At 38.4% G+C, this 57,671-nt stretch carries 52 protein-coding genes and 1 other RNA gene (1 of these 53 running past the window's edge); 26 read left to right on the top strand and 27 right to left on the bottom strand.

The window, feature by feature from the left end; genetic code table 11:
- On the top strand, positions 1–3,110 hold the 3' portion of the coding sequence (locus tag K6D58_RS11050) for a phage tail protein (protein ID WP_296830640.1). 1,231 nt of this gene lie to the left of the window's left edge; only the last 3,110 of its 4,341 coding nucleotides appear in the window; the start codon falls outside the window, past its left edge; its stop codon occupies positions 3,108–3,110.
- On the opposite strand, the gene K6D58_RS11045 is transcribed toward K6D58_RS11050, so the two are convergent.
- Positions 3,099–3,602: a hypothetical protein gene (locus K6D58_RS11045; RefSeq protein ID WP_296830639.1), complete on the bottom strand. Its 504-nt coding sequence runs from the start codon at positions 3,600–3,602 to the stop codon at positions 3,099–3,101. The two genes, K6D58_RS11050 and K6D58_RS11045, sit on opposite strands and share 12 nt — an antisense overlap.
- A gap of 399 nt (positions 3,603–4,001) precedes the next feature.
- Between K6D58_RS11045 and K6D58_RS11040 the strand changes: the two genes are divergently transcribed.
- Positions 4,002–4,205, top strand: a complete 204-nt coding sequence (locus tag K6D58_RS11040; protein ID WP_296830637.1) for a plasmid mobilization protein — start codon at positions 4,002–4,004, stop codon at positions 4,203–4,205.
- Positions 4,206–4,237: 32 nt separating this feature from the next.
- Here K6D58_RS11040 and K6D58_RS11035 read toward each other — a convergent pair whose 3' ends face one another.
- Positions 4,238–4,585: a YjcQ family protein gene (locus K6D58_RS11035; protein ID WP_296830635.1), complete on the bottom strand. Its 348-nt coding sequence runs from the start codon at positions 4,583–4,585 to the stop codon at positions 4,238–4,240.
- Between the two features lie 54 nt (positions 4,586–4,639).
- On the opposite strand from K6D58_RS11035, the gene K6D58_RS11030 reads away from it, so the two are divergent.
- Both K6D58_RS11030 and K6D58_RS11025 read left to right on the top strand, forming a co-directional pair.
- Positions 4,640–4,990, top strand: coding sequence for a hypothetical protein (locus K6D58_RS11030; RefSeq protein WP_296830633.1), 351 nt, complete (start codon positions 4,640–4,642; stop codon positions 4,988–4,990).
- A gap of 9 nt (positions 4,991–4,999) precedes the next feature.
- Positions 5,000–6,313 (top strand): hypothetical protein, encoded by a 1,314-nt coding sequence (locus tag K6D58_RS11025; protein WP_296830631.1) that lies wholly within the window; start codon positions 5,000–5,002, stop codon positions 6,311–6,313.
- Here the strand turns inward: K6D58_RS11025 and K6D58_RS11995 are convergent.
- The 4 genes from K6D58_RS11995 to K6D58_RS11020 form a co-directional block, all read right to left on the bottom strand.
- Entirely contained in the window at positions 6,310–6,525 is a 216-nt protein-coding gene (locus K6D58_RS11995) for a hypothetical protein (protein ID WP_486389765.1), read from the bottom strand. The genes K6D58_RS11025 and K6D58_RS11995 overlap by 4 nt on opposite strands.
- Before the next feature lie 244 nt (positions 6,526–6,769).
- A complete protein-coding gene (locus K6D58_RS11990; protein WP_486389766.1) occupies positions 6,770–7,003 on the bottom strand; it encodes a gp53-like domain-containing protein in 234 nt (77 codons plus the stop codon).
- Positions 7,004–7,021: 18 nt separating this feature from the next.
- Positions 7,022–7,336 (bottom strand): gp53-like domain-containing protein, encoded by a 315-nt coding sequence (locus tag K6D58_RS11985; protein WP_486389764.1) that lies wholly within the window; start codon positions 7,334–7,336, stop codon positions 7,022–7,024.
- On the bottom strand, positions 7,284–7,883 hold the full coding sequence (locus K6D58_RS11020) for a recombinase family protein (protein ID WP_296830629.1): 600 nt from the start codon (positions 7,881–7,883) through the stop codon (positions 7,284–7,286). The genes K6D58_RS11985 and K6D58_RS11020 overlap by 53 nt, the downstream gene beginning before the upstream one ends.
- An 83-nt stretch (positions 7,884–7,966) precedes the next feature.
- On the opposite strand from K6D58_RS11020, the gene K6D58_RS11015 reads away from it, so the two are divergent.
- The 6 genes from K6D58_RS11015 (at position 7,967) to miaA (ending at position 11,713) form a co-directional block, all read left to right on the top strand.
- Complete coding sequence (locus K6D58_RS11015) at positions 7,967–8,257, top strand: SH3 domain-containing protein (RefSeq protein ID WP_296830627.1); 291 nt, start codon at positions 7,967–7,969, stop codon at positions 8,255–8,257.
- Positions 8,254–8,679 carry a hypothetical protein gene (locus K6D58_RS11010; RefSeq protein WP_296830625.1) on the top strand — a complete coding sequence of 142 codons (426 nt, stop codon included), beginning with the start codon at positions 8,254–8,256 and terminating at the stop codon, positions 8,677–8,679. Before K6D58_RS11015 ends, K6D58_RS11010 begins: the two co-directional genes overlap by 4 nt.
- A gap of 1 nt (position 8,680) precedes the next feature.
- Positions 8,681–8,905, top strand: coding sequence for a hypothetical protein (locus K6D58_RS11005; protein WP_296830624.1), 225 nt, complete (start codon positions 8,681–8,683; stop codon positions 8,903–8,905).
- Positions 8,889–9,152, top strand: a complete 264-nt coding sequence (locus tag K6D58_RS11000; RefSeq protein WP_296830622.1) for a hypothetical protein — start codon at positions 8,889–8,891, stop codon at positions 9,150–9,152. Before K6D58_RS11005 ends, K6D58_RS11000 begins: the two co-directional genes overlap by 17 nt.
- Positions 9,153–9,494: 342 nt before the next feature.
- Positions 9,495–10,748, top strand: a complete 1,254-nt coding sequence (locus tag K6D58_RS10995; protein ID WP_296830621.1) for a class I SAM-dependent rRNA methyltransferase — start codon at positions 9,495–9,497, stop codon at positions 10,746–10,748.
- Complete coding sequence (gene miaA / locus K6D58_RS10990) at positions 10,733–11,713, top strand: tRNA (adenosine(37)-N6)-dimethylallyltransferase MiaA (protein WP_296830619.1); 981 nt, start codon at positions 10,733–10,735, stop codon at positions 11,711–11,713. The genes K6D58_RS10995 and miaA overlap by 16 nt, the downstream gene beginning before the upstream one ends.
- 7 nt (positions 11,714–11,720) lie before the next feature.
- Here the strand turns inward: miaA and K6D58_RS10985 are convergent, their stop codons facing one another.
- Positions 11,721–11,939 (bottom strand): hypothetical protein, encoded by a 219-nt coding sequence (locus K6D58_RS10985; protein WP_296830617.1) that lies wholly within the window; start codon positions 11,937–11,939, stop codon positions 11,721–11,723.
- A 50-nt stretch (positions 11,940–11,989) separates the two neighbouring features.
- Here K6D58_RS10985 and K6D58_RS10980 point away from each other — a divergent pair, with 50 nt between their 5' ends.
- Positions 11,990–12,769: a TatD family hydrolase gene (locus K6D58_RS10980; protein ID WP_296830615.1), complete on the top strand. Its 780-nt coding sequence runs from the start codon at positions 11,990–11,992 to the stop codon at positions 12,767–12,769.
- Here the strand turns inward: K6D58_RS10980 and K6D58_RS10975 are convergent.
- Complete coding sequence (locus tag K6D58_RS10975; protein WP_296830613.1) at positions 12,742–13,521, bottom strand: class I SAM-dependent methyltransferase; 780 nt, start codon at positions 13,519–13,521, stop codon at positions 12,742–12,744. The two genes, K6D58_RS10980 and K6D58_RS10975, sit on opposite strands and share 28 nt — an antisense overlap.
- Before the next feature lie 13 nt (positions 13,522–13,534).
- A complete protein-coding gene (locus K6D58_RS10970; protein WP_296830611.1) occupies positions 13,535–13,879 on the bottom strand; it encodes an Hpt domain-containing protein in 345 nt (114 codons plus the stop codon).
- A gap of 46 nt (positions 13,880–13,925) precedes the next feature.
- On the opposite strand from K6D58_RS10970, the gene lepB reads away from it, so the two are divergent.
- Positions 13,926–15,776 carry a signal peptidase I gene (gene lepB, locus K6D58_RS10965; RefSeq protein WP_296830609.1) on the top strand — a complete coding sequence of 617 codons (1,851 nt, stop codon included), beginning with the start codon at positions 13,926–13,928 and terminating at the stop codon, positions 15,774–15,776.
- Positions 15,777–15,886: 110 nt separating this feature from the next.
- Here lepB and secA read toward each other — a convergent pair whose 3' ends face one another.
- Positions 15,887–18,676 (bottom strand): preprotein translocase subunit SecA, encoded by a 2,790-nt coding sequence (gene secA / locus K6D58_RS10960; protein ID WP_296830607.1) that lies wholly within the window; start codon positions 18,674–18,676, stop codon positions 15,887–15,889.
- Positions 18,677–18,742: 66 nt separating this feature from the next.
- Between secA and K6D58_RS10955 the strand changes: the two genes are divergently transcribed.
- From K6D58_RS10955 to mtaB, 6 genes are all read left to right on the top strand, one after another.
- Entirely contained in the window at positions 18,743–19,969 is a 1,227-nt protein-coding gene (locus tag K6D58_RS10955) for an LIC_12708 family protein (protein ID WP_296830605.1), read from the top strand.
- A gap of 14 nt (positions 19,970–19,983) precedes the next feature.
- The gene (locus K6D58_RS10950) at positions 19,984–20,544 is read left to right on the top strand and encodes a hypothetical protein (protein ID WP_296830603.1); all 561 of its coding nucleotides are present in this window, start codon (positions 19,984–19,986) and stop codon (positions 20,542–20,544) included.
- 127 nt (positions 20,545–20,671) lie between these two features.
- Positions 20,672–21,475, top strand: coding sequence for a helix-turn-helix domain-containing protein (locus K6D58_RS10945; RefSeq protein ID WP_296830601.1), 804 nt, complete (start codon positions 20,672–20,674; stop codon positions 21,473–21,475).
- A gap of 42 nt (positions 21,476–21,517) precedes the next feature.
- Positions 21,518–21,889 (top strand): bactofilin family protein, encoded by a 372-nt coding sequence (locus tag K6D58_RS10940; protein WP_296830599.1) that lies wholly within the window; start codon positions 21,518–21,520, stop codon positions 21,887–21,889.
- A 1-nt stretch (position 21,890) separates the two neighbouring features.
- The gene (locus K6D58_RS10935; protein ID WP_296830598.1) at positions 21,891–22,523 is read left to right on the top strand and encodes a tetratricopeptide repeat protein; all 633 of its coding nucleotides are present in this window, start codon (positions 21,891–21,893) and stop codon (positions 22,521–22,523) included.
- Positions 22,513–24,024, top strand: a complete 1,512-nt coding sequence (gene mtaB / locus K6D58_RS10930; protein ID WP_296830596.1) for a tRNA (N(6)-L-threonylcarbamoyladenosine(37)-C(2))-methylthiotransferase MtaB — start codon at positions 22,513–22,515, stop codon at positions 24,022–24,024. Before K6D58_RS10935 ends, mtaB begins: the two co-directional genes overlap by 11 nt.
- A 75-nt stretch (positions 24,025–24,099) precedes the next feature.
- Here mtaB and K6D58_RS10925 read toward each other — a convergent pair whose 3' ends face one another.
- From K6D58_RS10925 to K6D58_RS10860, 14 genes are all read right to left on the bottom strand, one after another.
- A complete protein-coding gene (locus tag K6D58_RS10925; RefSeq protein WP_296830594.1) occupies positions 24,100–25,074 on the bottom strand; it encodes an aldolase catalytic domain-containing protein in 975 nt (324 codons plus the stop codon).
- Between the two features lie 376 nt (positions 25,075–25,450).
- Complete coding sequence (locus K6D58_RS10920; RefSeq protein ID WP_296830593.1) at positions 25,451–26,491, bottom strand: GGGtGRT protein; 1,041 nt, start codon at positions 26,489–26,491, stop codon at positions 25,451–25,453.
- Positions 26,492–26,510: 19 nt separating this feature from the next.
- Positions 26,511–27,212, bottom strand: a complete 702-nt coding sequence (locus tag K6D58_RS10915) for an iron-sulfur cluster assembly scaffold protein (RefSeq protein ID WP_184651543.1) — start codon at positions 27,210–27,212, stop codon at positions 26,511–26,513.
- A gap of 162 nt (positions 27,213–27,374) precedes the next feature.
- Entirely contained in the window at positions 27,375–32,024 is a 4,650-nt protein-coding gene (locus tag K6D58_RS10910; protein WP_296830590.1) for a SpoIIE family protein phosphatase, read from the bottom strand.
- Positions 32,017–34,662 (bottom strand): hypothetical protein, encoded by a 2,646-nt coding sequence (locus K6D58_RS10905; RefSeq protein WP_296830589.1) that lies wholly within the window; start codon positions 34,660–34,662, stop codon positions 32,017–32,019. The genes K6D58_RS10910 and K6D58_RS10905 overlap by 8 nt, the downstream gene beginning before the upstream one ends.
- A gap of 68 nt (positions 34,663–34,730) precedes the next feature.
- Positions 34,731–36,329, bottom strand: coding sequence for a 1,4-alpha-glucan branching protein domain-containing protein (locus K6D58_RS10900; protein ID WP_296830587.1), 1,599 nt, complete (start codon positions 36,327–36,329; stop codon positions 34,731–34,733).
- A 31-nt stretch (positions 36,330–36,360) separates the two neighbouring features.
- On the bottom strand, positions 36,361–37,029 hold the full coding sequence (locus tag K6D58_RS10895; RefSeq protein ID WP_296830585.1) for a DUF4912 domain-containing protein: 669 nt from the start codon (positions 37,027–37,029) through the stop codon (positions 36,361–36,363).
- Positions 37,030–37,068: 39 nt separating this feature from the next.
- Positions 37,069–37,441: a transfer-messenger RNA gene (gene ssrA / locus K6D58_RS10890) on the bottom strand.
- A gap of 433 nt (positions 37,442–37,874) precedes the next feature.
- Positions 37,875–38,423, bottom strand: a complete 549-nt coding sequence (locus K6D58_RS10885; RefSeq protein ID WP_296830583.1) for an ATP-binding protein — start codon at positions 38,421–38,423, stop codon at positions 37,875–37,877.
- 17 nt (positions 38,424–38,440) lie between these two features.
- Entirely contained in the window at positions 38,441–38,779 is a 339-nt protein-coding gene (locus K6D58_RS10880; RefSeq protein ID WP_184651549.1) for an anti-sigma factor antagonist, read from the bottom strand.
- Between the two features lie 42 nt (positions 38,780–38,821).
- Positions 38,822–40,522: a GAF domain-containing SpoIIE family protein phosphatase gene (locus K6D58_RS10875; protein WP_296830582.1), complete on the bottom strand. Its 1,701-nt coding sequence runs from the start codon at positions 40,520–40,522 to the stop codon at positions 38,822–38,824.
- A gap of 85 nt (positions 40,523–40,607) precedes the next feature.
- Positions 40,608–41,540 (bottom strand): transcriptional regulator, encoded by a 933-nt coding sequence (locus K6D58_RS10870; protein WP_296830580.1) that lies wholly within the window; start codon positions 41,538–41,540, stop codon positions 40,608–40,610.
- Positions 41,506–42,255, bottom strand: a complete 750-nt coding sequence (locus tag K6D58_RS10865; RefSeq protein WP_296830578.1) for a metallophosphoesterase — start codon at positions 42,253–42,255, stop codon at positions 41,506–41,508. Before K6D58_RS10865 ends, K6D58_RS10870 begins: the two co-directional genes overlap by 35 nt.
- Positions 42,256–43,617, bottom strand: a complete 1,362-nt coding sequence (locus tag K6D58_RS10860; RefSeq protein ID WP_296830576.1) for a tetratricopeptide repeat protein — start codon at positions 43,615–43,617, stop codon at positions 42,256–42,258. It lies immediately after the preceding gene.
- Between the two features lie 92 nt (positions 43,618–43,709).
- Here K6D58_RS10860 and K6D58_RS10855 point away from each other — a divergent pair, with 92 nt between their 5' ends.
- Positions 43,710–44,429 (top strand): tetratricopeptide repeat protein, encoded by a 720-nt coding sequence (locus tag K6D58_RS10855; RefSeq protein WP_296830574.1) that lies wholly within the window; start codon positions 43,710–43,712, stop codon positions 44,427–44,429.
- 20 nt (positions 44,430–44,449) lie between these two features.
- Here K6D58_RS10855 and mutL read toward each other — a convergent pair whose 3' ends face one another.
- From mutL to xseA, 3 genes are read right to left on the bottom strand one after another with little or no spacing between them, the layout of a single operon-like run.
- Complete coding sequence (gene mutL, locus K6D58_RS10850) at positions 44,450–46,420, bottom strand: DNA mismatch repair endonuclease MutL (RefSeq protein WP_296830572.1); 1,971 nt, start codon at positions 46,418–46,420, stop codon at positions 44,450–44,452.
- Entirely contained in the window at positions 46,421–46,729 is a 309-nt protein-coding gene (xseB, locus tag K6D58_RS10845) for an exodeoxyribonuclease VII small subunit (protein WP_296830570.1), read from the bottom strand. It abuts the gene before it with no gap.
- Positions 46,730–46,787: 58 nt separating this feature from the next.
- Positions 46,788–47,978: an exodeoxyribonuclease VII large subunit gene (xseA, locus tag K6D58_RS10840; RefSeq protein WP_296830568.1), complete on the bottom strand. Its 1,191-nt coding sequence runs from the start codon at positions 47,976–47,978 to the stop codon at positions 46,788–46,790.
- Between the two features lie 54 nt (positions 47,979–48,032).
- On the opposite strand from xseA, the gene K6D58_RS10835 reads away from it, so the two are divergent.
- From K6D58_RS10835 to K6D58_RS10805, 7 genes are all read left to right on the top strand, one after another.
- A complete protein-coding gene (locus K6D58_RS10835) occupies positions 48,033–49,688 on the top strand; it encodes a spiro-SPASM protein (RefSeq protein WP_296830566.1) in 1,656 nt (551 codons plus the stop codon).
- On the top strand, positions 49,663–50,625 hold the full coding sequence (locus K6D58_RS10830; protein WP_296830564.1) for a hypothetical protein: 963 nt from the start codon (positions 49,663–49,665) through the stop codon (positions 50,623–50,625). Before K6D58_RS10835 ends, K6D58_RS10830 begins: the two co-directional genes overlap by 26 nt.
- 4 nt (positions 50,626–50,629) lie before the next feature.
- Complete coding sequence (locus K6D58_RS10825) at positions 50,630–53,077, top strand: cytidylyltransferase domain-containing protein (RefSeq protein WP_296830562.1); 2,448 nt, start codon at positions 50,630–50,632, stop codon at positions 53,075–53,077.
- A gap of 13 nt (positions 53,078–53,090) precedes the next feature.
- Entirely contained in the window at positions 53,091–54,719 is a 1,629-nt protein-coding gene (locus tag K6D58_RS10820) for an ATP-grasp domain-containing protein (protein WP_296830560.1), read from the top strand.
- A gap of 12 nt (positions 54,720–54,731) precedes the next feature.
- Positions 54,732–55,775 carry an N-acetylmuramoyl-L-alanine amidase family protein gene (locus K6D58_RS10815; protein WP_296830558.1) on the top strand — a complete coding sequence of 348 codons (1,044 nt, stop codon included), beginning with the start codon at positions 54,732–54,734 and terminating at the stop codon, positions 55,773–55,775.
- On the top strand, positions 55,772–56,227 hold the full coding sequence (locus tag K6D58_RS10810; protein WP_296830556.1) for a hypothetical protein: 456 nt from the start codon (positions 55,772–55,774) through the stop codon (positions 56,225–56,227). The genes K6D58_RS10815 and K6D58_RS10810 overlap by 4 nt, the downstream gene beginning before the upstream one ends.
- 127 nt (positions 56,228–56,354) lie before the next feature.
- Entirely contained in the window at positions 56,355–57,422 is a 1,068-nt protein-coding gene (locus K6D58_RS10805) for a flagellar filament outer layer protein FlaA (RefSeq protein WP_296830554.1), read from the top strand.
- The last annotated feature ends 249 nt before the right edge of the window (positions 57,423–57,671 follow it).

Below are 57,671 nucleotides of genomic sequence, written 5' to 3'. Positions count from 1 at the left end.
AAGGCACAGGGGTATATGCTGTTGTGATAACTCATACTGTAACGGTTTTGAAAACTCCTGCAACAGAAGACGTTACGGCGTCAAATACCTTTACATTCAAACTTTCACGTCAGCTCCGCTTTAATGCTCATGCAGACATTCCTTTCAGTTCTATCTATGAACAGGCTGAAGATGATGACGGCTCTGTGATATGGCAGAAAAAGTATGCCTGTCCTGTAACCATTAAACTCTCTTCTTCTACAAGAAAGCTTGCATCCGGAAGCGATGTATCAGACTGTTACGTCCAGTGGATTCAGTCAACTGTTGCGGATGAAAACAGAAGCCTTGAATCAGGTTCATGGGTAGCAGAAAAAATCATCGGATCAAGAGAAGCAGCCCTTTCTACGATTATCGGTTTAAGAATTGAAAGCACAACTTCAAATGAAGATAAACTCGGTAAGATCAGCATTGAAACAAGCGGTATTGCGCCGGTGTATGACTCTGAGAATGAAGAATGGAAAATGAATGAAGCTGAAACGGATTTTGAAAGGGAGTCAACTGCAAATCCTGCTTCCTGGCTTCTTGAAATTCTCACTTCTTCAAAACATACACCTTCACAGATTGACGTATCAGAAATTGACCTGGACAGTTTTGCAGATCTGTATAAATACTGTGAAGAAAATGCCCTGGAATATAACCGCGTCATTACAGACGGTATTGCTAAAAGTGATTTATTTGAAAATATTCTTTCTGCATGCAATGCCGTAATGTACCAGAACATCTACGGAAAAATTGCCGTTGCAATTGATTCTGTACGAGAAAACGCTTCGTTTATTCTTAATGAACAGAACTTAATAAGCTTTAAGTATGAAAAGACTCTTGCCAGAAAAACCGACGGGCTTAAAGTCAAGTATGTTGATGCAGCAGCCGGTTATGTCGAGAATTCATTCATCCAGCTTTATGACACTTCAATTGATCCGGATAACAGACCGCTTAACTCTGTTCTCCGTGACCTTCCCCTTACAGGAATAACGGATATTAAGCAGGCAAGACGTGCAGCTGTGCGCATGATGAGAAGCGAACGTCTCAGACCTAAGACTGCAAAGGCTGTAATCGGTGCTGAAGGGGTTTATTTTGTTCCTCTTGATAAAGTTTTAGTGCAGCATCCTTCACTTAAAAACGGACTTGGAAACAGTGAAGTCCGTTCGCTTATTACTGAAACTGACGAACACGGAATTACATGGATTACGGGGCTTAAGCTGTGTGATAAAATCTCTCTTGAATCAGACCGTACATACTTCATGATAGTTCAGTGCGTATCAGCTTCTTACTGTACCCAGCGTTCTTTTGAGATTGAAGGAGCTGACGGGCTGACTGATATGGTCTACTTTACATCAGCGTCAAAAATAAATGCTTCTGTAGAGACTGTCTTTCCACATGCCGGAGACATCTTAAGCTATGGAACAGACCTGCAGACCCTTACTTCTGCAATGACGGTAACGGCAATAGAACCGGCTGACAACAGAGGGTATACTCTGACTCTTGTTGATTACAATGAAAGTATTTTTGCAGAACCTGATCTTCCGGATTTTCCAGAATATGAGGGACACTTTACTACGGCCGTCAAGGTTCCTTCGTCAGTTCCTTCTGAGGTTCCGGATGATACTGTTACATATGACGTTCTTGCAAATGCAGTCAGTGAAGCCACTGCAGATGTAAAGGATGAAATTGTAGAAGAAATAGAGACGGATTCTTTTACGGCGTATGTGTATTCTGATGTTACAAGTGCAGGTTTTGCCGTAAACGATTCAAACAAAACTACTCAGGCTCAGACTGTTGAAATTCTGTGCCATGTGATTATTGCAGATGAAGAGCAGGAGTTTAATTTTGGAACTCCATCGCTTCCTGCAGGCTGGTCTTATACGACTGACTATCACACCATAAAGATAACGGTCCCGGCAGGAAGAGAAATCACTTCCGGACAGATTCAGATTCCCCTGCAGTACCGTGAAGTTATTTCCGTGGGGGAACTGGTTGATGAAAATGGTGTGGCATATACAGACGGAAACGGAAAGGGTTACAAGACTTACGAACTGGGAACTACGCTCTTAACTTATAACATGCCGTTCGGGTATACGGGAGTGAAGGGGGGACGATACCGCGGTGCGTTTAATGAATGGGACGGAAACAGAGACGGGGATGATGTAGTCAGAATTGTATTTAAAGCTGAAGATTCTGAAGCATGGTTATATTCAAATAATTTTATTCCTGGTGATTATTTTACATGGACCGGAGAAACTACTGACTTTACAGTTGATGGTTCAACACCTTATATATGGACTGCTGTAGCGAATTGTGTAGAAGGTGCTGAACTGAAAAAAAGCAGAGTTTATGTGTTCAATGGACTTCTCTCTGAATATTTATGGAGCGAAGACAGTACAGTTTCTCACAACATGACAGCCATGAACGACATCATGGACGTTATGGAAACAGAAACTGCTAAGCTTGCTGATAACAACGTAGTAGCAGAAGCGTATCTGTCTAAACTTGTCGCCAGCGATGCCTTCATAGACCGCCTCGTGGCAAAGAGTGCGTTTGTGGAAAGCCTAAAGGCAACGCAAGGTTTTTTTGATTCAATAGAATCTAAAAACGGTAAATTCACACAGGCTGAAATAACAGGAGCAATAACTGGAACCTTAAAATTATCACAAGGAATAGGTTTTCTGAATAAAATTACAGGGGCGAATTCTGATTCTTTAATATCGAAGATAGCCTCAATCATAGGAAACTGGCCATATTTAGTTAGTGGATATAAAGTTTATTTGAATGGGGTTTTGTCGATTCAAACTGAATCTCAAAAAATTTCGATTGAACCACAATATTTTATATATCTTGGGCAGGGAAAGTTTGGATGTTTTGGAATTGAAATTGCAAAAAAAACAGGTGGAACCGGGACCGCTGCAACTTACACATCAGGGGAAGCTTCTTCTGAACTTCGGCTTGCTCGTATTTATATACAAGACTCAGATTTATCAACGCTTAACCAATTAGATGAATATGATTTATTCTCAGGTTCTCATGTATATTTTACAGATAACTTGAAAGTCTTATATTATGATTTAATTATTTGAATAGAATTGGATTTTTAGATGCGGATTGTATTTGGAACTTACAGGAACAAGTTTTAATACAATTGTTTTGAACGAGTTTTCAAATGTTATGCCCTCTACTTTGCGTGAAGTTCCTTCAAGCCATATTCCGTTTTGAATATAAGTTTTTTCATCCTCATCATCTATGTAATAAACTGAAAAATATGCTTCTCCTTCAACTATTTGGAAAAAGAAATTCAAATCAAGGAAATCATATTTTTTATTTTCTACATTATCAATATTTATTACAAAATAAGAATTCTCAGAAGCAAGAGTGCATTCTGCTGTGTAATCCGTAAAAATATTTTCAATCTTTTCAGTTTGCACAAATGAAACGTAATCATATGCCTGCTGAGATATTTGCAAATTATTCACAACAGCACTGTTTGTTTCAACTTTCGGTTCATAACTTTTTATATCGTTTGTGCATGAGACAAAAAAAATTGTAAGGATTATCAGAATCACTTTATTCATATAATTATTTTAAGTCGAATTAAAAAAAAATCAAGTTTTATGTACTCTTAGCCTTAATTACGGCGAATTTCAATGTTAAAAATATTTCTTGTAAATACTTGACACTTCAAGATAAATGCATTATATTTTAATCATCAAGAGCAGAAATGCAAGGAGGTGATTAAAACGGAAAATCCAAAAATAACAGATTGGATTGTTGCAGTAGCCACTCTGATAACTGCTGTTGCAACGCTTCTAAGTGTAATACTTAGATAATCCAATCCGCAGGGCTCTCAAAGAGAGCCTTGCGTTATTCTAAATCATTTCAAGGAGAAACGCAAATGAAAAGAACTTTTTTTTATCTTGCAGCATTTATTGTTATTCTGGGAGCATTTTTTGTTATTCAAGGAGGTTTCTAAAATGCCTGGAGCAAAAAAAGAAGAAGGAAAGTCTTATTCTTCCAACTGGGGAGGAGCAAGAAACTTTAAGCCGGAAGCAGAAAAACGCTCCCGTAACATCGGCATCCGTGTAACGGAAGCGGAACTTGCGTTCCTGAAAGGAAAGGCAGAAGAACTAGGGTTAAGTTTAACTGATTTATTTTTAGAAGGTGTTAAAAAACTTTAATATCCTTGCCCGTCAGAAATGACGGGTGTTTTTTATAACGGAGCAATTTCGCGTATTTTCTTCAGCATTGAAAATGTCTGTGCAGTAACAGTATTCTGTGCAAGAAATTCCATTCCCTTGAATGTAAGGAAAACTTCTCCGATGATGATTTTAAAACGGGTATACGGTGTTTCATCAAATTCATCCGGTTCCCCTTCATCTATGACTTCTACACCTTCAATGTAACGTGCATCAGATAGCATTTTAAGAATTCTGGCAAACCTGTTTTTTGTAATTCCATATTTTTCAGCTGTTAAAACGGATGCATCAAAAAAATCTGAATCCATCTGAGAATCAATTCCTTTCAGAATCCTGTTCATTATACCGAATGTAGTTTTCATGATTATTTTATCGGTAGTTATTGTCATAAATGTTACAGTCATGACTGTAGAGGTATGGATTCAAAGACAATAACTCTTTTAAGGATTGACGGTAATCCGGAACTTACTGCAGCGAATATTCAGGATGATGATATTCTTCTGATCCAGCACGATATCGGGAATCTCAACTGTGATTATAAATTAAAAATCTCAAGTCTCATCAGTGTCATATCTGATTCTGTCGGTTCTGACATCCGGTCTGAAGTTTCACAAAGCATGTCTGATTTTCAGGATGATGTAGATACTCAGATAGAAACAGCTGTAACAGGAATCCGCAATGATATGAATGAAGCCCTGGAACAGATGCAGCAGGACTTGCCGGGATCTCTGGTTCTTACTGATTCAGATTTTGAAGAAATATTCTAGGAGATTTTAATGGAAACATATACAGGATTAAAAAGCATTCTTGCTGAGTATTCAAACAGAATGAGAGCCGACTGCTACGGTACATGTGCAACCGCATCTGCAACTGCTGAAAAAGTCGTCATTCTTAACTGCTCCCATGTAACGCTTACCGCAGGCTTTACAATGCGGGTAAAGTTTACGTATGAAAACACTGCATCTTCTCCGACTGTTACTTTACAGACATCAGACGGAACTACAGTTTCAAGCGGAGTGTACATTAGAGAGTATGGAACAACGGCTGTCGGTTCCGGGGCATGGCTTGCAGGAGAATTCGTTACCTTAATCTATGACGGTACAGAATGGTTCGTGGATAATGCTAAGGATTCAACACTTTCTTCTTCCCGAACAAATGCACTGCAGAACAAAGTTATTACGGCAAATATTAACGGAACGCTCAATTCTCAAGGCTCTTCATATTTTGATACGGAAGCAAATGCAATTTATTTTATTTTAGATTATACAAATACAACTTCAGGAAGTTCCATTTATCTAATGAGTAAAAATGCAAGTCCGGTTTCTTCTGGAACTGTATATTTTTTTAACCCGAGTAGTTCTTCCAAAACTCTTGCAGCAGGAACATATACCGTATACTGCAACGGAGAATCACAGAGGACTATAACTCTTTCTTCATCCGTAACGATTGCAGCACGGACAAGATATTCAATGACTGCAACTGCAATTACATCTGCAGGAACAGTTACACATCCTTATGCCTTTACGGCTGCACAGTCAGGCTTTAAATTGATGCCCGGATCTGTTGTAAAGATTACTTTTACACATGCCTGCTATGCTTATGCTAATTCAACCAGCACTTCCTATACTCCGACTCTCAACGTTAATGGAACGGGAGCAAAGAAAATATATTCTGCTAAAAATGGCAAGATTTCTGCAATTGCACCAAAGAAAGTAAACGGGGTTTTAATGTACTGGCAGCCTTATACAACTTTAGAATTGATATACACGGGCTCATACTGGCTTATCATGGGAAATCCTGTTCTGATCAGCTACAATTCCGAAGCAATAAGTTATGCAGTTTATGCGGACGGCAAAATCGAACAATGGATAAGACAAAGCTGTAGCTGGACATCAGGTGCCACTATTACCTATCCGATTACTTACAGTTACGTCCCTGCAGTGCTTGGTAGCGATTCTGATACGTCCACAAGTAGCTATTCCGGCACTGTAAAGATTTACAACAAAACAACTTCAAGCTTCAAAATTTCTGATAACCACTCAAGCGAAATCCGCAATGCAGAAGTTGCCTTTTATTGTGTGGGCTATTAATAACCCATTGTTTCCCAGTTCATCGAGTACGTTTGCTTTTTAATAATTGTTGTTAAGCTTGTCCCGTTTATGCGGTACGCATTGCTATACCACATAGAATCGTTAGTGTTGATATTCGGTGAGGAAACTACTTGCAATGCAGTATTATAAGCAATGGGTAATGTGTAAGTTTCAACTGTGTTTGTTCCCCATTGCTTAATAAAGCCGTCCATCAATATCCGCTAACAATGTATTCGCAACCAAAAGTTGCTGACGAATTAGCAAAGACGGTGAACCCATTTTCAGAAAGAGCTGTTACTTGAAACATAGTTCTACTGCCTGAATCAAGAGAACTTGTTCTTAAACTAGAAGCAAGATGAGGTGTATTTGAATATGTAATTGGGAAAGTTACTGAAACTAAAGTAGAAGTATTTGTTCCAATTTGAATATATCCGTTGTGTTCGATTTTGCCGTCCATCAATAACCAATATATCTAGCAGAATATAAACCACTCGCAGTAGAGCCATTGCCTTGGTGATGTATTTTAATAGAATCGTTGTATTTTTCGTAAATGTTGTAACAAGAAAATGTGGCAGTGTTTATGTTCTGAATATTCACGAAATAATCTGTATTGCTGAATGAAATAGGAAAAGTATATGTTACAGTTTTATTATCTCCTATCGTTGAAGTTTCATTTTTCCACTGTTCAATTCTTCCGTCCGAATGATTCTAATAACCATAAGACTGCCAATAAAAACCCTCCGTAGAAGTCGCTTTGTAGTATTCTCCATAAGTAGCGGTGAAACTTGATGTACCGCCATCATAAACTGCAATGTATCCAGCTTTAGTTGTATCTGTGGATGTTGTTATCGGTGTGACATAAATACTGTTAGCAGAAGCGTAAACAATAGGTAAAGTAATCTCTACACTTCTGTTTGAAGTATACAAAGAAGTATCTTTTCCCCATTGATGAATTCTACCGTCCCTCTGTTCAAAGTAATTTCTGCCGCCGGATAAAAGTGTTAAGTGTGGTCCATTGCACATGCAGTTCCTTAGCAATCGACAGCTTACTTCTTCCCTCAAGGAGCCACTGTTTTATTTTTCGCTTATACGGTGTCAGCTTGTACCTTGTCGGTCTCTGTCCCGGCAGGCGACCTATCTGCTTTCCTTCTTTTCTTGCCCTTGCAAGGCCCATTTTTGTGCGCTCAGACAGGAGCTGTCTTTCTATTTCTGCACTGAGTCCAAAAGCAAAGATTAGCACTTTGGATACGATTGTATCATCACACTCAAAGCCCTCTTTTATTGCCTTTACCTTTACACCCTTATCGATAAAAGTCTGCAAGATGTTCATTATCATAATCAGAGACCTGCCAAGACGTGACAATTCTGTAACAATTACAACATCATCTGCCTTTACTTCTGCCAGAAGTTTTCCCAGCTTTCTTTTTTCCGGTTTTTTAGTACCTGATACTGTTTCATCCACCCATTGTATGTGATGCAGCCGCTTTCTCTTGCAATATTCGCGTATTACAAGTTTTTGATTTTTTGATGTTTGCGTGTCCGTAGACACTCTTATGTAGCCGTAAATCATTTGTATTTATTATTTTGAAATTATTTTTTTTAAATCATACCGATTTTGACTGTAAAAGAAAATAATACAAAGGAAATAAATGAATGAGCGCAGAATTCTTGAAGGACCTTATAGGAACTATCGTGTATATACTTCCTGTCTTAGTCTTAGTGTGGAAGGGGGCAAAATTGACGGCACGTCTTGAACACCTGGAGCAGAACGTAAAGGAGAAAACAGATAAGTTCTGCCGGGACCATGCACTCATGCAGGAGAAGATAGAACAGGAACGGATCGCAACAGATTCGAGTATTACTGCGATTATGGCAACCCTTACAGAGATACAAAAATCGCTCGTAAGGGTTGAAACAAAGCTGGATGTGGAGGAAAAAAAATGAAAGTCCAAAGTTTGTGTAAACAATTAGGTGCAACAGCCTGCCTTGCTTTTTGTTACGGGCGCGCCGCTACAGAAGGTTACGGAGGTTCCGAAAAAGAAAGAGACTTATTCCTTATTAAAAGAATTGTTCAGGCTGAGGATGTATTCTTGGTGGATAAAGAATTTCATGTGCTTGATGCTGACAAATTAATCCATTTTATAAATCCTCTTGTTGCAGCAAGAGTAACAAAAAAAATAATTACGTCTCTTGATGACATAAAAGAATATGAATTTGTGGCTGTTAATTTCCGCTATGGAAAAAACAATCATTGGGTTCTTGTTCATTATGGAAAGATCTATTTCAACTCCCTTGACTACTCTCAGAGTGTCGCTCTTGGCACTCCAGTAGAGGCAAGAATCATTTATATTAAAGAGGCTGCCTGAAATGAAAGCAAAAAAACTTTCCCTTGTTGCAATGATCGGAGCTACTGTCTGGATTGCAGTACTTACAATCTTAAAATCTTGCAAAATTATTGATATTACAATTAAGGACATTGTGGAGTCTGCAGCCGCAATGGTTGCAATATGGTGCCCGACTTATGTGTCACTCTGGCTTGATAAAATCAAGCTTATTAGATTCGGAGATAATGGAGATGTGGAAAAATGTTAAAGCGTTTATTGCTGGCATTGTTGCTGGCGTTCTGTCTGTCCTTGGATTTATCCTCGGAAGAAAAATATTTTGTAACAGAAGGACAACTTCTGGAAATGGAGAATCTCTTAGCACAGCAGAGACAGAAGCTGAAAGAACAGCTGAATGTAATAGAGCAGCAGGAGACATCAATCAGGAACTTACAGAGCTCACTGAAAGAAACGCAGATATACTTGAAAGAATCAGAGAACAAAAACTTTCAAAATAAAGTTCTGTTTGGGATTGGTGGGTTCTTAGTTGGTGCAGGTGCAGGAGTTCTTCTTGCCTATTTTTCTAACTGAGGAATTTGACATAAATCAAAAGCCTTTTTATAATTACGTTTAATCGCTTCAATTGTGAAAATTTTGGAATCCTTCTAAGCAGAGGGTCGCCTGTTCGAGCCAGGCAAGTGTCATAGAGAACACCTTGAGTCATTGATTCAGGGTGTTTTTTTATGCCTCTATCTCTGAAAGTTCAGGGAGATTCCAGATGGTGAAGGGAAAAATGTCTTATTGAGTTTAATTCCTATTCCCTTTATACTTTTGATTCTGAAAAAACATGGAGTATTATGATGAATGAAGTAACACGTGTTTTCCTTAAAGCAAAGGAAGAAGTAGAAATTTCTCAGGGGTTTCCCTGGGTTTATGATAATGAAATTAACTCAGTAAAATATTTTGATTTTGATGCCAGGGCTGTTAAAACCTCGTCATTAAAGGACTGTAAGGTAAAGGATGGTAGTGTTGTAGAGGTATATGCCTCGGCCGGTGGATTTTTAGGTTCAGGAGTTATTAACCGCACATCTAAAATTACTGTACGCATGATTGGCGGTGACCATGCAGATAAAATAATGGAAAATCCAGCAGAATACTGGAAGAAAAAGGTTCTGGATGCCCTTAATATCCGCAGGATTAATTTTGATGAAAGCGACAGCTACAGGCTTATTTTTGGTGAAGCAGATTTAATTCCGGGACTTATAGTTGAGCGCTTTTATACAGAAGGAAAAGTTTACCTTGTAGTACAGTTTCTTGCCCTTGCATGTGAAGTGTTTAGAAAAGAATTGCTTGATGCCCTTGAAGAAGGGGTAAAACCATATGCGATTTACGAAAGAAGTGATGCTTCCATCCGCCAGAAAGAAGGTCTTGAAGAAAAAGCAGGCTGGATAGGAAGGGCTGGCAGTGAAGTTATTAAGATTCAGGAAAACGGAATCTTCCTTGAAGTTGATATTGCCAGAGGACAAAAAACAGGTTATTTCCTTGATCAGAAATTCAATCGTAGGGAGGCTGCCCGTTACTGTAAGGGAAAGAAAGTCCTTGATACCTTTACCCACACAGGAGCTTTTGGTCTTAATGCCTTTAAGGCCGGTGCAAGGGAAGTTACCAGTGTTGACATTTCCCAGGAAGCTGTTGATATGGTTAACCGTAATATTACTCTTAATGATGCCGGTAAAAAAATGAAAGCTGTATGTGCAGATGTATTTGACCTGCTTAAAGAGTATGAAGCTTCCGGCGAGAAATTTGATGTAATCATTCTTGATCCTCCTGCCTTTACTAAGAGTGCAAAACTTATTCAGAAAGCTTACGGTGGATATAAAGAAATTAACCTCAGGGCCATGAGGCTTTTGAATGAAGGTGGAATTTTAATTACCTGTTCCTGTTCTCATTATTTTGATGAAAATAATTTTTACAACATGGTAATGCATGCTGCGAAAGACAGTCATAAGAAAGTTCAGATTTTACAGAAAAGAGGGGCTGCTCCAGATCATCCTGTTCTTGCAGGCTATCCTAAAAGCGAATACCTTAAGTGTGCCATATGCAGGGTTCTGTAAACTGTGTTGTCCTTCTTGGACCAACTGCCGTAGGAAAAACTTCTCTTGCCGTAAAACTGGCGGATTATTTTAACTGGGAAATTATTTCTGCAGATTGCCGTCAGGTTTATAAAGGGCTTGATTTAGGAAGCGGAAAGGATCTTTCTGAATATTCAATTGTAAAAAAAGATTGTCAGGGCAGGGACTATAAAAAAGAAATCCCTTATCATCTTATAGATGTAACGACTCTGGACAGCGAATACAATGTATTTAATTTTCAGAGGGATTTTTATAATCTTTTCCGTAAGCTTAATTCAGAAAAAAAAATGGCCTTTGTCTGCGGTGGAACCGGTATGTATGTGGATTCCATAATAAGGGGCTATGATTTTGTTCCTGTAGAAGAAAATAAGGAATTAAGGGCAGAACTTGAAAAAAAATCAATTGAAGAACTGGGACAGATTCTTCTTTCTTTAAAACCTGATCTGCATAATAAAAGTGATCTTTTAATAAGGGAAAGAATTGTAAGGGCTATTGAAATAGAAACTTTTATGAGAAGCCCTGAATGTGCTGAGCTTAGAAAAGAATTACCTGCCAGACCTGACCTTAATATCTTAGTTATTGGAACAAGTCTTGAACGTCCTGTAATGAGGCAGAATATTAAAATCCGCCTTCAGCAGCGTATGGACTCCGGTATGATTGATGAAGTTCAAGGTCTGCACCAGAAGGGTTACTCCTGGGAACGTCTTGATAAGTTAGGTCTTGAATACCGCTATATAAGTGATTATTTACAGGGTAAAATATCTTCAGTAGAAGAAATGACTGAAAGCCTTTACCATGCTATCTGTCAGTTTGCAAAAAGACAGGAGACCTGGTTCAGGGGAATGGAAAAGAAGGGCGTTACCATAAACTGGCTCCCGAAAGACCCTGATAAAGAAATCAGGTTTGGTAAGGCCCTTGAAATCCTTGGCAAAGCAGGAATATCCTGATTTTTGCTTATGCTCCCAGGGCTACTTCTTCAGGATTGGCTATTTTTTCAATATAGCCGGTCCTGAGGCAGCTTTCAAATAAAGCTTTGGAAATAAAATCATTTGTAATTTCATTATAGCCGTCTTTGTCACGTACAATACGTACTGCGTAGCCTTCTTCAGTTTCACGAATAATTGTCATGTAGTCAGTTGATTTGCCGATGCTCTTTAATGTGTAATTTTCCATTTGCATACTCCTTAAAACATGTTACTTTAATTGTCGGAGAATAAAAAAAATTGTTTAGACATTTATTTTTTGACGCTCATTTTCATCTTATTCCTTCTCTTGAAGCAGGACCTGTTAATCTGCCGGAAAATTATATTTATTCAGGAATGACCTGTGCCCATAGCAGGGATGAGTTTATCCTTCAACATGAAAAGGCAGAAAAACTCTCTTCTCCTTCATTTAAAATATATGAGGCTTTTGGCCTTCATCCCCAGAATCCTCTTTCTGTAAATCTGGGTTTTCTTGAGGAACTTCTTGCTGCAAATCAAATAAGGGCAGTGGGAGAGTGCGGTTTTGATTTTTATTCGGAAGAATACCGGAGGACAGAAAGGGAACAGCATTCTTCTTTTTCTTCCTGTCTTGAACTGGCCGTTAAATATCAACGTCCTATGGTGATTCATGACAGAAAGGCTTTAGAGGCTCTTTTTTATTATAAAAAGCTGCTGGCAAAATTACCTTCCTGTATTTTTCATGGTTTTGCTTTTGGAATAAATGAAGCTTTGTCCCTGATAAATAACGGGATAAATGCTTATTTTTCTTTTGGAAAAAATCTTTTAAGGGGCAGTCGTAAAAATGCAGAATGCCTTTTACAGCTGGATAAAAAAAGGATTCTCCTTGAGACAGATGCCCCTTTTATGACATTAAAAAAGCAGGCTTTTACTCCTGTCACTGATATAAGTGAAGTTTATAAAAAGGCTGGTGAGATTTTAGAGCTTAAGGAAGAAGAACTTTGCTGTCTTATAAAAAATAATTTTAATCAGGCCTATTTTTTAAGTACATCAACAACATGAGATGATGCACCTAAAAGTTCCGGCCGGAGACAGTTTTTTTTCTGATATTCAATAAAGGTATGGAAGGTTTTGTCATCCATGGCATTCAGTTCTTTTCTCATAAAATCTGAAGGTCCGTCTGGAGAAAAAATCATCAGCCTTTCAAGTTCTGCCTGCCGGTAAAGTTTTTCTATCTGGGAAAGGGAAACATAACTGTAAAGTTCATTTTCATCATCCCGGCATACAAAGTCAGAAGAAATACTGCCTTTTTCCATACATTCAATTATATTTGCCTGAATAAAACCATAAGTCAGTACGGCGTATTCATTAAGAAGATGGGCGCATAATATGATGCCGCCTTTTTTTGTGATTCTTTTTGCTTCTAAAAGTGCTTTAAGCTTTTCTTCTCCGTGAAGATGGTAAAGGGGACCAAACATCAGGGTTACATCAAATTTTTCGTCTTCCAGAAAAGATAGATTTCTTGCATCTCCCTGCCAGCATTTAACTTTTTCATGCTTTGCCAGAATCTTGTCCAGATTGCGCTTAACAAGTTCAACTGCCGTTACATCATAGCCCTGACGGCTTAATTCTATGCTGTATCTTCCTGTTCCTGCTCCAATATCTGCAATCCGGGGATTAATGCCTTCCTTTTTTAGTAAAGAAAGAAGCTGATTGAGATTGTGCATGGTAACCTGAAATTCAACCTGACCATGACGGGTTGTAAGCCTGTGGTCTTCGTTAAATTTGTTGTAGTATTTTTCAAGTGAGGTCATCGGAGTTACCTTGTTACTGTAATTTTTTTACTGCAGCCTTTAATGCTTCTACAGTTTCTTTATGGCAGTTTATAAAAAGGCTGTTAAGTTCTTCTGTGGAGCCTTCTTTCTTTTTGCGGAGAATATCTTCGAGATCCTGTCCGATGGAACTTAATTTTTTTGCTGCCAGCTGCCTTGCTGCTCCCTTATAATAGTGGACATAAGAGGCTGCTTTAAGGCTGTCTTCTTTTTCCAGGGAAATAAGTTTTTCCATTGATGGTGGATTGTCGTCAATAAAAGCCCTGGCAAGTTCAATAAAAAACTCTGCCTCTCCACCTGCGTATTCAAGTCCTGCATCTATATCAAGTATTTCCATCATGATACAAGTGTAGTACAAGACTGGAAAAGTTGCTATAATTATTTTTATGCAAAAACTAAGACTTTATGTTGTTATAAACATGGCTTTAAGCTGTGTTTTTTCTTTACTTTGTTTTCCTTTACATGCTGATGTTTCCCTGACTGCTCTTCCTTTGTCACTTCTTTTTACAGGTTTACTTTATATTTTTTCATATAAAAAGCTTATTAAGGATTGTAATCCTGCCATGATAAATGTGGTAAGAAGGTTTTTTCAGTACCAGCCTTTTGTTTTTATTACTGCATTTGTACTTTTAAGGGCAGGAAATCATGCTGTTCCTTTAGTTCAGGATTACCTTTCTGCTATTGTATGGACAGCCCTTACAGTTCTTTCTTTTATGGTACTTTTTTTGATTTCAGATAAAAGGGTATGGAAGTTAGATTCATCCTGGGCCCAGTATCATGAAGAACATCCGGATGTAAAACCTGCAGGAATAAGGCGTATTGGTTTTGAGATTCTTGAATGGATTGATGCCCTTATTCAGGCTGTATTTACAATTGTCCTTATTAATATATTTCTCTTTCAGTTATATGAAATACCTTCAGAAAGTATGGTTCCGGCTTTTCTTGTAAAGGACAGGGTTATAGTTTTTAAAACTCTTGCTGGTCCAAAATTTCCTTTAAGCAGGGCAGGGCTTCCTCATATTGAAAGTTATGACAGGGGAGATATTGTTGTTTTCAGAAATCCCCATTATTCAGACGACCGTAAAAGTGAAGTTAAGACATTTTTGAGCCAGTTTGTGTATATGTGCACCCTTACCCTGGTAAATATTAATACTGATGAAAACGGAGACCTGAAGGCTGATCCTCTGGTAAAAAGAGTTACAGGGATTCCTGGTGAACAGCTTATGCTGGTTGATGGTGAACTTTATACAAGAAAAAAGGGCGAAAGCTTTAAAGCTTCAGGGGATTCTTCCTATGCCTGCTGGAATGTAACAGCAGACAAGTCTCTTTATAATATAAATAGCGGTAAATTAAAAATAGAAAAGTTTCCTGTTTCGGGAATTACTAAAAATGACCTTGCAACTTCAGGTATAAGTCTTTCTGATGCCGTAGAAATAGAGAATTCCCTTATGCTTATGACTGAAGAAGTTGAGTCAATGAGGAAAAAGCTTGATCTGGAAAGTGCCGCCCTTGAATGTATGAGCCTTTCCCGTCAGTTTGCTCAGCATGCAAAGGGAGGGGATACAGATAAGGATATAAAAGACCTTATTCCTTCTGAAGAGCTTTTGATTAATACTTTCTTTGATAATTCAAGTTTATCCAGCCTTGTAATAAAACTAAGGCAGATAGAAGGGGGCAGTGCCTGGTTTGATGAATATATGAACAACTGGCATAAAGACCTTACTTCCCTTCATACATATAAGGAAACTGATGAGGAAGGGAATCTTATTCTTGAGGGACCTTCTTTAATTGGCGAAAACCTTTATACAGATTCTCTTCTTCGCCTTAATGTTATGGTTAAACTTACTACAGGAAGAATAATGCTTGCCCGCCTTGACGGTAATGTAAGTGTCCTTACGGAAAATATGAGGGTTCTGGAGAAGCTTTGTAATTATATAGTAAGGATGGATCAGAGAAATATGGGGCTTTTCCCGGCTGATGATAGGGAAGGTCATCATTCCTATATACCGGAAAACTGTTATTTTATGATGGGTGATAACAGATACAATTCCCTTGATATGAGGCACAGTTATGAAATTACAGAAAAAGCCCTTACTGAATATGATGATTATTCCATCCGCTATTGTTCAAACCTCAGTCCTCAGTATGTAAGCCGTAATAAGATTCTTGGAAAAGCAAGTTTCAGGTTCTGGCCTCTGAACAGAATAGGCTTTCCTGGAAAATCCCTGCGGAAATAAATAATTTATAAAGGTTGAAAATAATTCTTTAGATAATAAACAGGCCCCTGAAAGTAAACAAACTTTACTTTCAGGGGCCTGTTTTTTGCTTAATTACTTAAGTATCTTTTTTATGCATTTCTTCCGTGGCAGTTCTTGTATTTTTTACCGCTGCCACATGGACAAGGATCATTTCTTCCAACTTTTGGAAGGCTTCTCATAACTGTAACACTCTGTCCCTGTCTGCCTGATTTCATTGCACCATTAGAAGCCTGAGTTCTTGCATCACGGGCATTAAATGCATTCTGTGGTGAAATTGCTGACTGAGCTTCCTTGTGTTCTGCATTCATGTTCTGAATGGTTTTTGGAGCCTGTCTCTGAACTCCTGCCGGCTGAATCTGTACCTTTACCTTAAAGATCCTGCTTGTAACTGAATCACGAATATTATCAAGCATTGCATCAAACTGATTAAAGCCATCAATTTTGTATTCAGTAAGAGGGTTTTTGCTTCCGTATGAACGAAGGTGTACGGCTTCCCTGAGGGAATCAAGGTATTCAAGCTGGTCAAGCCACTGTTTATCAATACGCTGAACATACTGATAGCGGATAAACATGTTAAGGTTAGGTTTTCCAACCAGCATTTCTTTCTGTGTAATATCGTTCTGAAGGGCTGCAACAACTCTTTCTTCTGTAAGGTCACCCTCTGTAAGTTCAAGCCCAAAGGTGTTCTTAATGTTTTCTGCAAGGGTTCTTTCTGCAGAACCATCTTTTGAAGACCTGCTTTCTGCATCATAAATGTCAAAGATTTCTGAAACCTTATCCCTGGCATTGTTCATTACTCTTGTGCTAAGGTCATCATCAAGAAGAAGTTCATCCCTCTGTTCGTAAATAAATGAACGCTGCTTGTTAAGTACGTCATCGTAGTCAAGAAGGTTCTTACGGATTTCAAAGTTACGTTCTTCTACCTTATGCTGGGCACGGGCAATTGATTTGTTAAGCCATGGGTGGTTAATCGGCTCATCTGCCTGCATACCGATGCCTGCCATGATTTTCTTCATGCGTTCACCACCGAAAAGTCTCATAAGGTCGTCGTCCATAGAAATGTAGAATTTACTTCTTCCAGGGTCACCCTGACGTCCTGAACGTCCCCTGAGCTGGTTATCAATACGGCGGGATTCATGGCGTTCTGAACCGATTACATAAAGTCCACCAAGGTTCTTTACTTCTTCATAGTCCTTAAGCCATTGTTCTTTTTCTATTGCAAGTGCTGCATCAAATTCTTCCTGGCTGGCTTCTGTACCTGCACGTTTTCTGGCCCTCATTTCCGGAGAACCGCCAAGCTTAATGTCTGTACCACGACCTGCCATGTTTGTTGCAACTGTAACGGCACCTTTTGCACCGGCTTCTGCAATAATAAGGGCTTCACGGGCGTGATTCTTTGCATTAAGTACTTCATGACGGATACCCTTTCTTGTAAGAAGGGCAGAAAGATGTTCTGATTTTTCTACGGAAATTGTACCGACAAGAACTGGCTGTCCTTTTTTATGGGCTTCATCAATTTCTTTTACGATGGCATTCCACTTTGCGTCTTCATTAAGGTAAACTTCATCGTTTTCGTCTATACGGGCAACAGGTTTGTTTGTTGGAATTGCAACAACGTCAAGTTCATAAATCCTGCTGAATTCAACTGCTTCTGTCTGAGCTGTACCGGTCATTCCGGAAAGTTTGTCATACATGCGGAAGAAGTTCTGGAAGGTAATGGTTGCAAGGGTTCTGTTGCGCTGGGCAATCTTAAGGCCTTCTTTTGCTTCTATAGCCTGGTGAAGTCCGTCACCGTAGCGTCTTCCTTCAAGAATACGGCCTGTAAATTCATCTACAATCTGAACCTGTCCGTCACGAACTACATAGTCAACGTCTTCATGATAAAGGACGTGAGCACGGAGGGCCTGGGTAAAGTAATGTACGTATTCAAAGTTTTCTTCATCAAATACACTGGTATTTTCTGCAATAAGTTTATGACTGTGAAGAATGTCATTGATTTTGTTCATACCCTTGTCTGTAAAGGAAATACGCTTTGATTTTTCATCAATCTTGTAATCTCCCTTAAGGGCAGCCCTTTCTTCCGGCAGCATCTGAACTTCATCAGGGTAATCCTTTGTTTTAGGATCCTTTTCCATTTCTTCAAACTGGTCTACATATTTATCTACTTCGTGATATTTATATGTATCATCTTCACCCTGTCCTGAAATAATAAGAGGAGTACGGGCTTCGTCGATAAGGATTGAGTCGATTTCGTCTACGATACAGAAGTTAAAGCCCCTCTGTACTTTACGGCTGGCATCTACCTGCATATTGTCACGAAGGTAGTCAAAACCAAGTTCGTTATTTGTTCCGTAAGTAAGGTCACAGTTATAGGCAGCTTTTCTTGCTTCGTAATCCATATTGCTGAGGATACAGCCTACAGTCTGACCTAAAAAGCGGTAAACACGACCCATCCACTGGCTGTCGCGTTCAGCAAGGTAATCGTTGACAGTTACTATATGAACACCTTTACCACTAAGGGAATTAAGGTATGCGGCACAAACACACATAAGTGTCTTACCTTCACCGGTTTTCATTTCTGTAATGCGGCCTGAATTAAGTACAAGAGAACCCATAAGCTGACATGGATATGCCCTTTCACCAAGTACACGGCGGGCTGCTTCCCTTGCCAGTGCAAATGCATCTACAAGAATATCATCAAGGGTTTCACCTTTTGCAAGACGATCTTTAAATACCTGAGTCTGCTTAGGAAAGTCTTCATCTGTAAAAGCTTTAGCCCAGCTTTCTCTTTCTTCAATTTTTGCAACTACCGGTCTGAGTGCTTTAACGTCACGTTCATTCTGTGAACCGAAAATCAGTGTAAGTAACTTATCAAACATAATGAGAAAATATACTCGATTTTGCTTTAATTGACAATATAAATAGGTTTCTTTATTCTTATTTATATGCAGTTAAAAAACCATGCAGTAATATTTGCACTTGTCCTCTCTTCAACACTCCTTTCCTGCAACAGGGAAAAGGTTGTAGAAAACGTTCCTAAAGAGGAACTTTTTAGTCTTAACTATGGCAATTTTGAAGATGAGATAAATCTTTTTTCACTTTCTGATGTAGGCGAAATAAATACCAGTCTTGTAATGCATGAAGGTTTCTTTTACATAGCTAATGGAGAAGCCGGTAAGATAATGAAGATGAACAGTTACGGGGATCTTCTTACCCTTTATTTTAATGAGGAAACAAATCCTGTTCCTTCAGTAGAAGCAGGGGCTGACTATGGCAATGCTACAAGAAAATCCATTTCCTATCCCTTTAACAGTATTTCTTCAATTGCAGTTGACTCAAAGCAGTATCTTTATGTTGTAGACAGACTTCCTCCTGAAAGGGTAGAAACAGATGCTTCTACAAAAGAAGTTTTAAGCCAGGTTGTCCTTCGCTTTGATGAAGAGGGAAATTTTCTTGACTATTTTGGACAGCAGGGAAGAGGTGCCCTTCCTTTTGCCTATGTAAGGAATATTTATGTAACCAATCACAGGGAACTGGTTGTAATATGCAAATCAGATGACAGTGAAATCGGAGAAACGGTTTACTGGTTCTCTGCAGAAGGATTTCTTGTAAAAAAGCTTCAGATAAATAATAAAAATGTTCCGGACCCTCTTGCAGCAGACGGAGTTGAATCCTTTGTTGCCGTAAACAATATTGTTCCCGGTTATAAAGACCGAATGCTTTATATCAGCATAAACTATTATAAGAACTATATTGATGAAGCCAGCCGCGTACAGTCGGGAATTGAATATGTTTCTACTTATCTTTATTCCCTGGATGTAGAAAGCGGTATTTTTGGCGACGGAATTGAAGTTCCAAGTGATTTTTATGAAGTCAGCGGGGATTATTCCAAAAGGGAATTTAAGGTTCCTTATGAATTTATGGGTGTTACTGTCAATGGCTGGGCTTTTTACGTAAACAGTGTGGAGCAGGGCCTGAATATTCAGATGGTTCAGCTGAACGGACAGCATATTCTTAAGAGAATGCTTAATTTTGACAGATATAAGAGTCTCTTTTATGCCCTTGATTTAAGTCAGACAGGTGTTATTTCTGCTTTAATCGGCAATAAGGAAAAGACAACTTTCTGCTGGTGGAGGACAGATTCCCTTATAAAGGCAGCAATTAAAAACTGATTGGCGGAGAGCTGATGGAAAGAGACAGAGATTATGATGTTCAGGAAACTTCAGAAGATATAGTTTTTCATTATAAAAGGGGTTCTTTCAGGAAAAATGAAAGTCCTCAGGTAAGGGATCTGGCTACAGGAAAAACTGTAATGTGCAGGGGGCTTTTTAGATCCCTGGTATCTACAAGGGGCAACCGCTTTATGTTTATTGCCCTGGTTTTTATGTTTGCTGTCAGCGGAATTATCTGGTTCTTTAATTCTTCCCCGGAATCAGGCAGCCTTAAGGATTTTAACCTTAACCTTACAGCTTTTTCCTTTAACGAAGATATTCTTGTCAGGCTGGAAGTAGAAGCCGGAAAAAATGCCAGTGTTAAAAAAGATCAGGACATTACTGTATATTTTGAAGCCGTTAATGCAGAGGGTGGCCTTCAGGATAAGGGAAAAGTTGATTTTACCTATATGGCTGAAGGAGAAAAAAGCCAGTTTGCTACTTTTACCTTTAAGGACTATGACATAGCTCTTGTAAAAAGCAGGGTTGAATATGATGATAAGAGTGTTACTGTAGAATGTAAGGTTATGCGCTGAATGAAATACCGGTTATTGACAAGTTTATATTTTTTATTGCATACTTTTAAAAGCACAACGACGTGAATATCAGGTTTATATCTGGTGTTTTCGTCGTTTTTTTTTAAATTTTTTATGGAGGTGAGCCGTGTACGAAGAAGATGAGTTTCATATTGTTTCTGTTCAGCCCTATGTAATTTTTAAGACTGGACAACTTTATCGTCATGTTACGGACTGCATCGGTATCACTTATTTTTATTCATTTAAGACCGGGAGTGAAGACCTTCAGATTCCCATGCTGGCAGACGGCTGCAGTGACATGCTTTTTATTTATGACGACACTTCCTTTTCCCTTAAGGTTTTGTATAGTCCTGGTGAATTAAAGACTCTTGAATTTAAAAAGGGCTGTGACTGTTTTGGTGTAAGGTTTATGCCTGGTGAAAATCCCTGTCTGGATTATTCTACCGGAGAAAAACTTGAATCTTCTCCTCTTTTAAAGCGGCTTGAAGCAGTAATGCCCTGCGAAACAACTTTTATTCCCCGCATGTGCAGTTTTCTTGAAGAATACAGGGCTTATTTTAATAAAGATGTTTCTTCCCAGAAAAAACTTTTCCGTCAGATAATCAGGCTGATAGCAAAAAAAAGAGGAATCCTCAAAATCAGCGAGCTGGAAGTTCTTACCGGTTATTCAGCCCGTTATATTAATCATATTTTTGAAAATCAGGCCGGTATAAGTGCAAAACAGTTTTGTAAATGTGTAAAAATGCATCTGATTCTTCAGGCTCTAAGTGAAGGAAGGACTACTTCTTTTTCAAAGCTGTCTTCTGAATTTAAATTTTACGATCAGGCTCACTTTATTCACGAATTTAAGGAGTTTACAGGCAAGACTCCGGGGGACTTCGTTGATGCCGTAGAAGAAGCTATGTATTCTTCAAGTATCGTAGATGTATAGCATTTAATTGACTTCAAAGGTAATAACAATTAAAATGAGACTATGTTTGATGAAAAAGATATAGCTCAGTTTGAAATAGAAGAAGAAGATTTTGATACAGTAATGGCATCTGACATTACTTTTAACGGCCGCATTCGTTTCTCCAAGCCTTTTATGATTAAAGGAAAAGTTACAGGTTCAATAGATGCAAGCAGCAATCTGCTTATTGATTCCATGGCAGAAGTTAATGCTGATATTACAGCAGACAGAATTCTTATCAGGGGAAAGGTTAAGGGAAATATTTCCGGCAATTCCCTTGTTTATGTTACTTCTACAGGATCTGTTGATGGTGATATTACATCTGCTCAGGTTGTTCTTGAACCAGGCAGCCAGTTTTCCGGAAAATGCATGATGTCTTCAAATCAGGGGCTTTAATATGAAAAGTATTACTAAAAAGTTTACATTGATTCTTATTTTCTTTTTTACACTTTCCATGACTTTTGCAGAAAAAGCAGATGCCCTTAAACTTTACAATGAAGGAAAGTACAAGGATGCAATTACAGTTTGTGAAGCAGAAATAGCTGTAAGTCCAAACAATATGAATTCCTGGGTTGTATTATGCTGGGCTCTTGTTGCAAACAGACAGTATGCAGAAGCAGAACTTCGTTCTACAGAAGCCCGCCGTATAAATAATTATGACCTTCGTATTATTGAAGTTCAGGCTGAATCAAAATATTACACTGGAAAATATAATGAAGCCCTTGTTCTTTTTCAGCGCTATGTAGCAACTGTTCAGGAAAACGGAAATAACCGTCTTGGCCGTGCCTATTATTTTATGGGTGAGATTTATATTAAACAGGAAAAATATCAGCATGCAGATATTGCCTTTACTACAGCCGTTCATATAGAGGAACTGAGGGACTTGTGGTGGGGTAAGCTGGGCTATGCCAGGGAAAAGACTGGTGACTGGAAAAATGCAATTGCAGCATATGATAAGGCTCTTCAGCTTAATCCTTACCAGCAGATAGCAGTTGATGGAAAGGCCCGCTGTAAATCACATGTCAACTAAACAGATTCATTTTGAAACTCTTGGATGTCGTTTAAATCAGGATGAAAGTGAAGGTGCGGCCCGTGCTTTTTTTAAGGAAGGCTACCAGTGCACCATGGAAGCTGTTACATCTTCTTTTGAATGTAATTCAGAGACTTTACTTTGCATAATCAATACCTGTACAGTAACCAATAAAGCTGAACAGAAGGCCCGCCGCATTATCCGCATGTGCCTTGATAAGTTTCCATACAGTACTGTCTGCGTAACAGGCTGCTATGCTGAGCTTGACGGTAATAGTATTAAGGCTATTTGTCCTGAACGTATATCAATCATTCCGGGAACAAAAAAATATCTTCTCAATGAAATAGCTTCTGGTCTTAAAGATTTTTTGACTGCAGACGGAAACAAAACTGACACAAAAAAGCTTGATGATTTTATAAAAAGAGGCAGTGTTTTTTATGATAAGGCAGCTGTAAAAACAGGAGTGCCACTTCTTGCACCTGAGAATAAAGCTGTAAAAAATTCCCTGCCACTTCCTATGGCCTTTACTTTATATACACCTGTTTTTGAAAAACACAGCAGGGCTTCCCTTAAGATTCAGGATGGCTGTAATAACAGCTGTACTTTCTGCCGTATACATTTTGCCAGGGGAAAAGCAATTTCTCTTGGAATAGAAGAAGTTCTTAACAGGGTAAAGGAACTTGAAGCTTCCGGAAAAGAAGAAGTAGTACTTACTGGTGTAAATTTAAGCCAGTATGCAGGAGACTTTTTTGAGGAAGAGAAAGTTGTTAGGAAGAATTTTGCCTTTATGCTTGATTATGTAATCAAAAATACAAAATCCATAAAGTTCAGGATTTCTTCTTTTTATCCTCAGTCTGTTACTAGTGAATTGTGTCAGGTTCTTGCCAGTGACAGGGTTCAGCCATTTTTTCATTTAAGTGTTCAAAGCGGAAGTGATTCTGTTCTCTCTGCAATGAAGAGACCTTATGGTCATGATGATGTACTTACAGCAGTTAAAAGAATTCGCAGTGTAAAAAAAGACTGCTTTATAAGCTGTGATATTATTGCAGGTTTTCCTGGTGAAAGTGACAGTGATTTTGAAGAAACTGTCAGGCTTTGTAAGGAATGCTCTTTTTCATGGATGCATGTTTTTCCTTTTAGTCCCCGTCCAGGAACAGAAGCAGCCCGGATGAAAAATCAGATTACTCAGAATATAAAGACTCAGAGGGCGGCTATACTTGGTGATATAGCTGTTGCTTCAAAAATTGCCTATATAAAATCAATGGAAGGTAAAAGCTTTAATGCTGTTGTAGAAAACTCCCGTGCCCTCAGGCTTATGAAAGATAATAATCAGGACGGAGAAAAAATATATCATGCCGTTACTGATAATTTTATTCATGTTGAATTTAAAAGTGAAAAATATTTTGAAAGCTCAGGCATTGTAAGGGTAAAGATAAACAGTGTTCTTGAAGAGAATATCAGGAAGGGAAAAGAAATAGAAGCTTCTGCCAGCCTGATATAAAAGTTTTGAGTTATAAAGAAAGCCTCTGCCGGTAAGACAGAGGCTTTCTTTTTGTATAATTTTTTCTGATGATAATCAGCTTTCTGATGTAATTTCTTTGTAGAAATTAGTCAGATCATTACGATTGTCTTTTGTGTAGGCAATGGCTGTACGAGGATGCTGGTTAAGGATACCTGTAAGAAGGTACTGCCAGTCGTAACCCCATTTACAGCTTTCTTTAAGGTCTGTCATCTGTTCTTCAAGGAATTTAATAACAGGATAAATGTTAAACTTAGGATTTTTAAGGAAGCCTATAAGGTTTTCCATTGAACAGTTTCCTGCTCCACGTCCCATAGAAGCATAGGTGGCATCAAGATAGTTTACACCGTCACCACAACATTCAATTGTATTTGCAAAGGCAAGTTTTTGATTGTCATGGGCATGAATACCAACCTGTTTGGAATATTTTGCAGCTACGTTAAGGAATATATCTGCAAGGCGGGCCATCTGTTCAGGACAAATCGAACCATAGCTGTCTACAATGTAAAGAACATCAGCCGGTGATTTACCAATAGTGTCCAGGGCAACTTTAAGGTCTGATTCCTGTACATTGGAAATTGCCATAATATTACAGCTGACTTCGTATCCCTTGTTTTTTGCATCTTCAATCATTTCTATTGCTGCAGGAATCTGGTGAAGATAGCAGGCTACCCGTATAAGATCGATAGGACTGTCTGACTTTTTTAAGATATCATTTTTAAAATCACATCTGCCGGCATCTGCCATAACTGCAATTTTAAGGGGAGTGTCATTGTCTCCTGTAATTGCACGGATGTCTTCGTCATTACAGAACTTCCATTTTCCGAATTTATTTACGTCAAAAAGTTCTTTTGAAGCCTTATAGCCGAATTCCATATAATCAACGCCGGCTTTTACGTTTGTCTGATAAAGTTCCTTTACAAAGTCATCTGTAAAATAAAAATCGTTTACAAGTCCTCCGTCACGAAGGGTTGCATCTACAACTTTAATTTCTGGACGAAAGCCCATAAGTTTGGAAAGTTCTTTTTCCATAATATTCCCCAGTTAAAAAAAAATCTGCAGAATACTAGCATTTTATATAGGCTTTGACAATACTATTAATAGAAACATCGTGTCTGGTGATTTTTAAATCGGTTTTTACATAAAAAAAAACGCCCTGTCCTAAAACAGAGCGTTTATTCAGCTTAATCAGAAAATTAGAAGCTTCCTGCTACTGCAACTGCACATGCTACTGTACATGTATTCAAAGGCTGTTTCACAGCCTTTGAAACACGAGTTTCCATTTGCTCACATAGTTCGCATTTTGCTACGCAAAACCATGAAAACTCGCACGGCTGCCCTGTAGCATGTGCCTATAAAAAAAGAGCTCCGTTTATTCACGGAGCTCTTTTAATCATTCAAGATAGAACTAGAAACTTCCGGCTACTGCAACTGCACATGCTACTGTACAGCCTACCATAGGGTTGTTTCCCATTCCCATAAAGCCCATCATTTCTACGTGAGCTGGTACTGAAGAAGAACCTGCAAACTGAGCATCAGAGTGCATGCGTCCAAGAGTATCAGTAAATCCGTAAGAAGCTGGACCTGCAGCCATGTTATCTGGATGAAGTGTACGGCCTGTACCACCACCAGAAGCTACAGAGAAGTATTTTTTACCCTGAAGAAGGCGTTCCTTCTTGTATGTTCCTGCAACTGGGTGCTGGAAACGAGTAGGGTTAGTAGAGTTACCTGTAATAGAAACATCAACATCTTCGTGCCACATGATTGCAACACCTTCACGAACATCGTCAGCACCGTAGCACTTAACGATAAGACGATCTGGGTTTGAACCGTATGGAACTTCCTTTACAACTGTAAGGGCCTTGTCTGTTCCTTCACCGTTGAAGTAGTCAAACTTAGTCTGTACATATGTAAATCCGTTAATGCGGCTGATGATCTGAGCTGCATCTTTTCCGAGACCGTTAAGGATAACGCGGAGCTTGTTCTTGCGAACTTTGTTTGCATTTGCTGCGATTTTAATAGCACCTTCTGCTGCTGCAAAAGATTCATGTCCTGCAAGGAATGCAAAGCACTGTGTTTCTTCTGAAAGAAGACGTGCACCAAGGTTTCCGTGTCCAAGACCAACTTTACGGTCATCTGCTACAGAACCTGGAAGACAGAAAGCCTGAAGTCCTTTTCCGATGTTAGCAGCTGCTGTTGAACCTGTCTTGTCTCCTGTTTTTTCTGCTTCTTTAATAGCAATTGCAGAACCAAGAACGTAAGCCCATTTAGCATCTTCAAAACAAATCTGCTGTGTTGACTGACAGATTTCATATGGATCAAAACCACGTGCCTTACAAAGATCACGTGCTTCGTTTAATCCCTTTTCTCCTTCTGAGAAACCATATTCTTTAAGAGCCTTATTCACCTGAGGAATGCGGCCTTCAAAATCTTCAAATAAAGTTGCCATAATTTATATTCCCCCTGAATTACTCTTTACGTGGATCGATAAGACGAACCATACCCTGATCTGCAGTTACGCGACCATAGTGTGTGCGTGCACCTTCGATAGCTTCCTGAGCTGGTTTACCAGCTTTAAGAGCGTCCATAAGTTTACCGAAGTTGATACAGTTATAACCGATAATCTGGTTATCCTTGTCTACTGCACATGTTTCTACGTAACCTTCTGTCATTTCAAGATAACGTGGACCAGTTTTGCGTGTAGCAAACATAGTTCCAACCTGTGAACGAAGGTTCTTTCCAAGATCTTCAAGAGATGCACCAACTTTAAGACCGTTCTTTGAATATGCTGACTGTGTACGTCCATAAACGATCTGCATGAAAAGTTCGCGCATAGCTGTGTTGATTGCGTCACAAACAAGGTCTGTGTTTAATGCTTCAAGAAGAGTTTTTCCGATAAGGATTTCTGAAGCCATAGCAGCTGAGTGAGTCATACCAGAGCATCCGATTGTTTCAACAAGTGCTTCTTCAATGATGCCGTCTTTTACATTAAGTGAAAGTTTGCATGCGCCCTGCTGTGGTGCACACCAGCCGATACCGTGAGTGAATCCTGAAACGTCTTCAATCTTTTTAACCTGAACCCATTCGCCTTCTTCAGGAATAGGAGCTGGTCCATGATATGCGCCTTTTGCTAAAGGACACATATGTTCTACTTCTGCAGTGTAGATCATTTCTTTACCTCGAAAAAAAGATATGATTAAAATTGCCTTCTTGAGAATACCTTTCAATAAGGCTAGAAGAGTATACCATTATGGGAGAGCTAATTCAATATAATATAAGGAGTTAGCAATAGTTAATATTTATAAGCTGTTGCTAACTTTATCAGGAGTAGTCTATTCTGTTTTCTTGATGCCAATAAGGGTAAGGTCATCATACTGAGGATCTTCAAGGACACCTTTATAAAGGATGCTTGTTGTATCATTTTCAAGTTCCTGAAGGGCTGAGCAGTAGGTTGAATATTCATTAAAGTGTTCCCTGAGGAAGTTATCAATATTTTTATCTACCTTTACATGGTCAGTTGCCTTAGGATTTTCTTTTTTGTACATGCGGAAGGTTTTTTCTACGGAAACCAGGGCCATAATGGCATCTTCTGCACTTCCTGTACAGGTAGAAAAGTCAAAGTGAAGTTCTTCATCCTTATTAAGGTTATGCTTTTTAAGGGTATACCTGCCTTTTGCATAAACTGCTTCAATTATCTCAGTAACCCTTTCTGCAGACAGTTCTTCGCTTGTCTCTTCTGCTTCCGGATTATTAGTATCAGAAGGTATAATCTGGTCCTTTTCATTTCTGAAGTTTCTTTTTGCTTCTTCAATACCGTCAGTATAGAGGAAAAGAACATCATCTTTTTTAAGCTTTAATTTTGAAACCTGATAACCGCCTTTCATTTCTATAAGGTCAGTACTGAACATACCTGCAGCTGGAGTTTCCTGAAGGGTAATGGTCTTCTTTCTTTTTTCACTGCTGTCATAAATCTGTATAAGATTGTCACCTGCATTACAGAACCAGCATTCACCACTACTGGTATTCATGATACAAAGGGTAAAGGCTGCAAATCTTCCCTTAAAGCCACGGGATTCAAGAAGATCATTTATCTGACCTACAACAGGAGCCAGGTTTGTACCCTGGGCTGGATTTTTCATGTCCCATTTCTGAAAGTAGTTAAGGAATAAGGTTGCAACTTCTACCATAATAAGGGCTGCCGGAACTCCATGACCTGAAACGTCACATTTAATAATTGCATAATGATTCTGATCCAGCTGCTTGTAGTCAAAATAGTCACCGCTTAAGTCATCTGCACCATTGTAGAAACTAAAGAATTCTGCACCCTTTGCCTTAAGTTTTCCTGTAGAAAGGGTTGCCCCATTTTCGTTGCTTTCAAGAGGAATAAATTTTGTCTGAATGTCTTTACCAAGGGTAAGGTTTTTTGACTGAACTGCAGCTTCTGCCAGACCTTGTGTCATTTCATTAACAGTGTCACCTAAAAGTCCAATCTCGTCTTTTGTCTTAATATTAATATTTTTTCCTGCGAGCTGGGTTTTATCTTCTGTATCCCTGATCATGGCAACATGAGAAGAAAGTTCAAGAATTGGTTTTGTAATTCTTGTAGAAAGAATATAGGTACTTATAAATGCAATTGCGATAGCTATTATAAGAAGGAGAAGGCCTGCCTGAAAGATAATATGTCTCTGTCTGTTTATGCTGTCAAGAAGCTGGTCTGTTGAAACTTCAATGAGAATGGCTCCATGAACAAAGTTGTTGTTATTTTCCTGTCTGTAAAGAATAGGTCTGTAGAAAATATAGGATGAGTTGGATTCATCAATGTTTTCTGTATTGAATTCAGGCCAGCTGCCGGTTGATTTGTTGGAAATATTGTCCAGTATACCGTTGAGTTTAAGGAGAAGCTGGTTTTTCTGAATCTGAATTTCTGAACGTCTCCATGAGCTTTGTTCGTCAATTTTTCCTGCCAGGGAATAGGATTCAGTTACGAGGTTTTTAATCTGTTCATTTATGTTTCCTGACTGGCTGTCAATTTCAAGATTAAGATTCATCATTTCTGAAAGGATTTCATTTAATTCCGGATCCTTAAGACGGCTGCTTCCGTTTTCAAGCTGACCGTTATCAATCTTTGAATTGATTTCTTCATCATTTGTTGCCCAGACTATGTTCAGGTTTTCTCCGTTTTCATCATTTGAGTAACCTGTCATTGTTGCATATTTTGCTTCTGAAAGGGCATTAACCTGGTTTGTTATATCTGAAAGATCTGAGATGGAAAGCTGGTCATCCTTTCTTGCCAGAGGAAGGTAAACTTTTGCACCTCTTGATAATGAATCCAGCATAACTGTTGCACGCTGGGACAAACTTTCACTTAATATCTTTTTCTGGGAACCAATCATGTAGATTCCGATAACTACAAAAATAAAGATATCCATTATGGCAATAAGAAGGGTTGTATTGAGTATGAGCTTTGATTTAAGGCTTTTTCCCTTGTGTGCAAAAGTAACTGCTTTTAATTTTTTCTCTTCCGGCATAATATCTCCTTCTAAAAGTGCATAAACTTCTGCCTTTATTTTGATGGTTTCTTTAAGTGTATTTATAAGGCCTGTAAGACAGACTGCAAACCATATTGCAGCCAGCAGGGCTATTACTGATACAAGAAGTTTTACAGCATTTATTCCCCTGGCATTAAGCTGCCTTACGGCTTTCCATAGAGGCTTGAATATATGAGCAATTTTATTTTTTATAGTTCCATTTTCTTCAATAACAATTTCTTTTCCGCTGGCAAAATATAAACCACGGTCTGAATGGAGAAGCCCAACTTTATAATTTCCGCTTTTCAGATTACTGAGTTCTATATCAGTGATTTTATAATTGGAAAGAATTTTATAATCTTTGTTATCAAGTTTAAGAATATAATCGTAAGGTTTCTGTCCGTCTGTATCCAGATATATTTCCTTTATGGTGCCGTCGTAGGTAAATCCGCTTCCTGAAATTTCAATTTTAGTATCTCCGAATTCACTTGTGTAGCATTTAATATCTGAAATTAAAGTATAAGGATTGTATTTGTTTAAGGTAAAATAAATCTGATCGCTTTCCTGAGAAATATTTAAACTTGTGTCTACTGCCGTAACAGAAAGAATATAAAGTCCGTTTCTTAAGTTATTGAATTCAACCTGAGGAAGTGTTGCGTTAATACTTCCAGAGGGTATTATTTTTGTATCAAGGGCTTCTTCGTTTTTATCCAGAAGATTTGAAACAAGCTCCTTTTTTAATTCCTGACCGGCCCTTGAAGGATGATATCTGTTGTCCGTTAAAAGCTGAGGAATATCGTCAATTTTTTTAAGAGTCCAGATGTAACCTGCAATATCAGAATCAACTGGTTCCTCCCAGTTTACAGTAAAGGTGTTTGATTCCAGCAGGCCTTCTTCTGTTTCTTCCGGTTCATTTATCCTGACCTGTCCGGGAGCCTGGGTATCAAGATAATAGGTCAGAACGGAAGATGGAGACCAGTTGCCGGCATAATCACATTCCCTGACTTTTATATACCATAAACCATCTTTTGGTAATTGAGCTTCTATTTTTTTTACGGAAGGATCACTGTTAATTACAGCAGGTGCTTCTTCATTTTTGTTTTGAGTAACAATCCAGGATGCACCTTTTATACCCGAAGGATCGGATGCATGCTGAATTGTAAAAGTTATTCTATTTGAATTATTTCTCTGACCATCCTTAAAATCATAGGGAGCTATAAAGGGCTGGGCTGCACTATGGTCCCATGTAAGGATTTGAATAGATGTGCTTTTGCTTTTTGACAGATATTTTTCCCAGGCAAATCCCAGCTGTTTTCCGGAATCAGAAATTACAGGGCAGGGTGAGGCTGAACTTGATTCAGAAATTATTTCGTTTTCTGACCAGAGGTTTCCGTTTTTCTGGGTAAAGTAAACCTGTCTGTTTTCTGTTTGATTAGTAAACCATATAAGGCCCGGCTGGTTTTTAAAAGTAAAAAGCACAGGTTTTGAACAGAATCCTGTGGAACTCATTTTTTGAACTCCACCTGTTATTTTTCCTTCTTCGTTAAGGTTTGCAGTATAAATGTCTGCATTTGAATAGCCCGAAGATGAACGTTCCCAGGCAAGAATAAAGCGGCCCTGGTCATAAACAAGGGAAGGTGACTGATTTGAAAAACTGTAAAAATCTTCTCTTGTATCTTCAAATGAATCTTTACCTGTTACAAGTTGTGGAAGAGACCAGCTGGAAGCTCCATTTTTACTTACAGAAGAATAGATCTGCAATGAAATAAGATTGTCATGATGGTACTGAACCATAAAGACAAGAAGGTCTGATTTTTTTCCGGAAGCAAGTACTGGTACAAGAGGATTTCCTATACCCTGAACCTGACTTACCGGAGTAAAGTCCTTTAATTCAGTCCACTTGATTCCATCTTTTGAAGTGGCATATTTAATTATAAAGCTGGCAGATGAATTTATTGTGTCTGAAGCACTTGCAAAAAGAATAAAGGAACCATTTGCCAGAGTATATAATCTTGGTGCTGACAGACTTGAAGTGCTGCTGATACTGGTGCTTTTATAAGTCAGAAAAGCATTGTCAGAAGAAAGAATATCTATCTTGTGTTCTCCAGTAAGAACTGCACAAAGCTCTTTTGATTTTGATGCAGTAGAAGAGTATATCAGTGTAGGAATCCCTGTGTATGTAAGTCCCTGGATAAGGGCCTTTTTTTCTGACCACTGGTAGCCGTTTTTAGAAGTACGGATATAAATATTTATTTCTGATTTTTTGCTGTCTGCTTCCTGCCATAAAATTACGGAATCTGATTTATCTGTGGAAGGAATTGACTGAGGATAAAAACAGTCTTTGTCTGAATAAGAGAAGGGTTGTGGAGTTTCAAAATAATAGGAAGCTGCAAAAGGAATGTTTTGTGAGAAAAGTATTAATGCTGCAGCAAGAGTTTTAAAAAATCTATTCATTTAGTTTTCTCTCGATATTTTCCTTAAGCTTTAATATTTTTGCAGATCTTCCATTGGATGAATTTTCCAGCAGCTTATTTATTTTTATTCTGGCATCAGGAAGGTTTCCGTTCTGATAATCTTTAAGTGCCTTCTGATAAAGTTCTTCATCTGATGCAGAAAGAATAACTGCAGGTTTTTCTCCCTTACGTCTGGCGATTTCATCAAGTACGGTTATGGCTTTTCCGTCATCAGAGTTAAGGGCTATTGCCTGATTTGCAAGACTCCTTGCATGTTCAAGAAGAATTTCATCCCTGCCTGCCTGATTTAAAGCTTCCTGCGCCTGGGAGGAAAGTTCTGCAGCTTTTTTTATCTGACTGGTATCTGCCGGTCTTTGTCTGAATCCAAGAGTATATTCTGCTTCCGTAATAATTTTCTTTAGTCCCGGATAGTCAGGGTTGATTTCGTAAAGATCAAGTAAATCACTATAAGCCTGACGGGAGCTTGTATCAGAAGATTTTACTTCCTGTTTAAGTTTTTTAATTTTTTCCGGGAAGGAGGCATCAAAGCTTTCTTTATCTGTAAGCTGGTCAATTTTAAGTCTTAAAAGACCTGCATCCTTGTTACGGGGATAATAATTTTTTACAAGCTGAATTTTTTCTTCTGCTGCAGACAGATAAGCTTTTGCTTTTTCTTTTTCTCCCTGATTAAAAAGTTTTTCTCCCTGATTAAAATTTTTTTGTGCTTCAGAAAGGTTGTATAAGATTTCCGGAGCCTTTGAATCATATCTGGAAATTTCCCTTCCTTCTTTAATTGCAATTGCAGTGTTTACAAAGTCCTTTAAGCGTTCAAGTTCTGGATCAAGTTCAAGTTCAAAGTCCATCATCTTTGCCCATAGTCTTCTTTTTTCTTCTGCCTGAGTAAGGATAAAGCCTGCATTTTCAAAGTTTCCTGCATCGTAGGAACGTCTTGCATCTATTTTATATTTTCGCTGTTCTACAACGAATACTGATTTTTCACCTTCGATTATTTCCTGCTTTAATTGAGTAAGTTTAAGGTATATTTCGTTTCTAAGTTCACAGTCATTTTTTAATTCTGATTCAAGTTCCATGTAAAGGTTTACTGCTTTCTGATGCTGGTTAAAGGCCTGTATGTAATCCTTTCTCTGATAGAGAGCCTGGGCTTTCTGATAGGCAATTTCTACAGTATTAACTGCGATTTTTGATTTAAGATATTTTTCTTCTGCTTCGCTGTTAATTTTATTTAATTCTTTTTCCAGACCTTCAATTCTTTTAATTGAATCTTCTATTAACTTTTGTTCGTTTATAAAGTTTGTTCTGTAACCATATCCTGCATTAAGTTTTTCAATTCCATCCATTAAAATCTTTTTGTCTGAGTTAAAAAGAATAAGGGCATTTTTACATTCTGTAATGCATTTTCCAGCAAATTTTTCCAGGGCATTATCATCAAGATATGAAGAAAGTTTTTTTACAGTTCCCTGATTTTCTTCAGTAATCTGGCTTGCTGCCTGGGCATAGTATTTTGCACTTTCAATCCATAGTTTGATTGAAGAATTAACAGTTTCTTTTTCAATATTGCTGCAGGCCGAAATAATTGCAGAAACCAGTTTACTTGAAAAGTCTTTTTTATTTTTAATGGCATTAAGGCGGCTTATATTTTGAGAAGTCCTTATGGAAGAAGCTGCTTTACCAAGATCAAGAAGGGTTGCTGCATTATTTACAAGGGTAACGGAATAAAGGTCGTTGCCTGTTCTTAAAGCCTGTTTTATATCTTCCGGCCTTGATACGGAAACATTTGTTTTAACTGAAATAAGGGCTGCTGTTTCTGCAATGGTATTTACACTGGAAATGGAATTTTTTAAAAGAAGAAGCTCATTTTTATAGTTTTCGTCTTTTATGTTTATCAGTTCTGTTAATTCAGAAATCTCAATGCATTTATCCGCAAGTTTTTCTATATTTTTTCCGGCTGCCTTTACATTTTTTTCATCACTGCTGAATATGTTTTCCGGCAGAAAGGCATTGCTTATTATAAGGCTTTGTTCCAGAGTTTCTTTTTCTGCAGGTCCAAGGACTGTATTCAGTATGGCATAAAAGTTGCAGTCCATTACACCTGTAATTCCTGAGAAATTTACTTCCTTAATGCCCTTTATGGATTTTGCAAGATGTCTTACATAAACTGAGCGGTCGATTTTTTCTACTTCATCCCCTGCTGTATAAACCTGATTCCTGATGTATGCAAGACGGGTAAGTAAATCCCTTGTCTTTTGAATGTCAGCCTGCATAAGAGGATTTGTCATGTAAGCGTCAAGTTCCGGCAAAAGTTTTATGTAGTCCTGTATGTGATTTTTTATTTGTTCTATGTAAGGTCGACAGGCTTCTTTTGTTGAGTCTGAGGCATCTTCTTCAAGAATACCAAAAACGTCACTTTTATTTTTTTCTTTTTTAAGAAATTGGTTTATGGCAGAAGAATAATTGCCTTTTAATGCATCTGTAAGGGCTGCTGAATGAATTTCCTGAAAACGGGAAGGGTAAGACTTAAAATAATCGCTGGCATTGTTTTTATCAGACGCTGAAAAAGCTGCTAATTGAAGTGCAATGAGAATGAGTAAAAAAATGCTGATTTTTTTTAAACTTGCCATTTAATAGTAGAATATCATTTATTTCTAAATAAAACAATAAACTGTATATATAATGGCTCTTTACCCCTTTATTTTTTGCGGCTGAAAATCCTGTAGTTCATCCATGGATAAAGACAGTCTTCCTTTTCTTTTTCTGTAAGCCACTGAGTGCTGACAGAGTTACTTGCAAGGGAATCATAAATTGTAGTAAAGGAAAGAATCTGTGTCTTAAATTTTTCCTTTATGTAATCAGGAAGCTGATTTGAATGAAGCATTGCAGGCCATTCCCCTGACTGGGATAAAAGGATTTCTTTTGCTGCAAGATTAAGCATTCTTCCCTTTAAGCTTGTTTCTGAAGGCAGGCGTTCCGTTAAGTCAATCATGCGCTCTGCAGCTTTTTTAACGTAGCGGATCATCCAGCTGTTTGTAATATCAAGAAGGTCTTCTCCGTAACCTGAATCATCTCCAGAGCATGGGTACAATTCAGCCTTTGGAAGGGTGTACTGCTTTTCTATAAGATTCTGGCAAACATTAAGCTTGATTTTCTTCTGGCTGAAAATAAGACGTATTACTTCTTCAAGAAAATCGATGCCTTCTGCCCATTTCTGACCAAAAAGTTCAGCAGAAAGAGGACACACAAGAACTGCATCATCATCCTTAATGTATTCCATTGCCTGGGTAAGTTTTTCTGTTTTTCTGTTTACAAAGGCTGCAGCATCTTTTTTTACCTGCTCAAGGGCTGCATCTTTATTGTAAAGAGGAGCATCTTCATATTCATCTTCGTCTTCTACATTGCACCAGTATCTGTATCCTGTAAGGGTGCGTATGTTGCTTTTACGTTCAAGAACAGACAGGTCTTTATCTTCAAGTTCAAACCCAATATCTTTCTGAACGGAAAGGTATACCGGATTAGAAATAAAGCCCTCTTCATCTGTAAAGCAGTTTTCACCATCAGGGTCAGCTGCAAAAATTGCCAGGGAATTGTTTGTTCTTACAGGACGGAAAATACCTGTGTCTATTCTGGAACTTGAGAAGAGAAGGGAACGGGGATCTACAACAGTATAGTTAATACCGTATGGTTTAAGGATTTTTTCAAGACCATTAGACCAGCCCAGGTAAGGAATATAAAAGCCTTCTCCTGTATCACCAAAGAAATATTTCTGTGAATAAAGACCTGTTTCTACCTGAGCATTTATTGCTTCCGTAAGATCCTGATAATGAGGAAGGTAGGCGTAGGTTGCTGCAGTAGGAATAAGTTCAAGATATCCCTTCTGGGCAAGAATCTTAAACTGTTCAAGTAAGTTTCTGTGATATTTTATAACAAAGGATTCTTTTATACTGTTGAATCTTTTAAGGCATTCTTTGGCATTTTCTGCTTCAGGAAGATTTTTAAGTCTTAAAAGTTCGCAGTTTCCAAGTTCAATGCTTTTATTAATAAAGTTTTCGTACTGATCAATTATTACCGGGTCTGATAAAAGGGAACACAGAGTAGAAGAGAGGACAAGACCAATCTTAAAGTCTATTTTTTCATCAGCAAGTTTATTAAAAAGATCTGCAAGGGGAATGTAAGTGCTTGTCAGTGCAGAAAAGAGAAGTTCGTTTTCTGCAGAAAAATCCCTGGAGTCATCAATGTTTCTTATATATCCCTGATGTGCATTTATTATTAAAACAAGATTTTTATCATTCATTGCATTTTCCTTTTTTTACATTTTATTGATTTCAGTTAGAAAATGACTGTCTGTGAGTCATGTAATGTTTATTAAGAAGCTGTTCCATGCCGGATATACGGGTAAGCTCTGACATAGGGAACTTTTTACCAGGCTGATGATTTCTTATTGCTTCATCTTCCTGTGGTATTTCAAGTTTTTTAGTATAGGCGAGGGTACGAGGCTGTTCTCCCTTTACTTTGTAAGCCAGGGTTGCCATTACATAATGACGGTTAGCCGGAATAAGTATGTAGAGTTCCTTGTTTTCAAAATTGAGTTTTACATCAAAGGAATCAAAGGATTTTTCGTCGTTTTCATTGTTAAAGAAAGAAATATGAAGGAAAAGCTCATCAAAATCAAATTCTTCTTTCATTGTTTTTATATCTGAATCCTTTATGTCCCAGTAGGCAAACATCCAGACAGGATTACGCATAAAGATATGTACTGTGGTATCGTTATAGGTTGATGGAAGAACTGTAGCTACTTTAAGATCTGAATTTTCTACAGGTGTTGAATCAGAAGTTGCAGAATCTGCTTCTTCGGGAATTTCCAGAAGTTCTCCGATAATGAAATTTCTGTTAAGGGTTGAAGGAACATTAATGCCGTATGTCCTTGCCAGTGTAATTAAATCTGCTGTGGATAAAGATTCAAGATTTTGACGTGATAAAACAACTTCTTCCATAATTGTGTTTATAATTACGAAAAAAGTGCTTTGTGTCAATATTGGAGATGGGGGGAATTGAACCCCCGTCCAGATAAGCAAACCAGGTACCTCTACAGGCTTATTGAAGCGAGGTAATTGTCGGGAAACGGTAGCAGCTTCAAAAGCGTCGTCTCCGTATCCTGAAAAAATGTCCCCTGCATAACTCAGGCGAAACGCAGAGTAAGTCCCTGTTTGTGACAGCAGTTTATGATGTTAGGAACAGCACATCATAAGTGCCGGTCTCGCATTAAGCAGCGAGGCTAACTGCTTCGGAAGATTCCTCTTCACGACGTTTTGCAACTTTTGCAGTTATTGTTTTGTCAGTTCAAGGCACCTTCACGCCTGCCTGCAGCACAAGATTTCTCTTATCTGTCGAAACCGGTACATCCCCGGTAAAATAGTGCGTTATAAAAAATAAGTAAAACTTAATTTTGTTGCTTGCACATTCGCACGCACTTGCTACGAATGTGTGTCGAAACCGGTACATCCCCGGTAAAATAGTGCTTTATATAAAATAAGTAAAAGCTTACTTACTTTGCCTGCACATTCGCACGCACTTGCTACGAATGTGTGTCGAAACCGGTACATCCCCAGTTTAATAGTGCATTTTTTTTTAAGTAAGTAAAACTTAACTTAGTTGCCTGCACATTCGCATGCACTTGCTACGAATGTGTGTACACTCTTAAAACGCCAGGTCCCGGGTAAACAGTGGGCTATAATAAGCTTCCACTACACCGTTTACCTTAGGTTTAGCTGCATTTATTGAGAGTCACGAATATACTGTAGAACTCTTTTTAATGCAAGTAACTAAAAAAATAAAATTTTTAGTTTTCTACTGTAACACCATGTCTTTTCTGCTGGAAATGTTTAAGCATAGCAACGCCATTTCTCTTGTCATTGTAAACAAATCCACCATTCCAGTATTCCATAGCTGCGAAAAGGGCATTACCACCATCCTGATCGTCAGACTTCTTGGTTCTGAATGTTACGTAATTAGCAAGTTCTTCAAAGTTAGAATTATGAAGACATTCAAGACGTTTTGTATTGAATTCGTTCCATTTTTCCAGGTCTTTAAAGCCTTCGCCTTCATCTTCTACAATAATGTGTGCATGTGAAGGGCTGAATGAATACCATACGTGAATCTTCTTATTAATGTCGCAGTTATTTCCGTGCTTAACACCATTCTTGATGATTTCGCTAATCTGCTGTTCGAGCAGGTTGATTTCCTTAATTTCAAGTGGTGCAGACTGAACTATCAGAAGAGTAAAGTATCTGATCTGACGGAAGTCTGAAGGAAATTCCTTGTACATCATGTTTGACTTATCGAAAAGCGGGTCATTGCCATCTGATCTTAACTGTTTAATTTCTTCCATTGCGAATTCCTTTTTATTTATTCGTTAATCATAAGAAGTGCTTCTTCAACACTGTTAGCAATAGGGAAGTATCCCATGAGTTTTGTAAGTTCAATAACCTTCTTTACAGAACCATGAATATTGGAAATGTAAAGTTTAAGGTTCATCTTCTTAATTGTAGAACAGATATAAATCAGGGCACCGATTCCAGAAGAGTCGATGTAGTCTACCTGTTCAAGATTGATGATGAACTGTTTTACATTTTTCTCAAGCATCTTCATTACAAGTTCCTTGAGTTTGTAAGAATTGTACAAGTCCATTTCACCATTTACATCAATGATATAGACGTCTCCATTCTTTCTGATTTTTAGTTCCATAATTTTTGCTCCTTAGACAAAATTTTTCTATCTTATACAAAATTAAAACTTAATCACAAGTAAAGTCTGATCATCATGCTGTGCTGTTCCACCACAGAAACTCTGTAAATCAGCTTTTACAAGATTAGCAATGTCTTTACCGGAAGAAGTACAGTTTTTAGTAATGACTTTCTTCAGGTTTTCAATAGTATACTGCTGTCCCTGATCATTCAGGGCTTCAATAATACCATCTGAGAATGATACAAGTATATCACCTTTTTTTATTTCCTGCATATATTCTTTGTATTCACTTGTTTTTTCTACACCAATCGGTTCAGAAGTGTGGGAAATACAGGTAAATGACTTGTCCGAACTATTAAAATAGTAAATAGGTGTTGTACCACAGGTAGAAAATTCTGCCTTTTTTGATACAGGATCATAATTAATAAGTGCACAGGAACCAAAATGGTCTGTACTGAATGATTCAGAAGAAATACCTTTATTAACCCAGGTAAGGATTGTACCTGCGGTCTGTTTTGTATTTACAACAAGCCTTGTCATGGCTCTGATCATTGTCATAACGATGACACTGTTGATTCCTTTACCTGCAATATCACCAAGGATAAAGGAAATGCGGTCTTTTCTTGATGGAATTATATCGTAATAGTCACCACATACGCCTTCGTTCTGTTCAAATATTGTACCCAGCTGAATGCCTGGAAGTACAGGAAGCTTTGCAGGACGCAGTGTGTTCTGAATGCTGGCTGCAAGATCCGTTTCTTTAGTAATACCATTCTGTTCAATGATTTCTTTAACGGATATAACGTTTTTAACGGCTGTAGCTGCAAATTCAGAAAGTTTTGATGCCTTTTTAAAGTCCTGTTCTGTAAATTTCGGACTTGAGTGGTTTCTTGAAAGGGCAACAAGACCAACTACTGCATCTTCCACCTTCATAGGTGCAATAATGTAACTGCCGCATTCAAGGAATTCTTCCGGACCGTTCTGGAAAATACGGTCATCAAGTTCCGGTTTTGTAATAAGTTCAGCATTTCCGTTTGTAGCAATATCTCCAAAAAGATTGTCCCTTAAAGGGAAAGATGCAAATTTAAAGTTTGTTGCAACACGGATTGGCTTATGAGGCATATCATTTGGAAGCTTGTATGGAGGAGGGAAGTCACCTTCAAATGATTTTACGGCGATTACGTCTTCAAAATCATCTACCATGAGGATGGCACCACCATCAGCCTTTGTTTCCTGCCTGATTGTATTATTAATGTAGTCCAGAAGAAGATTCATTCCGTTTTCATCACTGAATGAAACTGTAGCCTGGTCCATAAAAGCACGGCTTATATTAAGGATTGATTCATCGTTTCCGGAAAGTTCAGAGCGTTTTTTCTCTTCAATGGCAAGTTCTGCGGCTTCTTTAGCCTGCTGTGCCCTAAGGGCTGCCTTGTTCATAAAGGCTGGTACAAGTTTTTCAAACTTTTTAGGTTCAAAAGTACAGAGCATAAGTGCATAAGGAATCAGGAGAAAGGCAGCTGCCAGTATTGCACTTGTAAAGATAAAGGCTGCGTCTTTATTACCGTGAAGGGTACTCTTATAGGCTGCGTAAAGGCTTCCCCCAAGAACCATAAGATCTGAAAGGAAAATAATAAAACTTACTCTTGCAGTTTTTCTTTTTTTTATAATTATGAGCATTACAAAAAGAAGTGCCGCAACTATAGCTGTGGCAGCCATCGGAATATATGCAACATTGTTGTTCAAAATAAAATCTCCCTAATTTTGTCCATTTTAACATTGAAATATTCAGCAGTCAAGTTCGCTTTTAATGCAGGATGTCGTCCGTAAACTAGGGCTGGTTTTTTAGTATGCTCATCATATGGATTTTGGCCCTAAGGTTTTTAAGCAGATGTATAAAAGTTCTTCTGCCGTATTTTTTTTTAAAATCCCTGGCTGCTGCATCCAGACTGAAGTTATTGCCCATTTTCTGTTTAAGCTCATCCCAGTATTTAATAAGGAAGACATATATTTCAGATTCAGTATTACCCTTGAATCTGCGGCTGATTCTGTACTTTCTTACAGCCTCTATTACAGGAGTATAAACATTTCTGTACCATGAAAGGACTGCATCTTCCATAGGAATCTCTTCCGTCTGGTTCATGTTTATGTAATATTTATGAATGAGAATGTGGTTATAAATAAGGTCATACTGGCCGGGACTGTTAAAATCCAGGCACCAGCAGTCCGTTATGTCTCCAAAATTTGTTTCTGAATAGAAGACCCTTTTTTCGTAATTTATAACCTGACGGATCATTTCTTCTTTTGTAGAACCTGGTTTGAGTTTAATTTCACTTTGCAGGCTTACAACTTCTGCATCAATTGCTTCTATTCCCTTCATTTTAGCAACGGAAACACGGTGGTTGCCATCCCTGACAAAATAAAGGCCTCCGAGTTCATAAAGGGAGATGGGTGGCAGGGTTACATCCGTAAGGTGAGCCATATCTACTCTTTCCCATCTGGCCTTGAGAAAATTGCTTTTAGGAAAAAAATGATTGTCAAAATCTTTGTAGCGGCCTTCGCTTCCTGCAATAAGTTTTACTGGAACTACCTGCATTCCCTTGTAAACTTCGTTTTTTGGCTTAAGGAGTTTCTTTATATCTGTAAAGGAAATAAGGGTTGCTTCTTCCGGATTGAGGATGTGCTGAAGTTCATTAAAAAAAGCCTTGTTTCTTGCCCTGTAAAAATCGTCATCTGTCTGTGAGGATAGATATGTCAGCCCCATTTTCGGCTCCTTTTGTGAAGTTTTTTTTCATTTCAACTACAATATGGCTGTAGGCATTAACGATGGTTGTATTTTCGCTTTTTGTACACCTTACTTCCTGAAGGTCATAAAGATGAATGTGCCCGTGAATCATAAGGGCAGGGGAAAATTTCTTTATAAACCAGTTAAAACATTCAAAACCCTTGTGGCATGGATCTTCCCTGTCATGTATATGTCTTGGAGATGCATGAGTTAAAAGTACGTCCAGATATCTTCCATAGCGGATTTTGTTCCATAGTAGTTTTGGAATCATTCTTACAAGGGTTCTTTTCATCTGTTTTTCAGTGAACTGGCATTTTCCCTTGTTGTATCTTATTGAACCATCGGCTCCTGCTATAAGAAGGGGGGTTCTTTTTCCGTCCGGCCTGGTAAAAAAGAGGTGCTTTGATGCAAAAACCTTTTGTCCTGAATGATCTCCTCCATGACCTCTTGCAGCCTGCTGAAAAGGTGTCATACTGTTGATCCTTTCTGTTCTGGTGTAAAGGTCATAGTCTTCCAGGTTATGGTTTCCGAAGACAAAAAAAGTTGGTTTGCCTAAAGCTGTTACTATAAAATCAACGTATTCAAGTGAAAGGTCTCCTGCGCAGAATACAGCGTCCACATCTCCGTATCTCTCTTTAAGGGTTGTTGAGTAGACTAATGGATCAATCTGGTCTGAAACGCACAGGAATTTCATTTAAAGTCCGATTTTGGCAAGTATTTTCTCAAACTGTTCTTTAGGAACAAGGACAAGAGGTCTGTTTTCTGCAAACTTTATTGCTCCTGCAGAAAATTGTGTTGTAGTACAGATAATGCCCTTTGAATGTCCCTGGGCTTTAACCATATCTACGGTTTTTCTGACTACAGCTTCTTCAATTGGTTCAGTTTCACGGTGGTATTCAACTACTGTCAGCTGCTGTCTTACATTCATCCAGGAGTCATCTTTTGCTTCTGTTGCCAGAACTGCACAGCCATAGCGGGTTGGTTCAATTTTCTGACATTCAAGCTTAAGGCCTTCCTTTGTAATCTTTTTACAGAGTTCCATAAAGTCTGTTCTTGAAGCTGTAAGGAATTCCTTAACCCCGTCATTTGTCTGAAGATCCTTGTACTGACTGAGCTTTGCACTTACGTCCCTGAACTGACGGTTTTTCTTGAATATTATGTTCCACTGCTCAAGGGCTTTATCAATAAGCCTGTTTTTTTCATAGCAGGCAGCAAGGAAGTATCTTGCATAAAGGCTTTCGTTGGAATTGTCATTTTTTGAAAGCTGAACTGCGTGTTCAAAATCTACCTGGGCCTGATCTACCTGATTTGCAATCATAAGGCAGGAACCTTTTTCTATAAGGGCCTTCTGTCTGTAAGAAGGATCCCTTTGAGCCTTTTCAAAAGCCTTTACGGCTGCCGGCAGTTCCTTACATTCCTTAAAGATTTTGCCAAGATAGTAGTAGTTTGAATAATTTTCCGGAGAAAATTTAATTGCAGTTTCTATTTCTTTTTTAGCTTCTCCATACTGTTTGCTTCTAAAGAGAAGGTAACCCATTGCTGTATGTGCTTTACCCATTCTTTTGTCTACGGAAAGGGCCTTCTGGTAAAATCCCATTGCCATAGGAGCTTTTCCCTGGGCTTCATAGATTTTTCCTACATTATAGTCATGTTCAGCATTGGAAGGGTCAAGTTTTGTAAGGAGGAGGAATTCCCTGAGGGCATCTTCATTCTGATTATATTTCTGATGAAGGGCTCCCAGCTGTTTTCTGAAGTCAATTTCAGGAATATCACCATTAAAGATGGCATTCTGATTTACGGTTTTAAATTCAATATAGGCAAGTTCCGGCTTATTATCGGTCATATAGGTTACGCCAAGCCAGTAGTGGGCTACATAATTACGTGGATCCTTGGAAATAACTGATTTTGCAATACGCTGGGCCTGCTGTATCTTTCCTTCCCGGATAAGTTTTCCAAGAGAATCAGTCTTCTGTGGTGCCGAGAAATTTTTTACAACGAAGATTGCAATTGTTATGATGATGGCAATTAAAACGCCAATTATAGCTGCATATAACATCTGAATAAAAACTCCCCAAGTATATTATTGAAAGATTAACTTCTTTGTGAGATTATGTCAAACAAGGACTATTACAAAGAGGAGATTGACTTATGAAAATATCTTGTTTTCTTCTGACTGCAGCTTTTTCTGCTTTTCTTTTAACAGGTGTAAGCCAGACCATTTCAGCTCAGTCTGCTAAAGATCCCCTTAAAGAAGGTGAACGTCTGTTCAGGCTTGATAAGACAGAAGAGGCTGTTCCTTTTTTACAGAAAGCATCATCTTCCGGTTCCGCTCCCCAGGCTTTTAATTACCTGGGCCTCTGTTATCATAAAAATGGTGAATTAAAGCTTGCCCTGGATGTATTTACAAGGGCCATTGATATTCCGGGAACAGATAAGAAAATCCTCTCATTTAATGCCGGGAACGTGTGTTTTGACCTGATGGATTATGAAAGTGCAGAAAAATGGTTTGATTCAGTCCTTGCCATAGATCCTGAATACGCTGCGGCTTACCTTAACCGTGCCAACAGCCGCCTTAATACAGGAAAAATCAGGGAAAGCCGTGATGATTATAAAAAATATCTGGAATTATGCCCTGAAGATGAACAGAAGGAACAGATAAACCTCCTTCTTACAGTTATTGAAGAAGAAATAGTTCGTCTTGAACTGGAAGAAATGGAAAAACTTTCTCAGGAACAGCGCCTTAAGGAAGAAGAAGAACGTCTTGCTGCAAAAAAAGCCGAAGAAGAGGCCCTTGCTGCAGAAAAACGCCGTAAACTTCTTGAACAGATGGCTGCTGCAATTCAGGAAGCAGAAAATAAGGCAAAGTAACACATCTGCCTTAGTCAGATTTACGTTCTTTTTACCAGAGAAAAGAGCTGCCTTTTTGTAATGGTGGTGTAAACAGGCCTTCCATGAGGACAGTGGGGGTCTGGAAGAGCCAGGGCTTTTTTTGCAAGATCTGCAGCAGTTACATCATCAAGTACAGTTCCATCCATAACAGCCTGACGGCATGCAGTAGAAGCAGCTGTTGCATGAAGAATGTCTTTAGGGTTTATTCTTTTTGTAAGCAGGTCTTTTTCAAGGTCACTCTGACTGCCTTTCCACCTTACAGGTACTGATGTAAATTCCCAGGTAAAGTCTTCAGTTTTTTTTACGGTAAAACCAGCCTGACAGAGGCTTTCCTTTATTTCTTCCAGATAATTATCATCCTGAAGTCCTGAAGTTTTTATTACATAGGGAACAAGAAGTTCCTGTTTCTGGCTTGCATCCTGAATAATCTGATCGTATAAAATCCTTTCATGGGCTGCATGCTGGTCTATCATATAGAGTACGTCATTTTTTTCTGCAATAAGGAAGGTGCCTAAAGCACTGCCTGTAAAATGAAAACCGTCTTCTCCGTCTGTGTCAGAAGGCAGGTAATTTCTTTTTGTCTGACTGCTTTCTTCATAGGAAGCTTCAAGTTCCCTGGCCAGCTCTTTTGCATAGGACTGGCTTTCTGTTTTTCTTTCAAAAAATGATGAACGGCCGTCTTTTCCCTGAGAGCCGGATACAGTTTGTGAATGAGAAATGTAGGCTGAAGATGCATTTGAATAAGAAAATCTGCCGCTTGATGCAGGACGGGTAATGTCGTAGGGAATTCTTGTGGTAGTTTTATCTTCCTGTCTTTCTGAATTTTCTGAATTATCTGACTCAGGGGAAAAAGTTATTCCTGAAACGGCGGAATTGTTTTCATTGTTGTTTTCATTGTTGTTTTCATTACCACTTGTCTGAGGGGCAGAAAACTGAAGGAAGAGGGAGTCTTTTTTGTCATCTTCCCTTTGTTCTATTATATTTTTTACGGTGTAGTGGCGGTAAAAGTTTTTTACTGTAGTACTAACTCCGTGGTGAAGTCCTGATATGTCTTTAAACCTTGCTTCTTTTTTTGCAGGGTGAATGTTAAAGTCAACCTGAGAAGGATCTACCCGGGCAAAAAGACAGGCTACAGGGTGAGTTCCATTTGGAAAATATCCGGTTGCTCCATATTCAATTGCCTGCACAAGTGAATATTCCTGAATACGTCTTCCGTTTACGTAAATATATATGTCTTTTCTTGAACTTCTGCTTACTTCCGGATCTCCAAGTACCAGGGTAAAACTCCAGGAACCGTCCGGGGCAGCTGCATGCTCTTCATAAAAAAGGCTTTCAGTTTCAAAAAGTTCCATTGCCTGAACAAATCTTTCTGAAAGACTCTGGCCTGCAGGAAAATTGAATTTTTCTTCGCCGTCTGATGTAAATGAAAAGGCAATATCCGGTCGTGGCAGGGCTTTTTCAAGAAAAGTGCTTCTGCACATAAGTCCTTCACTTGCAGGACGTTTAAGAAAGTGCCTTCTTGCCGGAAAATTTTCAAAAAGTCCGGCTGTCTGTACTATAGTTCCTTCTGCAGAAGGAGCCGGGCTTATTACATGGTCTTTTGTAACGGAGGCCTGCATTTTATAGCCACCGGAAATTATTTCCAGACGGCTTACTGCTGCCATTGAACTTAAGGCTTCACCCCTGAATCCAAGGGTTGTAAGGTTCATAAGGTCTGTTTCTGTAGAAATCTTGCTTGTTGCATGAGGGCGGGCACAGTTTTCCAGATCTTCCCTGGTCATACCGCAGCCATTATCAATAACGCGTATCCTCTCAATTCCACCCTGTGTAATTTCTACCTTGATTCTGTCTGCCTTTGAATCAACGGCATTATCCATGAGTTCTCTTATTATGGCATTAGGGCGGTCAATTACTTCTCCGGCTGCAATTTTTCTTGCAACTTCAGGATTCAGGGTTTTTACTCCACTCATTTATGAACGTGTTCCTGTAATCTGTGTTTCCGGGGCAAATAAATCCAGAAGAGGTTCTTCTCCCTTTTTAGCCCTTGCCTTTTTAGGTGCTGCAGGGGAGTCAGCAGCAGTTTCTTCTTCTTCCATTGCAGGGGAATTCATAAGAATCTGTACTTTGTTTTCTATTTTATCAAGAGTTTTTTCCAGCCCCTTTGCAAGTTTTATTCCTTCTTCAAAGTCTTTAAGGGCATCTTCAAGGGAAATGTCACTTTTTTTTATTGCTGCAGAAAGTTCTTCCAGTCTGTGAAGATCCTGTTCAAAATTATTCATCTTAGTCTCCTTGTAAGAAAAATCTTTATTCTTATTTTTTCAGTATTTTATATGCTTTTTACAGCACCTGTGTTTTTATGCTTCCTGAAGCCGGCCTGATTGTAAGGATATCTCCTTTTTTTAGAAGCGAAGCATCCCTTAAAATACTGCCGTCTTCCCTGGTTACCATTGAATATCCCCTGTCAAAAATTGTCTGGGGATTGCAGTTTTCCAGATCCTGAATGCACCTGGATATTATCTGTTTTTTATCTTCCAGAAGTCTGGTCATATTTTCTTTTAGTGTCCTTGTGGCTTCTTCAAAACGATTCAGGTAAGGCTGTTCTATATTCCTGAAGTGAAGCTCCATGTTCTGGGGTGTAAAGGTTTTGAGCATAAGTTTTAACCTTGAAAGGGATGACATTATCTGGTGGTAAAAGTCATTTTTATACCATTCAATTGTTTCCGTAATTTCAGAAAGGACAGGAACTGCCAGTTCTGCTGCTGCACTTGGAGTAGGGGCCCTTACATCGCTGGCAAAATCACAAAGGGACCAGTCTATGTCATGACCAATGGCACTGATTACAGGAATGTCTGATGCTGCAACTTCCCTGACGACAGCTTCATCACTAAAAGGAAGAAGATCTTCAAGGGAACCTCCGCCTCTTGCTATAATAAGGGTGTCACACATTTTCCAGGCATTTGCTGTTCTTATCTGTCTGATTACTGAAGGGGCTGCATCTTCTCCCTGAACAATGGCAGGAAGAACTGTAATATTGACTTTTGGATTTCTGCGGGACATAACATTCAGTATATCCCTTAAGGCAGCAGTATTTGCCCCGGTAATAACACCTACTGTTTCTGGAAAAAATGGAAGGGCTTTCTTTTTTGAAGCGTCAAAGAGTCCTTCTGCAGCAAGCTTTCTCTTACGCATCTCTATCATTTCCATGATGGCACCTTCACCGGCTTTATCCATGGAAGTAATGATTATCTGATAGTTTCCCCTCTGATTATAAACGGAAATCTTTCCCTGAACCTGAACAACCATTCCGTCTTTTGGAGTAAATTTAAGGGAAGCTGCACTGCCCCTGAACATTACTGCACTTATAACTGAGTTTTCATCCTTCAGGTAAAAATACAGGTGTCCCTGACCGGAAGGCCTGTAGTTGGAAATTTCTCCCTTAAGGGTTACGGAAGAAAAACTGCCTTCAAGAAGTGTTTTTATGAGGTTTGTAAGCTGGGTTACTGTAAGAACATTTTTTTCTGCTGTCATAATTTTCAACTGATTCTAAACATTGTCTTTATTTTGCTCAAGAGAATTCCGATAATGGAAAAGATGAAAAGTATTGTATTTTTATATGCCGGTTTTTGTACTGAATCTGTATTTGATAAGGTATTTGACTCAAAGTCTTCCTTTGACAGGGCTCTTGAATGGGCAGCTTCTGTTGATTACTGCAGCAAAATAGTTGTATTTGTTTCAGAAACTACAAAGAAGCAGGCAGAAAGTGCTGCTGCCGGTTTAGAAAAAGTTACTTTAGAGTATCTTGAAAGCTGGAATGTTTCTCAATTAATAAAAAAAATGTCTGCCCTTACAGAAGAAAATCAGTGTGATTTTGCAGTTTATTCTTTTGCAGACAGGCCTTTTCTTGATAATGGCCTTACTTCTGAAATTATAAATACTCATCTTAAATATATTGCTGAATATACAACTGCGGACGGATATCCTTCCGGTTTTGCACCAGAGGTAATTGATGCAGGTGCCTTAAAAATCATGGTGTCGTTTGCAGAGGGGGTAAAAAAGGAAGAAGGAGAAAAATTTGTTCTTCCTGGCAGTATTTTTGAAATAATGAAGGGGGATATTAATTCCTTTGATATAGAAGCTGTAATTGCACCTAAAGACTGGAGACTTTTACGTATGGAGTTTTCAGTATCTCAAAAAATAAAAAGGGAAGCCTGTATTGCTTTATACAAAACAGCAAAAGAAAAAAACATTCAGTTTACAGCTGATAAACTCAGTTACCTGGCAGAAGAAACAGCTGAGGTACAGAAAACTCTGCCTGCCTTCTATAATATTCAGATTGCAAGAAACTGTGCCATTATTGATGATTTTACTCCCTATGCCTATCAGTTTAAGAAAAAGTACGGGGCTCTTCCACTTAAAAATGGAAAAGGTCATGGACAGCTTGATATGAGCCTGGATGATTTTTCAAAAATCATATCTCAGATAGTTGCCTTTTCAGAAAGTGCTGTTGTTTCCCTTAGCGGTTGGGGTGAACCTCTTACTGTAGAAAATCTTGCAGATTATGTAAGTATAGTTCTGGCAAATCCCGGACTTTCAGTGTTAATAGAAACAGATGGTGTTCTTTTAACTCCTCAGATTGCAGAAAGTATTGCAAATATAGCCCATATAGTTCCTGTTCGTACTGACCGGGGACCTAGTGTAAGCTGGATTGTTAAGCTGGATGCAGCAACAGAAGAAAAATATGCCAGAATGCATATAAATACAGCTGATTTTGATGATGCAGAAAAGTCGGCCTTTACAAAGGCAAAAGAGGCTGTTTCAATATTGAACAATCTTTTCCCTGGAGATGTTTACCCTCAGTTTATCCGTGTTAACGAAAACGAAGATGAACTTGAGCAGTTTTACAGATTCTGGCATGAAAAAAAATCTCCTTCTTCTGGTAATCTTATTATCCAGAAGTATGATTATTTCTGCGGAAAACAGCCGGACAGAAAACCTGCAGATCTTTCTCCTCTTCATAGAATTCCATGCTGGCATCTTAAAAGGGATATGACAATTCTTGCAGATGGTAATGTTCCTTTATGTCGCGAATATGTTTTAAGTTATTCTGTTGGAAATGTTCTGGAAGAAGGTCTGGAAGCTGTATGGAATAAATTTAACGAAAGATTCCTTAAGCAGCTTAATAATGAATATGAAGATAAATGCGGAGCCTGTGATGAATATTATACCTTCAATTTTTAATCAGAATCAGGTTAATTACACCCTTATCGGAGGAAATGTTGAAGCCGGTAAAAAGTGTCTGCCTGTTACATGTATTCTTCTTAATTCTCATGCTTCCAGCTACCGCAGTGAAATATTTGAAAACCTTTTGTCTTTAAATTTTGAGAGGATTATCAGTGTAGAAGAAAGTTCTCCTATGTTTAATACTGACCAGCTGTCCCATCAGTTTCCTCAGGTAAGATTTATGATGGTTCAGGATTCTGTTACAACAGGGGACAAGATTAATATTGCAGTTGCTGAATCGGCTACACCTTTTGTACTTGTCCTTCATTCAGATTTGTGTGCTCAGAAGTTTAAGCTTAATTCTTCCCAGCTGAAGGCTTTATTAAAGCTGGACTGTTTTTGTGTTGTTCCAAAACTTAATAATGTTGATGGTAATGTAATTCCCGTAAAATTTGCTCCGGATTTAAGGAAATCTGTTTTTGAAGTTATTCCGGAATTATCTTTTAAAGATGGGGATGAAACCCTTTATTCTGCTGAATGGTGCGGCCTTTATAACAGGCAGCGTTTTATTCGTACAGGGGGCTTTGATTATACAATAACCAGTCCTTACTGGCAGAAACTGGATCTTTTTATGAGAAGCTGGCTCTGGGGGCAGAGGACTATTATTTCTTCATACCTGGATTTTACTTTTTCTCAGGAATATGAAAGTAACGAAATTACTGCTGACCTTTCATATCTTCGTTTTTATCTTAAGAATCTTATGCCTGTTTATAAGGAAAACGGAGCTGTTATTCCAAAGCTAAGTTTTTTTCCTTTTAATTTAAGAAATAAATGTGGTTTTACGGAATCATTAAGTCAGTTTAATGATGCAAGACGCTGGGTGTCAGAAAACGGAAGCTGTTTTACTACAGATGCAGCAAGCCTTGTTCAGAACTGGAATTCAATAGGGGAATAATAAAGTGAAAACGGTTGTAATTGCTCAATGCAGACTTTCATCTACAAGACTTCCAGGTAAAGCTCTTTTACCTCTGGCAGGAAAACCAGTCCTGGAATGGGTTCTTGCAGCCATGAAAAAAGTAGCGGCAGATGATTATTATCTGGCCCTTGATTATGATAGCGAAAGTGCCCTTCGTCCTGTAGCAGAAAAATGCGGCTGGAATGTTTGTGCCGGACCTCTGGAAGATGTGCTTGCCAGGTACCTGAAGGCTATAGATGAATCAAAAGCTGATCTTGTTATCAGGGCAACCTGTGATAATCCGTTTTTGTTTTATGAAGCTGCAGATTCCCTTCTTAAGGAATTTTTGCGAAGGGAACAGACCAAGCCTTCTGATTATATGACTTATACAGGTCTTCCTCATGGAAGCGGAGTAGAAATATTTAAGGCTTCTTCCCTCAGACTGGCGGCAGAGGGTAATGATTCTCCTTATGATCATGAGCATGTAGGCCCGTCCCTTTACAATCACAAGGACCGCTTTATATGTGAATTTTTAAAAGCTCCAAAACGCTGGTTTTATCCAGATTTAAGGACAACTATTGATACTCCTTTTGATTACTTTAAAGCCGTCAATCTGGCTGATGAAGTCATTTTAAAAAGAAAGACAAAAGATGCTTTTACTACAGAAGAAATCCTTGATGGTTTATCAGCAGAAAGTGTAAAGAATCCTGTTCTTTTTGTTCCCTGTGTACAGAAGGGAAGAGGTACCGGTCATTTAAGACGTTGTCTTGAACTTGCCCTTAAAACCAGGGGAAGGGTTTATATTCCATCCGATTCTTCCCTTGAAGAAACGTCTCTTCTTCTTTCTGAATACAAAGACAGGGGGCTTAAGGATATTCAGATAACAGATTCACTTGCTGATATGGAAAACTATGCCCTTGTTGCAGCAGATCCTTTTATTTCTTCTCCTGATGAATTATATAAATATTCAGCAGCTACTAAAGTTCTTTCCATTGATGATGGAAGTAACAGGACAGTTAATGCTGATTATCTTTTAAAAATAATTCCTTCCCTTGAAAATAAAAAATCTGTAAATCTTAGTGAACCGGCCTTTATTCCAATGCCGGAAAATAAGAAAAAGGAAAATAAAGCCAGAAAAGATGTAAAAAAAGTCATTGTTTCTGTCGGCGGAGAAGATCCCCTTAATCTGGCAGAAAAAGCTGCAGTTTTTATGGCTGACAGCGGATATAAAGTTACTCTTGTAAAAGCAAATGCAAGAAAAGAAAAACTTCACGATGTAGAGTTAATTACAAAAATTGATAATCTTAAAGAACATCTGGCTGATTACGATCTTTGTATTACTCATTTTGGTTTTACAGCCTTTGAAGCTCTTGGGGCCGGAATAAAAACAATTCTCCTTTCTTCCAGCGATCTTCATGAAAAACTTGCAATTAAATACGGTTTTCCCTGCGTAAGAAAAGGACAGCTTAATAAGGATAATCTTTTAAAAGCTGTAGAAGAATCTTTTTCTGCTTCTCCTTCCATTGATTTTTCAAGTCAGAAAGACCTTCCGTCTTTTATAAAGGAAGTTGCTGCCGGAAAAAAATATCTTTGTCCTGTCTGCCGTAATAAGGATTCCTTTAATGATGAAGTTATAGCCAGAACTGCTGACCGTACCTTCAGACGCTGCAAGTGCTGTGGTATGCAGTATATTTCTTATACAAGACAGAATGTTCAGACTGAATATAATCATGATTACTTTTTTGATGATTACAAAAAACAGTATGGAAAGACTTATCTTGATGACTTTGATTCAATAAAAGTACAGTGTAAAAGAAGAATGTCTGTAATTGATTCAATATACAGAAGGCATCGTGCCCTTTCCCAGCCTGTAATTCTTGATATAGGATGTGCCATGGGGCCATTCCTGCAGGCAGCTTCTGAAGTTCAGTGGATGTCTTATGGAACAGACATTTGTAAGGAAGCCGTAGAATATATACAGCAGGAGCTTAATTTTCCTGCATCCTGTTCTGCTTTTCCTGATTTTGATTCAATTCAGGAATTTGGAATCGATCAGTTTGATGCAGTAACCATGTGGTATGTAATAGAACATTTTCAGAATCTTGACAGCGTATTAAAGGCAGTTTCATCTTTAGTAAAGAAAGGTGGTATTTTTGCCTTCAGCACACCTTCTGCTTCGGGGGTAAGTGCAAGGTATAACCGGGATTCCTTTTATGAAAATTCTCCTGCAGATCATTATTCCCTCTGGGAACTTGATAAGGCTAAGGGCATATTAAGCCGCTATGGTTTTAAGGTTGTTCAGATTGTTTCTACCGGTATTCACCCGGAACGTCATCCTTCCGTAATAAAGCATAAGTGGACAGAAAACGATATTCAGTTCAATATGCTCAAAACCGTAATGAAGTTAAGGAAAAGCGGGGATACTTTTGAAGTTTACTGCCGTAAGATATAGGGGTTGATAAATTATGGATAAAGAAAAAGATTATATTCTTATTTTAGGAGCAGGTTTGATGCAGCTTCCTTCCATTGAGGCTGCAAAGGAACTTGGTTATAAGGCCCTTGTAATTGATGCAGATCCTTCTGCTGTTTGCGTACATGCAGCAGACAGATTTGAAAATATAGACCTAAAGGATAAAGAAAAGATAGCAGAGCTTGCTCTTTCCTTAGGTTCATCCTTAAAGGCTGTTTTTACCGCAGGTACTGATTTTTCTGCATCTGTTGCTTATGCGGCAGAAAAAGCATCTTTACCTGGACATTCTTATGAAGCCTGTCTTAATGCCAGTAATAAAGTTTTAATGAGGGGATGCTTTAAAAAAAATGGAGTTTCTTCTCCTGAATTTACTAAAATATCCAGGGGTACTATTGCTCAGTTTTTAAGTGACGGCAGACTGGATAAAATGGAATTTCCTAAAGTAATAAAACCTGTAGATAACATGGGTGCCAGGGGCTGTCGTTTAATAAGGAATAAAAAAGAATTTCTTCCTTCTGTAGAAGAAGCTGTCCGTAATTCAAAAACATCCTGTGCAATTCTTGAGGATTACATGGAAGGTCCTGAATTTTCAATAGACGCCCTCGTATATGACGGAACTTTTACAATTACAGGTTTTGCAGACAGACATATTTATTTTAGTCCTTATTTTATAGAGCTGGGGCATACAATGCCTTCTGTTATAGATGAAAATAAGAAAAATGAACTTATCAGAACTTTTGCTCAGGCAGTTAAAGCCCTTGGCCTTACAAGGGGGGCAGCAAAGGCTGACATAAAATTTACACAGAATGGCCCTATGATTGGAGAAGTTGCAGCCCGGCTGTCCGGAGGCTATATGTCAGGCTGGACCTATCCTTATGCTTCAGGTTTGAATCTTACAAAGGAAGCCATGAAACTTTCTTTAGGTCTTAAGGCAGATGAACTTGAGAAATTAAGGCAGCCTGTAAATATTGCCGGGGATCTTCCTTTTAAAATTTATGAAGTACCCTGTGTTAAAGTAAGTGCCGAAAGGGCATGGATTTCCATTCCGGGTAAAGTTGAATCCCTGATAAATGTTAAAAAAACAGAGAGCCTTCCTTTTGTAAAAAACGTCCTCTATAGAAGTTTACCGGGAGCCAGTGTTGATTTTCCAAGAAACAATGTTTCTAAGTGTGGAAATGTTATTTCTTTGTCTTCCAGCTATAAGCTTGCCTGTCAGGGGGCAGAAGATGGTGCAGCGTCAGTACTTTTAAGGCTTAAGCCCTGCTGTCAGGAAACAGATATTTTTCTTAAAGGTTTTGAACGTCCTGATGAAGAAGGTTTTCCATACAGTGCTTTTAATATTAATGATTCACAAAAACTTCTTCTGGAAAATTTTGCCCTGTCAGCACCAAAGCTTAATACTTCATCATCTGTATACAGTATTTTTGCCAGTGAGTTTCCGGAAGATTTAATGAATATGGTAGATTTTAATCACAGAACACTGGGAGAAAGCTTAAAGCTTTTTGACCGTTACGGGGGAGTTCATTGTGAACTTGACAGCAGGGACTTCTGTAATGCACTTATAAGGGGTGGTATTCAGGGAATTCTTTATCTTGCCGATTCAAAATGTAACAGTAAAAAATAATAAGGGAAAAATATGCTGGACAGAAGAAAATTTTTTGCATTTTTAATATCTCTTTTAGCATTTACAGGTGGTGTCCTGCTTTTTGCCGATGAAAAACTTTCTGAATATGCAGAAAAGGCAGGTATGGATCTTTATTATGACCCCCTGAATGCTACCGGAAGCCTGGAAAAGGATGGGCATTATATAAACTTTTCTTTAGCTGCCGGAATTCCTTCCGTAAAGGATTCTTCAGAAATTATGACGGAAAGCGGTCCGGCCCTTAATGACCGGGTTATTCTTGCAAATCCTAAATATCTTGAAAGTGCCAGGGATTTTTTTGATATGGAAGCCCAGGCAAATCCATACAGAATTGGTGCCATTCTTATAGATCCTGGTCATGGTGGAAAAGATCCGGGGGCAAGTGCTACCCATAAAATAAACGGAAAAAACGTTAAGGTTGTAGAAAAAGACGTAAACCTTTCTGTAGGTTTAAAACTCTATGATCTGCTTAAAAAGGCTTATCCGTCAAAAAAGATTCTGATGACAAGAAGTACGGATGTATTTTTGTCTTTAAGTCAGCGTACGGAAATTGCCAATTCTGTAAAACTTGGTGAAAATGAAGCGGTTCTTTATGTTTCTATACATGTAAATGCAAGTCTTGATAAAAAAGCATCAGGATATGAAGTCTGGTATCTTTCTCCAGGTTACAGAAGGTCTGTAATTGATTCAAAGACTGTAGAAGGAGATCAGTCTTTAATTCCTATATTAAACAGCATGATGGAGGAGGAATATACAACTGAATCAATTCTTATTGCAAAGTTTATTATGGATGGAATAGCAGCTCAGGTAGGAAAACTAAGTTCTTCCAGGGGAATTAAGGCTGAAGAATGGTTTGTTGTCCGGAATGCAAAAATGCCAAGTGTTCTTATTGAGACAGGCTTTCTTACAAATCCTCAGGAGGCAGCTTTACTGGCAGATGACGCCTACTTGAAAAAGCTTTCCCTTGGAATGTATAATGGTTTACAGGCGTTCGTGGAACATTTTGAACGCTCAAGAGGATTTACCGGGGTAAAATGAACGTTCAGAAAGTAAAAAAACTTATTCCGCTGATTTCTATAGGAATTTTTGCAGGAGCATTGATTTATTCAATAATTCAGTTAGGATTTAATGAGAAGCGTGACAGACGTGTGTTTTATTTTAATTCATACGACAAGTCTTCCAGAATAATGGAAGTCCGCTATCTTGCAAAAAATCCCGTTCAGGGAAAAATCTGCTGCTATATTGACGATGTTCTTCTGGGGCCGCTTACAAACAGAAGCAGGAGAATTTTTCCAAGGGGTACTTCAGTTGAGTTCTGTTTGCAGAAGGGCAGGGACCTTCATGTTGGTTTAAGCAGGGATGCCCTTAAGTATTCAGAAGAATTAAAGGATCTGAGCGGTAATATCGCTTTGTTTAAGTACAATATTGTGAAGAATTTCACAAATTTGGATAAAATTTATATATACATTGATGGCCATGAGATTCCTTAAAAGGGGGATTCAACTTATTTTTGAAAACGGTGCGCTTTCTGTTTTCAAAAATAAGTTGACAAAACTTTTCAGTTAAGGGATACTGTGATTACAAGGCTACATCAATGTGTAATAAGAGGAGCTTCGAATGAAGAAGATTTTAGTTTTAACTGCCGCTGCTATGTTAGCAGGTTTCGGTTTCGCAAAGGAATCAACACTTATTGATTTCACTCAGCTTGACGCTGACTGTTGTGCCGATGAAAACGGAAACTCTACTGAAAATAGCAGAACTGTAATGGATTTTTCTGTAGCAGCTGGTGCAACATTCACCAGTGATCAGAAAGCACTTATGAGAACTTCTTTGGCTTTGCCTAACTGGGAAGTTGTTCTTAACTCATCATCACAGAACGTTACAAGTGTTGCTCTTTCAACTGTTGTAGCAGCACCAGTAAAAGAAAGTGCAGACGTTCCTTTCGCAGGAAAGAACGTAATGGGTGTACGTGTGCTTTTCCCTACATGGAATAACAATTCAAATGCAAAAATCGTTCCACCATTTGAGATTCAGGCTTATGAACCATTATCTGATGCAGATGCAGACGGTAATCGTAGCGAACCTACAGATGAACAGAAAGGTAAATATCTTTTTGAAGATGGATACGGTCTTGTAAAGAATGTTGGTACTTTGAAGTCAATTGCTGTTACAACAATGGGTATGAACTATCCACACCAGCTTTATGTTCTTCTTAAGGACAACGATAACATCGAACGCCGTTACCTTATGGGTAACCTCCTTTTTGACGGCTGGAAAACTCTTGTATGGACAAACCCTGATTACATTTCAGAAGTTCGTACACGTGAAATCAGAATCTATCCAATCTATCCACGCGGACTTCCATTTGTTAAGTTCTGTGGATTCCAGGTTACACGTGATGCACGTGATGATGGAGACAACTACATTGGTTACTTCAAAGATGTAAAAATCATCTATGACCTTGCAGTACTCTCTTCTGACCGCGACATTGATGATGAAGACTTGTGGCAGATTGTTACAAAGAAAGAGCGTGACCGCCAGAATTCTGAAATGAACAAATTCGGAAGCAAGCAGGTTAACCGCTATATCGAAAAAGAAAAGATGGCAAAAGAAAATGAATTCTCTTCTTCACTTGAAGAAAACTCAGATTCTAATGCACAGACATCTACAGGAGCAGCTAAATAATTTAGCTTCTTCTAATAAAAGCCGTCCTCTGGGGCGGCTTTTTTTTTATTTTAAATTTGTAAAAATAATAATAATCTAATACTGAACTTAAAATGAATTGAAATTCTTTATAAAGCGGTTACAATTATTATACAGGAAGAAGAATGAACAAAAATATTCCAAACAAAGAAAGACTTTTTTCTATTTACAACTCATATACTCCGGTTTTTACAGATGTACTGGCCAAAATTGAAGCTAAATTAAAGGATG

The organism is Treponema sp. (assembly GCF_024696245.1).
Taxonomy (GTDB): Bacteria; Spirochaetota; Spirochaetia; order Treponematales; family Treponemataceae; genus Treponema_D.
Note: the sequence above shows the minus strand (reverse complement) of the source record. Positions and strands in the feature narration are given on the sequence as shown.

Excerpts from the sequence above, each read along its gene's own strand:
- K6D58_RS11995 (WP_486389765.1), bottom strand. The coding sequence starts at position 6,525 with ATGGACGGCTTTATTAAGCAATGGGGAACAAACACAGTTGAAACTTAC.
- K6D58_RS11045 (WP_296830639.1), bottom strand. The coding sequence starts at position 3,602 with ATGAATAAAGTGATTCTGATAATCCTTACAATTTTTTTTGTCTCATGC.
- K6D58_RS10885 (WP_296830583.1), bottom strand. The coding sequence starts at position 38,423 with ATGGAAGAAATTAAACAGTTAAGATCAGATGGCAATGACCCGCTTTTC.
- K6D58_RS11020 (WP_296830629.1), bottom strand. The coding sequence starts at position 7,883 with ATGATTTACGGCTACATAAGAGTGTCTACGGACACGCAAACATCAAAA.
- K6D58_RS10985 (WP_296830617.1), bottom strand. The coding sequence starts at position 11,939 with ATGGAAAATTACACATTAAAGAGCATCGGCAAATCAACTGACTACATG.
- miaA (WP_296830619.1), top strand. The coding sequence starts at position 10,733 with ATGCAGGGTTCTGTAAACTGTGTTGTCCTTCTTGGACCAACTGCCGTA.
- K6D58_RS11030 (WP_296830633.1), top strand. The coding sequence starts at position 4,640 with ATGGATTCAAAGACAATAACTCTTTTAAGGATTGACGGTAATCCGGAA.
- K6D58_RS11015 (WP_296830627.1), top strand. The coding sequence starts at position 7,967 with ATGAGCGCAGAATTCTTGAAGGACCTTATAGGAACTATCGTGTATATA.
- K6D58_RS10805 (WP_296830554.1), top strand. The coding sequence starts at position 56,355 with ATGAAGAAGATTTTAGTTTTAACTGCCGCTGCTATGTTAGCAGGTTTC.
- K6D58_RS10935 (WP_296830598.1), top strand. The coding sequence starts at position 21,891 with ATGAAAAGTATTACTAAAAAGTTTACATTGATTCTTATTTTCTTTTTT.
- K6D58_RS10830 (WP_296830564.1), top strand. The coding sequence starts at position 49,663 with ATGAATATTATACCTTCAATTTTTAATCAGAATCAGGTTAATTACACC.
- K6D58_RS10900 (WP_296830587.1), bottom strand. The coding sequence starts at position 36,329 with ATGAATGATAAAAATCTTGTTTTAATAATAAATGCACATCAGGGATAT.
- K6D58_RS10815 (WP_296830558.1), top strand. The coding sequence starts at position 54,732 with ATGCTGGACAGAAGAAAATTTTTTGCATTTTTAATATCTCTTTTAGCA.
- K6D58_RS10920 (WP_296830593.1), bottom strand. The coding sequence starts at position 26,491 with ATGGCAACTTTATTTGAAGATTTTGAAGGCCGCATTCCTCAGGTGAAT.
- K6D58_RS10915 (WP_184651543.1), bottom strand. The coding sequence starts at position 27,212 with ATGATCTACACTGCAGAAGTAGAACATATGTGTCCTTTAGCAAAAGGC.
- mutL (WP_296830572.1), bottom strand. The coding sequence starts at position 46,420 with ATGAGTGGAGTAAAAACCCTGAATCCTGAAGTTGCAAGAAAAATTGCA.
- K6D58_RS10835 (WP_296830566.1), top strand. The coding sequence starts at position 48,033 with ATGGAAAAGATGAAAAGTATTGTATTTTTATATGCCGGTTTTTGTACT.
- K6D58_RS10870 (WP_296830580.1), bottom strand. The coding sequence starts at position 41,540 with ATGGGGCTGACATATCTATCCTCACAGACAGATGACGATTTTTACAGG.
- K6D58_RS10950 (WP_296830603.1), top strand. The coding sequence starts at position 19,984 with ATGGAAAGAGACAGAGATTATGATGTTCAGGAAACTTCAGAAGATATA.
- K6D58_RS10810 (WP_296830556.1), top strand. The coding sequence starts at position 55,772 with ATGAACGTTCAGAAAGTAAAAAAACTTATTCCGCTGATTTCTATAGGA.
- mtaB (WP_296830596.1), top strand. The coding sequence starts at position 22,513 with ATGTCAACTAAACAGATTCATTTTGAAACTCTTGGATGTCGTTTAAAT.
- secA (WP_296830607.1), bottom strand. The coding sequence starts at position 18,676 with ATGTTTGATAAGTTACTTACACTGATTTTCGGTTCACAGAATGAACGT.
- K6D58_RS10975 (WP_296830613.1), bottom strand. The coding sequence starts at position 13,521 with ATGACCTCACTTGAAAAATACTACAACAAATTTAACGAAGACCACAGG.
- xseA (WP_296830568.1), bottom strand. The coding sequence starts at position 47,978 with ATGACAGCAGAAAAAAATGTTCTTACAGTAACCCAGCTTACAAACCTC.
- K6D58_RS10865 (WP_296830578.1), bottom strand. The coding sequence starts at position 42,255 with ATGAAATTCCTGTGCGTTTCAGACCAGATTGATCCATTAGTCTACTCA.
- K6D58_RS11040 (WP_296830637.1), top strand. The coding sequence starts at position 4,002 with ATGCCTGGAGCAAAAAAAGAAGAAGGAAAGTCTTATTCTTCCAACTGG.
- K6D58_RS10905 (WP_296830589.1), bottom strand. The coding sequence starts at position 34,662 with ATGGCAAGTTTAAAAAAAATCAGCATTTTTTTACTCATTCTCATTGCA.
- K6D58_RS11000 (WP_296830622.1), top strand. The coding sequence starts at position 8,889 with ATGTGGAAAAATGTTAAAGCGTTTATTGCTGGCATTGTTGCTGGCGTT.
- K6D58_RS10995 (WP_296830621.1), top strand. The coding sequence starts at position 9,495 with ATGAATGAAGTAACACGTGTTTTCCTTAAAGCAAAGGAAGAAGTAGAA.
- K6D58_RS11985 (WP_486389764.1), bottom strand. The coding sequence starts at position 7,336 with ATGTGCAATGGACCACACTTAACACTTTTATCCGGCGGCAGAAATTAC.
- xseB (WP_296830570.1), bottom strand. The coding sequence starts at position 46,729 with ATGAATAATTTTGAACAGGATCTTCACAGACTGGAAGAACTTTCTGCA.
- K6D58_RS11005 (WP_296830624.1), top strand. The coding sequence starts at position 8,681 with ATGAAAGCAAAAAAACTTTCCCTTGTTGCAATGATCGGAGCTACTGTC.
- K6D58_RS10955 (WP_296830605.1), top strand. The coding sequence starts at position 18,743 with ATGCAGTTAAAAAACCATGCAGTAATATTTGCACTTGTCCTCTCTTCA.
- K6D58_RS11010 (WP_296830625.1), top strand. The coding sequence starts at position 8,254 with ATGAAAGTCCAAAGTTTGTGTAAACAATTAGGTGCAACAGCCTGCCTT.
- K6D58_RS10880 (WP_184651549.1), bottom strand. The coding sequence starts at position 38,779 with ATGGAACTAAAAATCAGAAAGAATGGAGACGTCTATATCATTGATGTA.
- K6D58_RS10855 (WP_296830574.1), top strand. The coding sequence starts at position 43,710 with ATGAAAATATCTTGTTTTCTTCTGACTGCAGCTTTTTCTGCTTTTCTT.
- K6D58_RS10925 (WP_296830594.1), bottom strand. The coding sequence starts at position 25,074 with ATGGAAAAAGAACTTTCCAAACTTATGGGCTTTCGTCCAGAAATTAAA.
- K6D58_RS10910 (WP_296830590.1), bottom strand. The coding sequence starts at position 32,024 with ATGAATAGATTTTTTAAAACTCTTGCTGCAGCATTAATACTTTTCTCA.
- K6D58_RS10895 (WP_296830585.1), bottom strand. The coding sequence starts at position 37,029 with ATGGAAGAAGTTGTTTTATCACGTCAAAATCTTGAATCTTTATCCACA.
- K6D58_RS10820 (WP_296830560.1), top strand. The coding sequence starts at position 53,091 with ATGGATAAAGAAAAAGATTATATTCTTATTTTAGGAGCAGGTTTGATG.
- K6D58_RS10860 (WP_296830576.1), bottom strand. The coding sequence starts at position 43,617 with ATGTTATATGCAGCTATAATTGGCGTTTTAATTGCCATCATCATAACA.
- K6D58_RS10940 (WP_296830599.1), top strand. The coding sequence starts at position 21,518 with ATGTTTGATGAAAAAGATATAGCTCAGTTTGAAATAGAAGAAGAAGAT.
- lepB (WP_296830609.1), top strand. The coding sequence starts at position 13,926 with ATGCAAAAACTAAGACTTTATGTTGTTATAAACATGGCTTTAAGCTGT.
- K6D58_RS11025 (WP_296830631.1), top strand. The coding sequence starts at position 5,000 with ATGGAAACATATACAGGATTAAAAAGCATTCTTGCTGAGTATTCAAAC.
- K6D58_RS10970 (WP_296830611.1), bottom strand. The coding sequence starts at position 13,879 with ATGATGGAAATACTTGATATAGATGCAGGACTTGAATACGCAGGTGGA.
- K6D58_RS11035 (WP_296830635.1), bottom strand. The coding sequence starts at position 4,585 with ATGAAAACTACATTCGGTATAATGAACAGGATTCTGAAAGGAATTGAT.